Consider the following 55,641-nt stretch of genomic DNA (forward strand, 5'->3'; position numbering starts at 1 on the left):
GTGCGGGCCCCGGGCCCGCACGAGCACGGCGGCGGCGCGGCCACGGGTTCGAACGGCCTCGTCGGCGTCCTCCTGGTCATCGCCGTCGTCCTGGTGCTCGGCATCGCGGCGTGCGTGCTGCTGCGGCGGCGCGGGGCGCCGGGCGGGCGGCTCCCCGCGGTCACCAGGGTCCTGGTCGCCGGGCTGGCCGGTGTGACCCTGACCGTCTGGCTGACCTCGGGCGCCCGTTCGCTGCCGCTCGCGGCGGAGGAGCCGCCGGAACCGGGCGTCCCGCTGCTGCGGTCGCTCGCCCTGCCGGGTGACCGCCACCTCTCCGTGCTGGTCGTGCCGAACCGGCCCGGCTACAACCTCGTCGGCATCGCGGGGGCCGCGCAGGCGTCCGCGGGCATCGACCGGGGGCGTCTCAAGCGGGGGTCCCGGCGACCCGGCAGCGCCCTGACCTGGGTCGGCGTCGAGCTGCCCGCCGGCAGCAGCCGCCTGTGGGTCTCCGCTGCGCAGGGCACCGGCTCGCTGCCGGTCGACACCGGGGAGGGACCGCCCGCCTCGCCCGCGGCGCTGCGCGGCGGGGACGGCCCGGAGTGCGCGGCCGCGGCCGCCGGGGCCATCGTCGCCGGCGGCTCCCGTCCGCTCACCGGCTGCCCGGCCGACGCGCTGGCGCCACGGGACGCCGCCTCGCTGCGTTCGGTCGTCCGGTTCATCGCCGGGCGGGGAGAGCGGACGCTCATGCTGGCCGGCGACGACTCGCCGCGCGGCCGGGCGGCCGCCGCCACCGTGCGCGCCGCCGCCCGCGAGGAGGGAGTGGCCGTCACCCCGCCCGCCGGGACAGGGCACCCGCTGATGGTCGTGGCCGGCTGGAAGCGGGCCCAGGCCCTCGTCGACGACGTCGCCCATGGCCGCCTGAAGGCACAGGGAACCTACCTGGCCCCCTGGCTGATGACCCGGCCGCTGCTGAGCCCGAACGCGAGGCAGCTCATCCCCCTGCGATACGCGCCCCGCACCGCGGCGCCGATGGCGTACGTCGCGGCGCTGAACGAGCGGATCCCCGGCGAGTACCCGTCCACCGCCGGTTACTCCGCCTGGCGGGACGTGCGCGACCGTACCGGTCCCGGGGCGGTCCGGCTGTACGCCGTCGCCCTCACCTACATCCCCGGCCAGAACTTCGGTCCCACTGCGGGCGACGAGGCGGGTGGGCACTCCCACGGACCGGACGCCGTCGGCTGGGTGCCCGGCGCCATGATCGCCGAGGTCGCGCGCCCGCTGACCGGGGGCGGACCGGCTTGACCGCTGATCTCGGCGAGAAGGAGCCGGACGTGACGCCGACCACCGAGGCCGCGCCGCAGATGCCGGAGATGCGCTGGGAGCTGCTGCTGCCCCACCGGGACCGGATTCTCCGGCTCGCCCGTTCGCGGCTCTCCGGGGACCTGGAAGCCGAGGACTGCGCCCAGGAGGCGCTCCTGCGGGCCGCCTCGTTCGCCGGGCTGGACGAGAACCGCGTCGGCCCCTTTCTCACCACGGTCACACTGCGGCTGTGCGCCGACGTCCACCGCCGCGCCGAACGGCACCGGCGGCTGGTGCGCGCCGCCTGGCCCGAGACCGCGACCGGGCCGGAGGAAACGGTGTGCGCCTCCTCCGAGGAGGCGTGGATGCTCGCGCAGGTGCAGCGGCTCGCGGGCCGCGAGCACCAGGTGATGGTCGCCCGTCTCGACGGGGTGGGCGTCCGCGAGTTCGCCCGCCGCCACGGAATCTCCACCAAGGCGGCAGAGAGCGCGTTCACCCGCGCCAGGGCCCGGATGCGCCGCTGGTACGAGGAGAGCATGGCCGACGGAAGGACCCGCGGGAGGCCGAGGGCGGACGCCCGGACCGGCGGACCCCGCTGATCCAGGCCGGCGGCGGGCGCGTGTCTCCGGACCGCGCGTGCGAACGCCGATGGCGGCCGGGCAGGCGTCTCGCCTGTCCGGCCGCCATCGGCGGAGCGGGTGCCGGCGGGGACGCGCCGGCGGTCGGCTACGCCGTCACCCGCACGCCGTCCAGGCGCTCGTCGAGGTAACGGGCGGAGGAGTTCGCGCGCCACAGCGCACCCCTCGCGATGCCGCGGCGCATGTGCTCGGACGAGGCGGCCGGCAGGACGACGTTGTGGAACCATCCGGCCGCGTGCTTGGAGTCGATGGTGATGTGCAGACGGTGGTAGGTGATCCCGGCGTCCGGCAGCCCCAGCCGTTCCCATGCCCGGACGACGTTCTGGAACCGGCTGGGAGCCAGCCATTCGGTCATCCCGAGGAATCCGACGGCCTCGGGGTACATCTGGCGGTACCGGGTGATGAGCACGGCGAGGTTCCCGGAGAGCAGGTCGTTCGCGGTGACGGCCCCCTCGATGTCTCCGTCCTGGATGCCGAAGACCTCATAGATCTTGTTGAACAGATGGGTGTGGACCTCTTCGGGGTTGCCGTTGCCCATCTCGTCCCAGAAGTTCTTGGCGATCTCCATCTTGCTGGGCCCCGACGTGCCTATCTGCATCATCGCCAGCAGGTCGTCGAAGCGCGCGTCGACCAGCGATTCCTGGATGACGTAGGTGCGCAGGTCCTCGGGCCTCGCGTCGTAGCGGATGAACTCGGTGTAGTACGGATGCTTGTAGGCCCGGTGGCCGCGGACGAGGTTCTTCAGCCAGGACAGGTACTCCCTGCCGTCGACCGGTGCGGACTCCAGCGTTCCCGGGGCGACGCAGCGGTCCTCCGAGGCGATCGTGGCGGTCTCCAGCGACCGGGTGATCTCGTGAAGGAGCACGGATCCTTCGGCGATCGGCTCGCCGGGGATGGTCGTCATCATCTGGTAGATCCGGGACAGCAGGAGCTGCTGCTGGTGGAAGGCCGCGCGGTCTCCTGAGAGCGCCTCCTCGTTCATCCGGCCGACGGCGGCCGTGATGTCGCCGCGGTTCTCCAGAAAATTTCGGTCGACCTCCTCCGCGGCGAGCGCGAGCCACGACGTTATCTCGGCGACGATCGCCGCGTGGTCGGAGGGGACGGTCGCGGAAGCGGTTGACCTGTCGGTGGCGGACACGGTTTCTCCCATTCCATTTCTGACTTCTCTATCAACCACTATGGCAGACGGCCCTGATAAGCCCCTGATTCGCCGCTTACTGAGGCGCGGTCGATTACCGGGAACAAAAGAAACCCTCCGCCCGGTGGCTCGGAGGGTTTCTCGGATCGGCTGCTCGGTCAGTCGGCGGAGAGGGCAGGATTCGAACCTGCGCGGGTGTTAACCCGTTCCGGCAGAACCGGATCCCATTCGGCCGCTTTGGGTACCTCTCCTCGGCGTTTCCGCCTCAATTAATATTATGCACGACCTCTCTGACAATGGACTGACACGACGCTGAGCATCTCTCCGGCCAACGCGTCATCGCGCGGTCCGGATCAGCTCGACGGCCTCGGGGACGCCCATGTACGGCAGACGCACCTCGGCCATGTCGTCGGTCCAGCGCTCCGCCAGGTCGTAGCGCTCCTTGGCGGTCGTCTCCAGCAGCTTGCGGCCGGGGAACACCTCGTAGTCGCGCAGCAGGTCCGCGTGGGCGTGCATGCCGTCCTGGAACAGCTCCTCCCGGTGCATGACGAACTCCTCCACAGGCAGCTCGTCCCACAAGCGGCGACCCCGCCGGATGAGATCGATGAGGTGCGGGCGGTACTTCGGGTGCCGGCGGAGGTGTTCGCGGACGATGTCGCTGCCGACGGCGAGGTGCCGGATCTCATCGATGGACGCACCATGGGCGATCTCCCCCGCGGCCGGATCGAGCAGCGCCCACTTGCGTTCGCTGAGCTCCGCCGCGGGCGCGAGGACGCCCTCGACCACGATCGTGAACACTGCCACCGCACCGATGAAGTCGCCCTCGTCGCGGACCACCGAGGTCGCGAACTCCGCGATGGGATCGAGGACCCGTTCGGTGTAGTCGGCGCCCTGCTCCTCGATCCACGCCACGAGGCCGTCGGCCGGAACGCCGAGCTCCGGCAGGTGGCCACGGAAGATCATCGAGTGCCGCGCCTCATCGACGACCTGGGTGGTGAAGAATTCCAGCTCGGCGATGCCGGGCGCGGCGGCGACGTAGTGGGACAGCACGCGGACGGCGCGCGCCTCGGCGATCGAGCGATTGCCGAGTTCCAGCACGAGCGCCTCGCGGAGCGGGCCCGGTTCGCGCATGTACTCCGGTGTGGCGGCGGCGTGCCCGCGCCGGGCACGTCCGCGCAGGGTGCCCTGCGCGACCGCCGACAGCCAGTACGCCAGGTCGCACTGCCGCGCGGTCAGTGTGAGTCGCTGCGCACCGTCCAGGAGGTTCGGCGCGCGGTCCCAGTCCGCTTCCAGCGGTGTCCGTACGGTCATGGTCCCTCCGTGGTTGTGGGCGGTTCGGCGTTCGCCGTGGACGGCTCGCCGTTGTCCGGTTTCACTCCCTCCAGCCGTCCCGCGAAGCTGACCAGCGGCTCGCCCTCACCCGGTGTGCCGAGGAGCACCTCGGCGAGGAGCAGTTCGTGGTCGCCGACGCGGAGCCGTTCGGTCGCCCGGCACGCCAGATGGGCCAGGCAGCCGCCGATCAGCGGTGCGCCGGTGAGGGCGTCGGTGGTGCGGTCCAGGCCCGCGAACTGGCCGTCGCCGGCGGGACGAAGCGGGTCGGCGAACCGGCGGGCGACGTCGGCCTGCCGGACGCTGAGCACGTTGACCGAGAACAGCGTGGCCGGCCGGATCATCGCCGCGAACTTCGACGACGGACGCAGGCACACGCCGAGGATCAGCGGATTGCGCGACATCGTGCTCATCGCGCTCACGGTGGTGCCGTGGCTCAGTCCGTTCCGGCCGACGGTGAGAACCGTCACCGCCGCGGCGACCTGGAGCAACGCGCGCCGGGCCGGGTTCGCGTCCGCCGCGGGGACGTCCCCGGCGCCGCCGTGCCCGCCGGTCGCCGAGGCGGCCAGGCGCGTCACCGGCCGGCCCCGGCGGCCGGCACCGCGCCGCCGTCGTCGAGGACCGGCAGCGGCACCCGGCTGCCGGACGCCGACTTCTGCAGCGTGGTCGCGAGCCCCTGGTACACCGGGTTGGCGACCGGCTCGAACGGCAGCCCGAACGGCTTGTAGAAGTTGCCGAACACGCCGCGGTCCCCGAACACGTGGAACGGGATGGCGAGCAACGCCCATTCGGGGCCGGCGAGCCACAGCCACAGGCCGATCACGGCCGCGCAGGTGATCAGGCTGTGCATCGTGTTGTACAGGACGTAGTAGACCTTGGAGATCCGCTTGTCCTCGCTGCGCCGGAAGGCGATCGCGCCGGGGATGTAGCCGATGAGGTCGATGTAGGCGAACAGCACGATGAACACCCACCAGCGGATCTCGGTGAAGTGCACCAGGATCAGGATGATCGACAACGCGAAGCCGACGAGGTACTCGGCCCGGTGCAGCCGGAACGTGACCGGCGAGTCGTACGGGTTCTTGATGTCCATGGGTTCCTCTCAAGCCGCACGGGTCAGGACAGGTGGAGCGGCCCGCCCGCGAAGTAGCCGGCCATCTGCTCGGCGACGCTGCTCCGCGACGGCGGGTGGAAGGCGAGCGGGGCCACCGCCGAGGCGAGGTAGGCGACGTCGGGGGAACCGATGAACGCCATCCCCCCGAGCGTCTCCACGGCCGCGTGGACGACGCCGGCGAGCAGGTCCTGCGCGGCGTACCGCGCGGTCAGGACGGTGGCGACGGCCTCGTCCCCGGTGACGCCCTGCTCGATGGCCCGGGCGGCGCCCTCGATCAGGTCGACCGCGGCCTCCATCCGGATGGCGAGGGCCGCGCGATCGGCCGCGCTCCCGCGGTCGCGTGCGAGCACCTTCTCCGTGAGGGCCGACGCGACACCGGAGTACGCCGCGGTGGTCAGCAGCTCGAACCAGGTGAACCCCGCGGTCTGCAGATCGTCGAGGCCGAGCTCGTCGTCCGGTGTGCTGAGTATGACGAGCTCGTCGGGGACCTCGACGTCGGTGAGGCGCACCTCGTGGCTCTGCGTCGCGGCCAGCACGGGCGTGCCCCAGAACGGGACGACGCTGATGCCCGGTGAATCGGCCGGGATGAGCAGCAGCGCGAGGCTCTGCCGGCCGCCGTCGTCGATCGCGACGCTCGCGGTGAGCACGTCCATCGAGCGGGACAGGCTGCACGGCTTCTTCGCGCCGTTCACCCGGTATCCGCCGGCGGACCGCTCGGCCGTCACGGCCGGGAGCAGGATGTTCTGGTCGCTGCGGCCCTCGGCCCAGCCGGAGGCGAGCAGCAGGCCGTCGCCCGCCACGGCGGAGAGCATCTTCAGCTGGGCCGGAGCCAGCCGGTCGGCGGTCCGCGACAGGCTGAACAGCATCGCGACGGTGAAGTGGTGCATCACGGTCGCGACGCCGAGGGAGGGCGATACCGAGGCGACGGCTCGCTGCACCCGGACCGCGTCCAGCGGGCGGGCCGCGAGCCCGCCGAATTCGGCGGGGACCAGCAGCGCGGGCCCCCCGTGGGCGCGGTAGTGCTCCACGACCGCGCTGTCGGTCTTCTCGCGGTCCGTCAGTGACATCCCCTCGAGTTCGGCCAGCAGGCCGGGGTGGTGACGTCCGCACGCCTCACGCGCTTTATCCAGGGAACGCATCGCCGGCTTTCCTCCGGGAGATAGGGAGATACCACGGCGGGCCAGAAATGCGGAACGGCAGACCTTCGTGCTGCGCTTTCCCGTCACATCGGCCCTCTTGCAGTATCCCGCCCCGGTCTGACGATGGCCTGATAATCGGCTGACCCCGGGGGGCCTCGGCAATGGCGCTGCCCGCACTCGCTGACCGGTGACTGACCGCGCGCTGACATCGCGCTCATATGCTCTTGCCCTGCCCCCGGCCGCTGTGCCATAACTCAAGCGATACCGGCCGATCAACGCCTGAGAACGGGGCGGACGATGACGGAAGTCGTGACCGATACGGACATCGCCCTGGACGCGATCCAGCGATACCCGGACGCGGACAATCCGAGCGCCTATTTCGCTTTCAGTGGCGGTAACAGCTATTTCCGGCTTCCGGACGAGCCCGGACTGATCGTGTACCGGCGGACCGGCCGCTACCTGGTGCAGTTCGGCGGGCCGTTCGCCCCCGCCGCCGCCCGGACACGGCTGCTGCGGGGTTTCGCCGGTTTCGCGGCCGACCGGGGCCTCGAGATCGTGGCGGTGCAGGTGCAGAGCGCGGACGCTCCCGCGTTCGTGGACGAGGGGTTCATCGTCAACCAGATGGGCGCGTCGTACGCCGTGGAACTGGACGGCTTCACCCTGCGGGGCACCAGGTTCATGCAGCTCCGCAACAAGATCTCCAGGGCCTTGCGGGCCGGCCTGGAGATCCGGGAGGCGTCCTACGACGACTGGCGGGAGCAGATCGGGGCGCTGGACGCGCAGTGGCTGCGCGGCAAAGGCGAGGACGTGAAGGCCCTGGAGTTCCTGGTGGGCGAGTTGGGCGGCCGGCATCAGCCGCTGCGCAGGCTCTTCGTCGCGGTCCAGGGGGGACGGCTCATCGGATACATCTCCTACTCCCCGGTCTACGGTTCCAGGCCCGGGTGGATGCATGATCTGAGCCGTCGGCGCCCGGATTCGCCGCCGGGCGTGATGGAGGCGATCAACAAGGCGGCGATCGACGTGTTCACGACCGAGAAGGTTCCGTGGCTGCATTTCGGCTTCACGCCGTTCACCTCGCTCGACGCTCCGCGCTTTCCAGGCTACAGCCGGGCTTTTCACTGGTTCATGACGTATCTGTGGGAAGAGGGCGCGCACATCTATCCCGCACGGACACAGCTCGCCTACAAGGAGAAATGGGCTCCAAACCTGGTCCTGCCGGAATACATCGCCTTCCAGGGGCAGGCGAGCCTGGCCGCGCTGGTGCACGTCTTCCGCGCGTGCAATGCCATTTGAAGACCGCAAGCATGCGGAGGTCGCCATCATGAACGAGCAGCAGCCCGAGACCGATGCCCCGGGCCGGATCGAAGCGCAGGGCCGGCGGGTCGTCGACCTTTTCGGCGCCTGCGCGGCCGCGCCCGACGACCTGGCCGTTGCGCGGTCGGCGGACGAGGCTCTCGTGAAACTGGAAGAGATGCTCGTCGCGGCGGATCAGGAGGACGGCCGCGCGGATGACGGGTGAGGGCCGCCCGGGCGGGGGCCGCCCGGGCGGGGGCCGGTGCCGCAGGTGAACCGCCGGGCGTCACGGTGCCAGCACGGGTCACGGTGCCAGCACGGGGAGGGCACCGGCCAGGACCGACACGGTGCAGCGTGACAGGTCGCTCCGCTCGGGTTCGCCGTCATGCTCCAGCGGCAGCGGCCGGCCGTCCAGGCGTTCGAGCACAATCGTCCTTCCCTGCGCGTAGACGACCTCGGGGCACTCGACATGGCGCCCGTCCCGGGCCAGCGTGAGCAGCCCGGCGAGGTCGGGATGCCCGGCGGCCACGCAGATGTCCAGCAGGCCGTCGTCCACCACCGACCGGGGCAGCAACCGGTACCTCCCGCCCCGGTAGCGGCCGCCGCCGATGTTCGTCAACTGGATGCCGCCCTCGCACACGCGGACCCCGTCCACGGTGACGCGGCCCGGGTACGGCTCGGTGCACCGCAGCACCCGCTCCAGCGCCGTCCAGTACCGCTGCCTGCCGGTGATCCCGGTGAGCCGGGCCGCCTCGGCCGTGACCTCGGCGATCAGCCCGCTGCCGATGCCCAGAAGGGCGAGGGCGCCGGTCTCTTCGATCCGGGCCAGATCCACGCGGCGCGTCCTTGGCTCCGTGCCGGACAGCGCCGCGTCCAACGCGAGCCGCCACGGACGGTCGGACCAGATCTGCTTGTAGAAGGAGTTGCCGGTCCCCGCGGGCACGTTCACCAGGGCGGCGTCCCGGGTGCCCGGCCGGGCCGGTCCGGCGTTGGCGAGGCCGGAGGCGACCTCCCGCGTGGTGCCATCGCCCCCGACGGCGATCACGACGTCGGCTCCTCCGCCGGCGGCCTCGGCCGCCGCCTCCTCGGCGTGGCGCGGGTACTCGGTGCGCACCACCGTGAGGTCGCCGACCCAGCCCTCGCAGTGCCGTGCCACCGCCTCGATGAGGTCCGCGTTCCTCGCGCCGGCACGCGGATTGGCGAGCAGCAGCCCCTTGGCCGCCCAGGACTCCCGGGCCATGTGCACCCCCTCCCTCGTCGCCCGCGTTCAGGACCGCTCGGCCACGACCACGCCCATGAAGTCGTCGTCGACGCAGTACGGATCTGGTCCTCCGTGGTTCTTGACCAGGTCGGGGACGCGGAACTGCGCCACCGTCTCGAATCCGGCCCGCCGCAGGACCGCGTCGGCCGTCTCCGGTGTGAGGCCGCTGAGGTACGGCTCGCCCTTCGCGCCCATTTCCCGGTTGGTCCGCACGGCGACCTCGTAGGGGGTGGTGCCGTCCAGAACCGACTGGTCCATGTAGTCGAACACGAGAGTGCTGCCGGGCGCGCAGAGCGCCGCCAGCTCCGCGAGGGTGTTCTGGAACGCCTCCGGCCGCAAGAAGAACGTCACGCCGAGCCAGCCGACGACGCATGGCTTGTCCCTGTCGAAGCCGGCTCCGATGAGCGCGTCCCCGAGGGATCGGCCGGATTCGAAGTCCATCGGGACGTACTCCACGGAGGACGCCGAGACTCCGGCCCGGGTGAGGGCCGCGAGCTTGTCCCGCTGGGTGGACGGGTGGTCGACCTCGAACCACCGCATCCGGCCCGGCTCGGTGAGTCTCAGCGCGGTCGTGTCGTAGCCGGCGCCGAGGAGCACCGCCTGTTCGGCGCCCGCGGCGGCCGCGCGGACCAGGTGGTCCTGGAAACAGCGGTGGCGCAGCAGGATCATCGCCGTGTAGCCGCCGTACCTCCGGTCGTTGGCGAGGAGCCAGTCCATCGCCTCCCCGGGCGTCGAGGGGAGGGATCCGGGCGGGAAGAAGATCTTGGCGTACCGGTCGTCCAGCAGGCGGCGCCCCGGCTCGACGATGGCGTCGACCGCCCGGACCTCCGCGACGCGTTGCGCGGTGTGGCTGGCGAGTCCGGAGCTCATGCGCGTCGGCTGGTGCGGAATGAGCATGGTGGTCCCTTCGACTGTGTCGGCCTGCGGCCGGGCCGTGCCGGTCCTGCGGCCGTCGGCGCCCGTCCAATGGGTTTACGCGCCGCGGGCCCGGGACCCTCACTCCGCGATCGGTTTCTCCGGCGATTCCCTTCGAGGGTCGACGCCACATTCCCCGTAAAGCAGACGAAACGGGCGGCCCGCTCGGCCGCGCCCGCCGACCGTGAAGGAGACGGGATGACACTCATCGAAGAACTGGCGGACTGGGCCGGCGCCCTGCGCTACGAGGACGTTCCCCCGGACGTCGTCGAGATCGCCAAGCTCCAGGTCCTGTCGCAGTGCGCCGCGATCCGCCTCGGCGCCGCGCATCCGCTGGGCCGGCGCCTCGTCGAGGGTTTCGGGCAGCCGCTGCAGCCGGACGGCAGGCGCGCCGCGTTCGTCCTGGCCGGGCTCGGGTCCTGGCTCCACTTCGATGACACGGCCTTCGCCGGGCACCTGTCCAACTCGACGGTCACGGTGCCGATGGCGTACGCGGCGGAGCAGAAACTGGACGGCCGCAGGCTGCTGGCCTCCGTCGTGGCCGCCACCGAGACCGCCGCCCGGGTCACGGCGGCGACGACGCTGGGCTGGTTCCGGGGGCAGACCGCCGCCTACTCCCACGTCACCGGCGCCATCGCCGGACGCCTGCGCGGCGAGGACGCACCACCGGAGCGGTGGGCCGACGCGCTGGGGCTGGGGCTCGGGCTGCCGCCGCGCACGGTGCAGGCCGGCTTCCTGGGCGGCGACTCGAAGGTCTTCAGCAGCTCGACGCCGGTCAGTGTCGGCCTCGACGCCTGTGACGCCGCCGCGGCCGGCTTCACCGGGAACCGGGGGATCATCGAGGACCCCGCGGGCTTCCTCGCCGTGTTCGCGGACGTTCCGCTCCCGGACGCGGTCACGACGGGGCTCGGGCGGCGGTGGCACACGCACACGACGTCCTTCAAGGTGCACCCGGGCGGGCCCGGCATGGACGTCGCGATCGACTGCGGGGTGGAACTGTACAAGGAACTCGGACCGGTGCGGGCCGAGGACGTCGCCACCATCGAGGTCGACACCTCCGTCTACACCATGCTGGTGGACCGCTGGGCGGGTGAGCACATGCGCGGCCCCGATTCTCCGGTGGGCGCCCTGGTGTTCTCACTCCCCTACCTGCTGGCCACCACGCTCATGACCGGAGGGGTGACGGTCGCCGACTACACGCCGGAACGCCTCGCCGAACGGGAGCGCTGGGAGCTGGCCCGCCTGGTGAACCTCGGCCACGACCAGCGGATGACCTACGACCTCTTTCACTGCGAGGTGCCGTTCGGCGAAGCGCTGCGGCAGGCGGGCCCCCGGGCGGCGGAGTGGCTGGCGGGCTTCGGTTCCCGCTGGTCCGGGGACGGCGGGTGGCTCGTCGACCTGGTGGGCGAGTTCGAGCCGCCGAGCAAGGACTTCCGCGCGGCGCGCAAGGCGACGCCGGCCCGGGTGACGATCAGGTTCAGGGACGGGCGCACCGTCGTCCGTGAGCGGGACGTCCCCGTCGGCGGGGTCGGCGCCATCGGCGACCCGCCGCTCTCGGAGCTCATGCGGGACAAGTTCGTCGGCACCGGAGGCGGCGGCGACATCGCCGACCGGCTGCTGGAACTGGAGAACGTGCCGGCGGACGAGCTCCCGGCCCTCCTGCTCGCCGCCCTGACCTGAGCAGTCCACGCCTGAGCAGTCCACGCCTGAGCGGCCACGCCTGAGCGGTCCACCACCGGCCCGGCCGCCACCGCCGACGGGCGGGCGGGTCATCGAGCGTGGCGACCCCGGAGCCCGGCGGCGTGGCGGCCGGTCAAAGCCCGAGCCGTGTGATCGCGGTCAGGGTTTGCGGCCTACGGCTCCGTAGGCGTCGATTAAGGCCGTGTCGCCGTCGGGCCGCCATTCGGTGATCGGCACCATCCCAGGCTCGACGAGTTCGAGACCCTCGAAACACCTGCCGAGCTGCTCGGGGCTGCGCAGGACATAGGGGACGCCGCCGCTCTCGACGAGCTTCTCCGCGCCCTCGACGACCTCCGCGCCCGTGTCGGTCCCGTCCCACAGCACCAGGTGGCTGCCGGGCGCCGTCGCGTCCATCACCCGCCCGACGATTGTCCGCACCACGGCCAGGTCCGGCTCGTAGCCGAGCACGCCCATGAACATCACCGCCACCGGCTCGCGGAGATCCAGCAGCTCCGCGGCCTCGTCGATGATCCGGCCGGGGTCGTGGTAGTCGGCGTGCACGTACGTCGTCGCGCCCTCCTCGGTGGCGCTGCCGAGCAGCGCGCGGGCGTGCACCAGCACCAGCGGGTCGTTGTCGACGTAGACGATCCGGGCCCCGGGCGCGATGCCCTGCGCGACCTGGTGCGTGTTCTGCATCGTGGGAAGCCCGGTCCCGATGTCGATGAACTGGCGGATGCCGCACTCGCCCGCCAGGAAGCGCACCACCCGGATGAGGAACCGCCGTGACTGCCGCGCCATCGTGACGATCTGCGGATACACCTCCGCCACCGCGTCGCCGGCGGCCCGGTCGGACGCGTAGTTGTCCTTGCCGCCCATCCAGTAGTTCCAGATCCGCGCCGCGTGCGGGACCTCGGCGTTCACGGCGGCGGGATCGGCTGCGTCGCGGTCGACCATGGGAAGTCCTTCCTCGGAGGCACGAGCGATCTCCCGGGACAGTCAACGTACTTGCTCATCCGCGCCCCGGGGAGCCGATCGGCGGCGGGACCACCGTTCCGGAACCGGAACGAGACGCGGGTGCGACCTCGTCTTACCAGGGTGGGGATCGGCAGCGTCCAGCATCGGAGGCCGGGGTGTCCGTTCGGCGGCTCGTCGCACTGGGCGTGACGCTGTCGGCGATCGCCCTGATCGCCGGGTGCGGCGGCGGAGGCCCCGTCCCCGAGCAGCGCGCCCGGCTCCACGTCACCGTCCTGCCCGGCGGGGACGCCCGCCTCGACCTCCACGCGGCGGGACGGCTGCGGTCGGACGCCGAGGTCCGCGCGCTGGCCCGGCGGATCGCGGAGCGGACGTTCCCCGGGGCGCGCGGCGTCCGCGTCCGCACCGAACAGGGCCGCGGCATGCCGTTCGCCGTCGCCGCCGCCGACGGCGCCTACCGGACCGGGCGGGCGGCGTCCCTGCGGATCGACACCGCGGGCGCCGTGCGGCAGCTCACCGCCGAGGGGTTCGGCGACACGTCCATGAAGCTGTCGCTGCCGTCGGTGCCGGCGACGGTCCGCTCGGACGCCCGGCCCTCGGGCCACCGCACCTGGCGGCTGCGGTCCGGGGACCCGGCGCCGGTCGTGCGGATCGAGCTGAGGCCGCGGCCGGTGCGCTGGCTCGGGGCGATCGCGCTGCCCGCGCTCGGCGCCGCCGGGGTCGCGCTGGGCTTCTTCGCCCGGCGCCGGATCTTCGCCCTCCCCGGCGCGGGGCTCGCCGTCGCCGCCGCCGTCGCCGCCCTCGCGGTCTCGGCGGGACGGCAGGGCGACAACCTCGGCGTCGCGGGCCTGCTCGGCGGGACGGCGCTGGACGTGGCGACCGCCGCGCCCCTGGCCGCCGTCCCGCTGGGGCTGCCCGCCGTGATGCTGCTGGCGGTGATGCTCACCCGCCCGCGCCCCCGGCCGGACGCCCGCGCCGCCCACGAGAGCAGGCCCCGGGACACCGGCGTGTTCTGGTGACGGTCCCCGGCGCGATACTCAGGGTCGATTGATCGTAAACTGAAGGTCATGTCCGGCGATCGCCCCTCATGCACCTGCGTGATCTGTCGTGACTACGGTGACCGCGACCGGCTGGACAACTTCCAGCTCCGCACCATCGTGCACATCACGCAGTACGGCTGGAGCGTCGTCCTCGTCCACCCCGACGGCGGCGGCCCCGGCTGGGCGTACACGGTCGGGCTGTGGCACAGCCACCGCGCGCCGGAACTGGCGATGTTCGGCGGCGACGTCTACGAGACGGAAGAGATCCTCAACACGCTCGGCCGGCACACCGCCGAGGGGCGCGCCCCCGCGGACGGCGAGCGCCGCGACGGCGTCGTCCGGGGGCAGGCCGCCGCGTTCCGGGAGATCGACCCGCGCTGGTACGACGCGCTGTTCGGCGGCGCCGTCGCGTTCTACCGGCGCCCCCCGCTGCCGATGCTCCAGGTCGTCTGGCCCAACCGGGAGGGCCTGTTCCCCTGGCAGCCCGGCACGGAGCTGCCGTTCCGCCGCTCCCAGCCGTGGCTGTGGCTCGACCCGAAACAGCACTCCGCCGGCGTCTGGACACGCCGGCTCTGACCCGGCCCCGGCGGACCGGGAGGCATACGATCGGCGGGGTGTACGGGCCGCTCGCCGAGACCATCCGGACCCAGCGCCTCGTCCTGGAACCGCTGGCGGTCCATCACGCCGACGAGATGGCCCCCGTCCTGGACGACCGGCGCCTGCACCGCTACATCGGCGGCGAGCCCCTCACCCGCGACGAACTGCGCGCCCGCTACGCGCACCTGGTCGCCGGGCCGGCGCCGTTCCACCAGGAGTACTGGCTGAACTGGATCGTCCGCCGCGCCCGCGACCGGCAGGCCGTCGGCTACGTGCGGGCGACCGTCACCCCGGCGGCGCGCGGCTTCACGGTGACGCCGCCCTCGACCGGCTCGACCGTCCGGCCGGGCCCGCCGCGCCGCATCGCCTCCGTCGCCTGGGTCATCGCCATGCCCTACCAGGGGTTCGGGTTCGCCACCGAGGCCGCCCGCGTACTGCTGGACTGGCTCCTCGCCCACGGCGTCCACGACGTCGTCGCCACCGTCCACCCGGACAACCGCCCGTCCGCGGCCGTCGCCGCCAAGCTCGGCCTGCGCCGCACCGGCGAGACGACGGGCGACGGCGAGGACGTCTGGCGCCTCCCGCACGGAACACCACCGACGTGACACTCTGGTGACGACCTGTGGCGCCGAGCTCGGAGCTCGTCCATTGGATGGTGGCGGGTGGGGGCTGGCGAGAGGACGCCGAGCGGAGCTCGTCCATTGGATGGTGGCGGGTGGGGGCTGGAGGACGGTGGGTAGGTCACAATTGACAGGGTCAGGGCTGACCGGGCGAGGAGTTGGAGACATGCGGGAGGTTTGGCCCGGGGACCCCTATCCGCTGGGCGCCACCTGGGACGGCACGGGCACGAACTTCGCGCTGTTCTCGGAGGTGGCCCGGCGGGTCGAGCTGTGCCTGTTCGACGCGGGCGGGCGCGAGACGCGGCGGGAACTGCCCGAGGTGGACGGGTTCGTCTGGCACGGCTACCTGCCCGGCGTCGGACCCGGGCAGCGGTACGGCTACCGGGTGCACGGGCCGTTCGACCCGCGCGAGGGGCACCGCTGCAACCCGTCCAAGCTGCTGCTGGACCCGTACGGCAAGGCCGTCGCGGGCGCCACGCGCGGCGAGCTGATCAGATGGCACGAGTCGCTGTTCTCCTACCGGTTCGACGACCCCGACGCGCTCAACGAGGACGACAGCGCCCCGTACATGCCGAAGAACGTGGTGGTCAACCCGTTCTTCGACTGGGCGGACGACCGGCCGCCGCGCGTCCCGTACCACGAGAGCGTCATCTACGAGGCCCACGTGAAGGGCCTGACGAAGCTGCACCCCGGCGTCCCCGAAGCGCAGCGCGGCACCTACGCGGGCCTCGCGCACCCGGTGATGATCGACCATCTGCTCGACCTCGGCGTGACCGCCGTGGAGCTCATGCCGGTGCACCAGTCGATCCCCGAGCACGCGCTGGTGGCGCGGGGTCTCGACAACTACTGGGGCTACAACACGATCGGGTTCTTCGCGCCGCACAACTCCTACAGCTCGTCCGGGCAGTCCGGGGAGCAGGTCCTGGAGTTCAAGGCGATGGTCCGCGCCCTGCACGAGGCGGGCATCGAGGTCATCCTGGACGTCGTCTACAACCACACCGCCGAGGGCGACCACCTCGGGCCGACGCTGTCGTTCCGCGGCATCGACAACGCGTCCTACTACCGGCTCCGCGACGACGACAAGCGCTACCACCTCGACTACACCGGCTGCGGCAACTCGCTGAACGTCCGCAACCCGCACGCGCTGCAGCTCATCATGGACTCGCTGCGCTACTGGATCCTGGAGATGCACGTCGACGGTTTCCGCTTCGACCTCGCCTCCGCGCTGGCCCGCGAACTCCACGACGTCGACCGGCTCGCCGCGTTCTTCGACCTCGTCCAGCAGGACCCGGTCGTGTCCCAGGTGAAGCTGATCGCCGAACCGTGGGACGTCGGGGAGGGGGGCTACCAGGTCGGCAACTTCCCGCCGCTGTGGACGGAGTGGAACGGCAAGTACCGCGACACCGTCCGCGACTTCTGGCGCGGCTCCTACGCGACGATGCCGGAGTTCGCGTCCCGCCTGACCGGCTCGTCCGACCTGTACGAGCACAGCGCGCGGCGCCCGTTCGCGTCCATCAACTTCGTCACCTGCCACGACGGGTTCACGCTCACCGACCTGGTCTCCTACGACCACAAGCACAACGACGCCAACGGTGAGGACAACCGCGACGGCACCGACGACAACCGGTCGTGGAACTGCGGCGCCGAAGGCCCCACCCGCGACCCCGCCGTCCTGGAGCTGCGCGCCCGCCAGCGCCGCAACTTCCTGGCGACCCTCTTTTTGTCCCAGGGCGTGCCGATGCTCTCCCACGGCGACGAACTGGGCCGCACGCAGAAGGGCAACAACAACGCCTACTGCCAGGACAACGAGATCGCCTGGGTGCACTGGGAGGACTCCGGCGACATGGAGTTCGTCCGGACCCTGTCTCGGCTTCGGCACGACCATCCGGTGTTCCGCCGCCGCCGCTTCTTCACCGGGAGGGGCACCGGCGCCGCGGCGGACATCGCGTGGCTGACCCCCGCCGGCGAGAGCATGACCGACCACGACTGGAACGTCGGCTTCGCCAAGTCCCTCGGCGTCTTCCTCAACGGCGACGCCATCACCGAACCCGACCCGCGCGGCCGCCGCGTCCGGGACGACTCCTTCCTCCTCCTCATCAACGCCGGCTCGGACCCCGTCGAGTTCACCCTCCCCGGCGGCGAGTACGGCGAACGCTGGGAGCTCACCCTCGACACCGCCGAACCAGGCACGGTCGGCGAACGCCCCCGCGTCAAGGCCCACGACACGGTGACGGTCACCGACCGCGCCCTCACGGTCTTCAGAAGGCTTCCCTAGTCCCGTGGCGTAGGCGGGACGTTGTGGTTGAGGTGGAAGACGTTGCCGGGGTCATACCGGTCCTTGAGCGCCGTCAGGCGGGCGAGCTTCTCCTTGGGGTACGCGCGCCGCACGCCCGGCTCGCCCTCGTCGGTCAGGGTGTTGACGTAGGCGCCGGCGGCGAAGGGCTCCAGCGTCGCCGCGTGGCGGCGTGCGGCGGCCATGCGTTCGGCGTCCTCGGCGGGATCCGTCCAGCGCGCCGCCGCGACGAACTCGACGAGCGTGTCGCGGTGGCTGAAGGCGGTCTCGCCGTCGGCCACGTCCGCGATCGCGCCGCCGTACGACTGCAGGGTCGCCGCCGGCAGATGGGGCGCGTCGGCGTCGTCGGCGCCGCGGGCCAGGAAGGCGCGTACGGCGTCGTCGGGGAACTCGCTGAAGTAGTGGCCCTTCCAATATCTGCGCTGCCGGTGGCCCTCGGCGCTGTCGTCCATCGTCTGCAGGTCGAGATAGGACAGCTCCTCGACGCGTTCGGCCACATGTGACCCCAGGTCGCGCATGGCGGGCAGGAGGCGGCGTCCCTCGTCCGGATCTCCGACCCAGACGTATCCGACGCTGGCCAGCGGCCGCCCGCGCAGCTCGGGCGGCAGGTGCGGCCAGTCCCCCGCGGTGCCGACCCACGCCGTGAAGGTGGCGCGGCGCGGCGCGTCCGCGATCAGATCGCGCCACCCGCGCAGCGCCGCCGCCGCGTCCTCGGGCGGGAAGTACAGGTCCACGAGGAGGGACCGGGTGCCGACCTGGTGGAGCCGGAACTCGAAGTCGGTCACCACGCCGAAGTTGCCGCCGCCGCCGCGCAGGCCCCAGAACAGGTCGGCGTGCTCCGCCGCGTCCACATGCAGGACGGCGCCCTCGGCGGTCACGAGTTCGAAGGACGTGACGTTGTCGCAGGAAAGGCCGTACTCCCTGGCCAGCCATCCCATCCCGCCGCCGAGCGTCAGCCCGCCCACGCCGGTGTGCGACACGTTCCCCGCCGTGGTGGCCAGGCCGTGCGGCTGGGTCGCGCGGTCCAGGGCCCCGAGCAGCGCGCCGCCCTGAACCCGGGCGCGGCGGCCTTCGGGGTCGACCCGCACGGCGTCCATGGGCGTCAGGTCGATCACCAGGCAGCCGTCGGCCACCGGGAGCCCGAGGATGCTGTGGCCGCCGCAGCGGACCCCGATCTCCAGGCCCTGCGCGCGTCCGAACCGGATCGCGGCGGCGACGTCGTCCCGCCCGGCGCAGCGGGCGATGAGCGCGGGCCGCTGGTCGACCATCGCGTTCCAGACGCGCCGGCACTCATCGTATTCGTCGTCGCCGGGCATCACGATCTGCCCCGCGAAGCCGCGCCGCAGCAGCGCCGCGTCCGTACGACTCGTGGCCATGGATCAGGCGCCCTGGGCGGCGGACGGCACCTGGTAGGACAGCATGACGACGCCGGACTTGAGGATCCGCGTGCCGATCAGCTCCAGCCGGGCGCTGTTGCCCTCGCCGAGCAGCATGTCGCCGGGGCCGCCGACGCCCGCGAAATGCGGGTGCACCCACAGGTGGAGGACGTCGAGCAGGCCGCCCGCGATCAGCGTCCGCGCCACGGGACCGAAGCCGTGCATCAGGATGTCCCCGCCCTGCTTCTTGAGCTCGGCGACCTCCGCCACCAGGTCGCCTTTGATCACCGTCGTGTTGTTCCACTCGGCCTTGTCGAGGGTGGTGGAGGCGACGTACTTCGGCATGCGGTTGATCCTGTCGGGGAGGGCGCCCTCCCGCCCCGGCCAGACGGACGCGTACGCGTCGTACGTCTCGCGGCCCATCAGCAGGGACTCGCTCGCCTGCAGCTGTTCCGCCGCGATCTGGTCGGTCTCGTCGTCCACGTAGGCGAAATGCCAGACCTCCATGTGGTTGATGACCCCGTCGACGCTGACGAACGTGGAATTGACGATCTTTCCCATGCGGGCTCCCCCAAGTCGTTCGATTCGTATGCCCGGATTCGTCTGCCCGGCCGTGCGCCGGACCCCCCAACGGTGGCGGATGATGTTGACGATTTGTCGACGGTCACCCGATGTCACGGGCGCGCGTTATCGTGCCCGCATGCGCTTCGGGGTACTGGGCCCGGTGGCGGTGTGGACGACCGACGGCGAGCCGGTTCCCGTGCCGGGTCGCAAGGTCCGCGCCCTGCTCGCCGTGCTGATCGCACACGAGGGGCGCCCGGTGCCGGCCGCCCGCCTCATCGACGCGCTGTGGGGCGAGAACCTGCCGGGCGACCCGGCGGGCACCCTGTCGGGCAAGGTCACGCAGCTGCGCAGGGCCCTGGAGCGGGCGGAGCCCGGCGGCCGGCGGCTCGTCGCGTCCCCGCCGCCCGGCTACCGGCTCCGGATCGACGCCGGCGAGGTGGACTCCGGCCGGTTCCGGGAGCTGACCCTGCGGGCCCGCGAGACCGCCGACCCGCGCGCCAGGGCGGAGCTGCTGTCCGACGCGCTGGCGCTGTGGCGGGGCCCCGCCTTCGCCGACTTCGCCGACGAGCCGTTCGGCAGGACCGCCGCCGTCCGGCTGGCGGAGGAGCGGCTGGCCGCGTGGGAGGACCACGCGGAGGCGCGGCTCGCGCTCGGCGAGCACGCCGGGCTGGTCGCCGAGCTCGCGGGGCTGCTGGCCGCCCATCCGCTGCGGGAACGGCTGCGCGCCGCGCACATGCGGGCCCTGTACCGGTCCGGGCGGACGAGCGAGGCGCTGGACTCCTACGAGGAGCACCGCGCGCGGCTGGCCGGCGAACTCGGACTCGACCCCGGCCCCGACCTGGTCGCCCTGCACCGGGCCGTGCTCGTCCGGGATCCCGCGCTCGCCACCCCGGCCCCGTCGCCCTCGGCACGGCCGCGGACCAACCTGCCCGCCGCCATCTCCGAGCTGATCGGCAGGGACGCCGCCGTCGCCGCGGTCCGGGCCCGGCTGGCGGCCGGCCGGCTCGTCACGCTCACCGGCCCCGGCGGGGTCGGCAAGACGCGGCTGGCGCTGGAGACCGCGGCGGCGCTGGCCGACGACGTCGACGACCTCGCCGACGGCGTCTGGCTGGCCGAGCTGGGCGGGCTGGAGCCCGGGTCGGCCGGGCGGGCCGCGGACGTGGTGATGGCGGCGCTCGACGTCCGCGACATGACGGGGGCGGCCGACCGGCTCGTCGACGCGCTGCGGGCCAAACGGCTGCTGCTCGTCCTCGACAACTGCGAGCACGTCGTCGAGGAGGCCGCCGAGCTGACCGGGCGGCTGCTGCGCGGCTGCCCCGGGCTGCGCGTCCTGGCGACCAGCCGGGAGCCGCTCGGCCTGCCCGGCGAGGAGGTCTGGGCCGTGCCGCCGCTCGACGTGTCCGGCCTGGCGGACGGCGGCGGCGCCGGCGTGGCGGAGCCGGCCCGCTCGCCCGCCGTCCGGCTCTTCGTGGCGCGGGCGGCGGCCGCCGCACCGGGATTCGCGCTCACCGCCGCGAACGCGCCGGCGGTCGCGGTGCTGTGCCGGCGGCTCGACGGGATCCCCCTGGCGCTGGAGCTGGCCGCCACCCGGGTCAGGGCGCTCGGCGTCGACGACCTGGTCGCCCGGCTCGACGACCGGTTCCGGCTGCTGGGCACCGGCCGGCGGGACGCCCCCGCCCGCCAGCGGACCCTCACGGCGGTGATCGACTGGAGCTGGGACCTGCTCACCGAGCCGGAACGCGTCGTGCTGCGGCGGCTGGCGGTGCACGCCGGCGGGTGCACGCTGGAGGCCGCCGAGGACGTGTGCGCCGGGCCGGGCGCGGTCGACGCCGCCGGCGTCGCGGGCCTGCTCGCCCGGCTGGTCGACCGCTCCGTCGTCACGGTCGCGCACGGCCCCGACGGTCCGCGCTACGGGCTGCTGGAGTCGGTGGCCGCCTACTGCTGCGACCGGCTGGCCGCGGCCGGCGAGGCCGAACGGGCACGGGACCGGCACGGCCGGTACTACACCGAGCTGGCCGTCCGGGCCGAGGACCGGCTGTACGGCCGTGATCAGCGCCGGTGGCTGCGGCGGCTCGACTCCGAGACCGCGAACCTGCGCAGCGCCTTCGACCATGCGGTACGGAACCGGGACGCCGAGCGGGCACTGCGGCTCGCCTGCGCCCTGACCTGGTACTGGTTCCTGCGCGGCAGGCTGGCCGAGGCCCGGCGCTCGCTCCGCGCGGCCCTGTCGGTCAGCACGCGGCCGCACGGGCGTCCCCCGTCCGCCGCGCTGCGGGCCAGGGCGGCGGCGTGGAAGGCCGGGATCGAGGTGCTGCTGGGCGAGCCCGTCCCCGCGGCGGCCCGGGCGTGCGAGCAGATCGCGGAGCCGGTCGCACGGGCCAGGGCGGAGTGGTTCCTGGCGTACGCGGAGACCGACTTCGGAGACGTACCGGCGGTCGACGAACGCCTGGCGCGGGCGCTGCCCGTCTTCCGCAGCGCCGGCGACCGGTGGGGCACGGCCGCCGCACTGAGCACCCGGGCGAAGCTCGGATACCTGCGCGTCGACCTCAAGGCGCTGGAGCACGACGGCGAGGAAAGCGCAGCGCTGTTCCGCGAGCTCGGTGACCGCTGGGGGCTGCTGCAGGCCACCGCGTGGCTGGGCGGGCTCGCCGAGATGGTCGGCGACCACGCCAAGGCGACCCGGCTGTACCGGGAGGGGCTCGGCATGGCCGAGGAGCTCGGCCTGTGGCCCGAGGTCTCGGGACGGCTGGCGTCCCTGGGCTGGATCGCCGTGCAGCAGGGCGACTACCCGCAGGCGCGGGATCTGAGCGGGCACGCGCTGCGGCTGGCCGCCGAGCAGGGGTTCCGGGTCGGGGAGATCTTCGCCGAGATGGGAGTGGCGTTCGCCGCCCGCCGCCAGGGCGACCTCGACGTGGCCGAACGGCACCTGGGCAATCTGGTGCGCGCCGCCGGGCCGGAAGAGGAGGGCCGGGTGCCGCCTCTCTACCTGCCGGTGGTCCTCACCGAACTCGGCCTCCTCACCGAGCGGCGCGGGCGGGCCGGCGAGGCCAGGCGGCTGCACCTGAGGGCGCTGCGGGCCGCACGGACGCTGGGCAGCCCCCGGGCCGTCGCGATGGCGCTGGAGGGACTGGCCGGGGCCGCCGGTCTCGCCGGCGACCATGAGACCTCGGCCTGGCTGCTGGGCGCGTCCGCCGGCGCGCGGCGGGCGGTCTCGGTGCCGCTGGCCCCGTCCGAACAGGCGGAGATCGACCGCATCGCGGCGGCCACCCGCGCGGCGCTGGGCGACGCCGCCTTCGACGCCGCCCATCGGGACGGCCTGGCCCAGACCCCGGACGAGGTGGCGGCCCGGCTCAACGGCCGGCGTTAGGCACGGGTCCCCTCGATGGCGCTGAGGAAGACCAGGACGAACGTCGCGACGGCGACCGCGCCGTGGACGGCCACGGCGGCGGCGGGGAAGGCCTGCTCCGCGCCGCGGGCGTGGCGGCCCCCGCCTCCGACGAGCCAGCGGGTGAACAGCATGAAGCCCTGGACGGTGACGACCAGCAGCGCCGCGAACGCGAGCCAGGCGAACGCGGCCCGCGCGGTGGCCAGGTAGGCGAGCCAGATGACGAGCCCGGCGGTGCCGGCGAGGGGATGCCCCACCACGACCAGGGCCGGGAACCGTGTCACCTTCGCCGAAGGCCCCCCGTCGGCCATCCAGTTGATCAGCAGGTAGGCACCCGCGCCGGCGGCCAGGACCCACGCGCCCAAAGCGGCGAACTCCAACCCCCGCTCCTTCCATGAGATTCTCAACCCCGTCCCCGGGCCCAAGTGTGGCCTCCGAACCCTCCGGCCATGACGGATTCGTACAGATTGATGCACGGACCGTCATCCGCATGGCCCACGAGGGCTGGAGTAGCTTGGATCACCTATGCGGACCCTTTCTCCGGAGGCCGGCGACGTCGACCTCGCCGAGCGCTACGCCTATCCGCCGGACGGCCCGTGGCTGCGGGCCAACATGGTCGCCAGCCTGGACGGGGCGGCGCAGCGCGACGAGCGCAGCGGCGGCCTCGGCAATGCCGCAGACCGGCACCTGTTCCTGCTGCTGCGCGGCCTCGCCGACGTGGTCATCGTCGGCGCGAACACGGTGCGCGCCGAAGGGTACGGGCCGGTCAAGCCGAGCGAGGGCTGGAACGGCGTCCGGGACGGGCGCACCCCCGTCCCGCCGCTGGCGATCGTCTCGCGCACCCTCGACCTGGACTTCGACGCCCCGATCTTCACCGAGGCGAAGGCCAGGACGATCGTGCTGGCGACCGCCACCGCCGACCCGGCCAGGCTGGAGGCCGCGCGGGAGCGCGCCGACGTCATCATCGCCGGGGAGGACTCGCTCGACTTCGCCGCCGCCGTCGGGGAACTCGCGGCGCGCGGCCACAGGCGCCTCCTGTGCGAGGGCGGTCCGGGCGTCCTCGCGCAGGTGGTGACGGCCGGGCTGCTCGACGAGCTGTGCCTCACGCTGAGCCCGCTGCTGCTCGGCGGGCATCCGGCGCGGATCCTGAACGGGCCGCCCGTTCCCGTCCCGCCGGATCTGACCCTCGCCCACGCCCTGCAGGACGAGGATTTCCTCTTCCTGCGCTACACCCGCAGCCGGTAGCGCAGGAACAGCACGCCTTCGTCCAGGTACAGGGCCGTGGGTTCGAGCGGCACCTCGGCTTGCAGCCCGTCCAGGAGCCGGGTGTGGCGGGGGCCGCCGAGGAGTGTCGGGGCGATGTTGAGGCACAGTTCGTCGACGAGGGACGCGCGGATCAGCGCAGTGGCCAGGGCGGGCCCTCCCTCGCAGAGGAGACGCTCGTGGCCGAAGTCTTCGCGGAGCGTCCTGACGGCGGCGGGTAGATCGACGTCGTCCTCGCCTGCGTCGACCACCTGGACGTGACCCGGCACTTTGTTCCGGACGTTCCGTGATGTCACGACGATGGTCGGGGTCTCGGCCTCGGTGAACAGTGGAAGCGTCCAGTCGAGGTCCAGGGAGCGGCTCACCACGACTATGGGGGCGGGCGGGCCGCCGCGGCGCGCGCGCAGATCGGTGCGGAGGCGGGCGGGTCCGAGGCGTCCTGTGCGGACGGTCGCGGCGCCCACGAGGATCGCGTCCGCGAGGGCTCGCAGGGTCCGGAACACGCGGAAGTCGGCGTCGCCGCCGAGGGTGTCGGTCCAGCCCTCGGCGTCGGTGACGGAGCCGTCCACGGTCATCACCATGCCGAGGCGGAGCGCCGGCGCGTCCCCGTAGGCGTCGAACGGGTCGATGCCCGCGGCGGCGGGCTCGGGCAGCAGACGGCGCATGACCTGCAGGTTATCCAATGACCGTTTTGCGCCCGCGGGATGTCCTTTTGTCGGTGCCGGGGCGCAAGATGGGGGGATGGACCTGCCGATCAGCCCGCCGCTGCCGCCGATGCTGGCCAAGGCGGTGAAGACCATGCCCAAGGGCGACCTGCTGTACGAGCCGAAGTGGGACGGCTTCCGCTGCATCGTGTTCCGCGACGGCGACGAGGTGGAACTGTCCAGCCGCGGCGAGAGACCGCTCACCCGCTACTTCCCCGAGCTGGTCGAGGCGGTGAAGCGCGAGCTGCCCGAGCGGTGCGTGGTGGACGGCGAGATCGTCCTGCCGAAGGGGACGCGTCTCGACTTCGACGGCCTCCAGCAGCGCATCCACCCGGCCGCGTCGCGGATCAAGCTGCTGTCGGAGCAGACACCGGTGTCGTTCGTGGCCTTCGACCTGCTCGCCCTCGGCGACGAGTCGCTGCTGGAGGTGCCGCTCGGCGAGCGGCGGGCGCGTCTCGTCGACACGCTGTCGGCGGTGCGGGCGCCGATCTACGTGACGCCCGCGTCCGACTCCTATGACCTGGCGCTGCGGTGGTTCGACGAGTTCGAGGGCGCGGGGCTGGACGGCGTCATCGCCAAGCCGCGCGACACCGTCTACGAGCCCGACAAGCGCGTCCTGTTCAAGGTCAAGCACGAGCGGACCGCCGACTGCGTGGTGGCGGGCTTCCGCTGGCACAAGTCCGGGCCGATCGTCGGGTCGCTGCTGCTCGGGCTCTACAACTCCGAGGGCAAGCTCCAGCATGTCGGGGTGGCGGCCTCGTTCACGATGAAGCGCCGCGCCGAGCTGGTCGAGGAGCTGCAGCCGTACCGGCTGGAGGATCTCGCCGAACATCCGTGGGCGGAGTGGGCGCAGCAGAGCGAGGCGACCGTCGACCGGATGCCGGGCGCGGTGTCGCGGTGGACGGGCAAGAAGGACCTCAGCTGGGTGCCGCTGCGTCCCGACCTGGTCGTCGAGGTGGCCTACGAGGCGATGGAGGGCGACAGGTTCCGGCACACCGCCCGCTTCCGCAACTGGCGGCCCGACCGCAAGCCCGGCTCCTGCACCTACGAGCAGCTGGAGGTGCCCGTGGCCTACAACCTCGACGACATCTTCAGCGGCCCGGCGACGAGCCCGCGCGCCGACCGCTGAGGCGGAACCGGGTCCGGTGCCGTGCCGCGTCCGGCGCCGGACCCGCGGCGACGACGATCTTTTCAGCCGGCGGGCTAGAAGATCACGCGCAGCGGGAAGAACGGATGATAAGATGGCGACTTACGAGTTGCGCACAAAAATTCCATCCTGAATAGGAGTGTAGCCGAGGCATGGGACTCCGTCAAGCCGACGCTGTCAACCCGGAACGCGATGAAAAAGCGCGTACGTCCGCGATGCTCGCCGAACAGGAGTACGTGTCCCGCGTGTACGCGCGGCTCGACATCGAGCGGGCGAAGGCCGAGGCCGCGCTGCGCGAAGGGCCCGCCGCGGGCGGCGGCAGCGCGTTCCAGGCCCGGCTGGAGAGCGCCGTCGCCACCGACGAGGCCGCCCGCCGGCTCGCCGGGCTCGGCGGCGTCGAGAACGGCCTGTGCTTCGGCCGCATCGACCACCGCGCTGACGCCGACGGCCCCGGCGACACGTTCTACATCGGCCGCATCGGCCTCCGCGACGAGGACCGCGAGCCGCTACTGATCGACTGGCGCGCCGCGGCCGCGCGCCCGTTCTACACCGCCACCCCCGGCGCGCCCGGCACCCTCGCGCGCCGCCGCCACCTGCACCTGCGCCGCCGCGAAGTCGTCCGGGTGGACGACGAGGTGTTCGACCTCGAAGGCCTGGACGAGTCCGAACGCGGCGGCATCGTCGGCGAGGCCGCCCTCCTCGCCACCCTCCGCCGCGGCCGGACGGGCCGCATGAGCGACGTCGTCGCCACCATCCAGGAAGAGCAGGACCAGGTCATCCGGTCGGGCCTGCAGGGCGTTCTCGTCGTCCAGGGCGGCCCGGGCACCGGCAAGACCGTCGCCGCCCTGCACCGGGCCGCATACCTTCTTTACACGCACCGGGACGTCCTCGAACGGCGCGGCGTGCTCGTCGTCGGCCCGAACGCCACGTTCCTCCGCTACATCGAGCAGGTACTCCCCGGCCTGGGCGAAACCGACGTCGCCCTGGCCACCGTCGGCGAGCTCTACCCCGGCCTGAAGGCAACCGCCACCGAAGCTCCCCTGGTCGCCGTCGTCAAGGGCGACCTGCGCATGGCAGACCTGGTGCAGGCGGCCGTCCACGACCGGCAGCGCGTCCCCGCAGAGGGCCTGCACATCGAAACCGACGGCCTCACCCTGGTCGTGGACGCCGAAAAGTGCACGCAGATACGCGACCGTGCCCGCGCCATGCGCCTCCCCCACAACGTCCAGCGGCGCCGCTTCGTCCACGACATCCTGGAAGCCCTCGCCATCAACAGGGCCGAGCAGTACGACCGCATCATGGACGAGCCCCTGGAAGAGATCGCCAAGAACGGCGGCCTCCCCGCCTGGCTCCAGGAACTCATCGACGAGGCCGAAAACGAGCCCCTCCTCGACGAAACAGACCTCCGCTTGGACAAGGAAACCCTCTGGCAGGACCCCGTCGTCCAGTCCGCCATCAACGACCTGTGGCCCGACCTGACACCCGAGCGACTCCTGACCGACCTCTACGCCGACCCCGGCGCCCTCGCCCGGGCGGCCGCGCAAACCGGCCTCGATGGCACGCTCCTCCACCGTCCCCCCACCGCCCCGTGGACGGTCTCGGACATCCCCCTCCTGGACGAGGCAGCCGGACTCCTCGGCAAGGACGACTCCGCCGAAAAGGCCCGCCGGCGCGCCGCCGACGCCGCCCGCGCCCAGGAGGAGCTGTACGCCCGCGAGGTCATCGAAACCGCCGGCTCGGCGGGACACGACAGGCTCACCGCCGCCGACCTGCTCTCCGCCGCCGAACTCGCCGAACGCCACCACGACGACGGCCCGCCGCTCACCACGGCGCAGCGCGCCCTCGCCGACCGCGAATGGGCGTACGGGCACGTGATCGTGGACGAGGCCCAGGAGCTGTCCGAGATGGCCTGGCGCACGGTCATGCGGCGCGTCCCGACCCGTTCCCTCACCGTCGTCGGCGACATCGCCCAGACCGGCAACGCCGCCGGCGCCGCGTCCTGGGGCCAGATGCTCGACCGCTACGTCCCGGGCCGCTGGCGTGAGCAGCGCCTCATGGTCAACTACCGCACCCCGGCGGCCATCATGAGGGTCGCCGCCGACGTCCTCGCCGCCGTCGCCCCCGGCCAGACCCCGCCCGAACCCGTCCGCGACGACGGCCCCCCGCCGACCGCGATCGCGATGCCGGTCACCGGACTCCCGGCCCTCATCGAATCCGAACTGTCCCTCATCACCGGCGAGACCCCCGACGACATCGGCGGCGCCTTCAAGGAGGGCCGCCTCGCCGTCATCACCTCCGCCGCCCGCCACACCGCCGTCCTGGAGGCCCTCCCGGACGCCGCCGCCGGCGCCACCCCGGAGGCCCTCGACTCCCCCGCCGTCGTCCTGACCGCCGAAGAGGCCAAGGGCCTGGAGTTCGACTCCGTCATCGTCGTCGACCCGTCCGGCATCCTCACCGAGTCCCCCAAGGGCGGCCAAGACCTCTACGTAGCCCTGACCCGAGCCACCCGCCGCCTAACCCTCCTCCACAACAACGACCTCCCACCCCTCCTGTCGGCCTCCTTGGAGTAGGCGGTTCGCGCTCGCGGCCTCGGTTCAGTCCGTCCTCCCGGCCCGGCAACCGCCGAAGGGGTGGGCTGAGCCGGCCGGTGCGTTGCCTTCCCCGGCCGGGCGGGGAAGGCAACGGCAGGAGGTGACCAAATCCGGGCCGAGTTCGTCGTACGCCGCCCTTTACCCGGAGTCCCGGGGCGAGGAGCGTGTGCCTCCGTAGAGATCATTTTCCGATTTCCGGGAGGTGCGGGTTGGCCAGGCGATCCCTGAGACGAACCCGGCGGACGATGACGGTGGCCGTGCTGACCGGCGCGGCGCTGGCCGCGGCGGGCGGCGGTGCGACGGCGCTGGCCCAGTCGTCCCCCAAGATCGTGGTGAAGGGCGGCGTGACCCAGCCGGTCTTCTCCTACAAGGACGCGATCCGCGAGCACGTGTACGTCGAGTCCAGTGTGGACAGCGACCGCGACGGCGAGCTCGACCGCGTCAACGTGGACATCATCCGGCCGAAGGAGACCGAGAACGGCCTCAAGGTGCCGGTGATCATGGATGAGAGCCCGTACTACGACAATGCGGGACGCGGCAACGAGAGCGAGCTCAAGACCTACGACGCCGACGGGAACCCGGTGAAGTTCCCGTTGTTCTACGACAACTACTTCGTCCCGCGCGGCTACGCGTTCCTCGCCGTCGACATGGTGGGGACGACTCGTTCCGACGGCTGTCCCGTCAGCGGCGGCCCGACCGACGTCCTCGGCGGCAAGGCCGTGGTGGACTGGCTGAACGGCCGGGCGAAGGCGTACCGGGCGGACGGCAGCCCGGTGGAGGCGACCTGGACCACCGGGCGCACCGCCATGATCGGCAAGTCGTACGACGGCACCCTGGCCAACGGCGTCGCCGCGACGGGCGTGAAGGGCCTGGAGACGATCGTCCCGATCGCGGCGATCAGCAGCTGGTACGACTACAGCCGCATGAACGGCGTGAAGTACTGGACCGACGAGCAGCCGTGGCTCGCGAGCTACGTCGACACCGATCCGCCGGAGAAGTGCGCCGCCGTCAACGCCGGTCTCGACGAGGGCGAGGACGACGCGACCGGCAACTACAACTCCTACTGGAAGACCGCCGACTACCGGCACGGGACGATCGCCCGCGCGTCCCGCGTCCGGGCCAGCGTCTTCGCGGTCCACGGCGTCAACGACCTCAACGTGAAGGACGACCATTTCGCGGAGTGGTGGAACGCCCTCGCCCGGCGCGGCGTGCAGCGCAAGGTGTGGCTGACGCAGCGCGGTCACGTCGACCCGTTCGACTTCCGGCGCGACCACTGGGTGGAGACGCTGCACAGGTGGTTCGACCACGAGCTGCACAAGATCCGCAACGGCGTGATGGACGAGCCGCGCGCCGACATCGAGGTCGGCCCCGAACAGTGGATCACCCAGTCGGACTGGCCGTCCCGCGACGCGCGCGACATCACCCTGCGGCCCGGTGAGGACGGCACGCTGGGCCTGCAGCCCGCCCCGGGCGGAGCGACGGCGACGTTCACCGACGCCCCCGGCCCGCGCGGCTACGGCTACCCGGAGAGCGCGATGGTCAGCGACCCGACGGTGGAGCAGCCGTTCCGGGCCGCGTTCGTCTCGGGTCCGCTGCCGAGGACCGGGCGGCTGTCCGGGACGCCCGAGGCGCGGCTCAGGATCAAGCTGGACAAACCCACGTCCAACGTCACCGCGCTGCTCGTCGACTACGGCGAGGACACCCGGGTGGACTATCTCGGCCGGGGCTCGGGCATCCGCACCCTCGACACCGAGGACTGCCACGGTGAGAGCACGCCCGCCGACGACGCCTGCTACCGGCAGACCGAGGTCACGACGGTCACCTCGCCTGTGAACGTGGTCGCCCGCGGATGGCTCGACGTCCAGAACCACCGGTCGCTGAGCCACCCGAGCCCGCTGGAGCCGGGCCGGTACTACGACGTGCGATGGGAGACGCTCAGCCAGGAGTACGTGCTGAAGAAGGGTCACCGCCTGGCGCTGGTCCTGGCGGGCACGGACTCCGACTACAACACCGAGACGCCCACGGGCGCCCAGGTGACGGTGGATCTGCGCGGCAGTTCCATCAGCATCCCCGTGGTCGTCGGCGCGGAGGAGCCGGCCGCAATGGTCGCCCCGCCGCAGCCCCGGACCACGTGGCGGGGCCCGTCCGACGTCACCCTTCCCGTTCAGGAGCGCAGGTTCTACTGACCTGTGACGCCGCCGCCCCGGCCCCCGTCGGGGCGGCGGCCCACGGGCCCGTCGACCACGAGCACGGGCACGTCACAACTTGATCTCCTCGCCGGGATCGAGGAGGTGGAGCCGGTCGGTCAGGCCGGCGGCGGCGAACGCCGGCGGGATGGTGTCGCGTCCCTGCGAGAAGTGCGCCCACCCCTCGAAGTGCAGCGGCACGATCCGGCCGGCCCGCAGGATCGTGGCGGCCTCGGCGGCGCCCTCGCTGGTCAGCGTGAGGTGGACGTCGCCGACGAGCGGGGTCTTGGCGGCGCCCGCGAACAGCAGCGCGACGTCGACCGGGGCGAACCGGCCGGCGATGGCGCGGACGACGTCGAGGGACGCGTTGTCGCCGCTGACATAGACGGTGGGCAGGCCCTCGCCGGTCAGGACGAACCCGGTGACCGGGCCCGTGAGGTGCTCGGTGCCGTCCGGGCCGTGCTGGGCGGGGACGCCGGTGACGCGGACGGTCCCGCCGCCGGGGCGCGGCAGGTCGACGTGCTCCCACCCGGGCAGGGCGCGGGCGGTGCCGCCGAGGCGTCCGGCGCCGGCCTCCGTCGTGAGGGTCAGCGGGACGCCGGCCAGGTAGGCGCGGCCGCCGGTGTCCAGATTGTCGGGGTGCTGGTCGTGGGAGAGCAGCACCGCGTCGATCGGGCCGATCTCGTCCGGGCCCAGGACGGCTTCGCCGGTCTTGGTCAGGCCGCGTGACCCCCCGATCGGGTAGTCGCCCGGCGCGTCGAACGTCGGGTCGACGACGAACCGCACGCCTCCGATCTCCAGAATGGCGCTCGGGCCGCCGAGGTACCTGACGTTCAGCGAGGACATGGTGCCGCCTTAGGGTCGATCAGCGTGTGTCCTCGTAAGCCCGCGAGCGGCGCGGGCTATTCCCGTCAGGCCTGGTTGTCGGTGTCCTTGCTGGGCTGGACGCGCTTGGGCTCGCCGGGCATCTTCGGATAGTTCGGGGGGTACGGCATGTCGCCGAGGCCGTGGTCCTGCTCGTCGCGGTCGGCCATGTCGAGGAGGCCGTCGAGGGAGAACGACTCGTCGTCGATGGACGCGTGCAGGTCGCCGAGTTCGGCGAAGCGGGCGGGCATCGTGGCGATGGTGAAGTCGCGGGGGTCGACGCCGGGCAGCTCGTCCCACGTCACGGGGGCCGAGACGGGGGCGTGCGGGGCGGGGCGGACGCTGTAGGCCGACGCGATCGTCCGGTCGCGCGCGTTCTGGTTGTAGTCGATGAAGATCTGCTCGCCGCGTTCCTCCTTCCACCACTTGGTGGTGACCTCGGCGGGGGCGCGGCGCTCCACCTCGCGGCCGAACGCGAGGGCGGCGCGGCGGACCTCGGTGAACGTCCAGCGCGGCTCGATGCGGACGTAGACGTGCACGCCGCCCTTGCCCGACGTCTTGACGTAGCCGGTGTAGCCCAGCTCCGACAGCAGGTCGCGGGCCGGGCCGAGAGCGACGCGGACGGCGTCGGAGAAGTCGGTGCCGGGCTGCGGGTCGAAGTCGATGCGCAGCTCGTCCGGATGATCGACGTCGCCCTTGCGGACGGGCCACGGGTGGAACGTCAGCGTGCCGAGGTTCGCCGCCCACGCGATCACGGCGACCTCGGTGGGGCAGACCTCGTCGGCGGAGCGGCCGCTGGGGAACTCGATCCGGGCGGTCTGCACCCAGTCGGGGGCGCCCTTGGGGATGCGCTTCTGGTAGAACGCGTCCGACTTGCCGGCGCCCGCGCCCATCTGGCCGCGCGCGTAGTCCTCCCGGGTGGCCATCCGGGCGCCCTCGAACACGCCGGCGGGCCAGCGCTCCAGCGTCGTCGGCCGGTTCCGGGTGGCGCGGACGATGCCCTCGCCCACCGCCAGGTAGTACTCCACCAGCTGCCGCTTGGTGTAGCCGTGCTCAGGAAAGTAGACCTTGTCGGGGTTGGTCACCTTGACGAGCCGATCCCCGACCGGGATCTCGATGAAGGGCGAGGCCATGACTGCACGCTAACCCACGGGCACGACAGTCCCCGGGAACGGCCCCGCCGGGTACCTTCGAAGACATGGAGAAGATCCGCAAAAGCGAGGATGAGTGGCGGGCCCGGCTCAGCCCGGAGGAGTTCCACGTGCTGCGGGAGGCGGGCACCGAGAAGCCGTTCACCGGCGAGTACACCGACACCAAGACCGTCGGCGTGTACCGGTGCCGCGCCTGCGGGACGGAGCTGTTCCGTTCGGCGACCAAGTTCGAGAGCCACTGCGGCTGGCCGTCGTTCTACCAGCCGTCCGACTCCGACGCGGTCACCCTGATCGAGGACCGTTCGCTCGGCATGCTCCGGACCGAGGTGCGGTGCGCTGTGTGCGACTCGCACCTGGGCCATGTGTTCCACGGCGAGGGTTACGACACCCCCACCGACGACCGCTACTGCATCAACTCCGTTTCCCTCACCCTCGAACCCGGCGAGTAGGCAACCGGTACCGGCGCCCGGGCGTCTCATGGTCGACGCCATAACGCCTGGGGGGCGCCATGAGCGAGTCCGGTTCCGACGAGTTCGGTCTCTACGAGGTCGCCTTGCTGTGCGGCGGGCCGGAGCGCGTCGCGCAGACGGCGCTGCTGGCCCTGTACGAGGCGCGCCGCATCAGGATCGGCCAGGGGACCCGGCGGGTCCGGGTCGTCCGGCATGAATCCGACGACGCGGTGCAGGCCGCCGTCCTGGCGGAGATCCCCGACGTGGGGCGGCTGCTGGGCCAGGTGATCGCCGCGGCCGCCAAGGCGCCGCAGACGCGCGCGGTCGGGGACGGGCTGCGCGCGGCGGGGCTCCTGCGCGGCGGGCGGCTCCGTCCGACACGCCGGGGCCGGGCGGTGCGCAGCCGCCTCGCGGACGAGCCCGGTACGTCCGGCCCCGAGCGTCTGGCCGCGCTCGGGCCGGCCGGAGTCGAGGACGCCCGGATGCGGGAGATCCTGGAGACCGGCGACCCGAAGCCGGTCAAGCTTCCGCGCAGCCGCGCGAGAGGCCACCGGTACGGCGCGGCGAGCGGCCGGTTCTACGGCGGGGAGAACGTGACCGACGGCCATGACGGCGGACACTTCGACAGCGGCGGCTTCGACGGCGGCGGCGGGGGCGGGGGCGGGGGGTACTAGCGGGTCTCGCCGACCTCGCAGTCGTCCTTGTCGCTCTGCTTGTTGGCGAGGACGACGCTGCCGTTGCCGTTGCTCTTGCCGTGGACGAAGACGCGGGGATCGTCGTCGCCGCCGTCGCGCAGGAACTGGGTCGTCCACTTGCACAGGTCGAGCGCCGGGTCGGAGTTCTCGTCCTCCTCGCCCAGGTCGGTGTAGACGCGGACGAACCGGCCGCTGCGGCGGACGTCGGTGACGTGCTTGACGACCTTGTCGTCCGGGTCCTTGGTCTCCAGGTAGGGCACGGCGTCATGGATCTCGTCCGGGTCCCCGGCGGCCGCGACCGTCTCCTGCGGCGCCGGGGAGGCGGCGCCGGTGCGGGCGGCGACGGCGGCGCGGGGGTCGGCGCCCGAGCCACCGGTCAGCGTCAGCGCGGCGGCGCCCGTGAGCGCCGCCGCCACCGCGAGCGCCGTCGTGGCCGCCGCCAGCCGGCGGCGCCGCGATTCCCGCAGCGACGCGGTCAGGCGGGTCCAGCGGATCTCGAGCCGGGACGGCGGCCGCGCGTGCCGTCCACGGGAATGCCTGGCGGGAGACTTGGTCACGGACGGCACCTTACTCAGGTTCCGCCGCGTCCCAAGGCGGGTTGGCGATGTCCTCGGACAGGCTTGACGCCGTCCGAGGACGAGACCCTAGGCCAGGTTGGCCACGAGTTCGGCGACCGGCTTGCGGCGGCCGGTGTAGAACGGAATCTCCTCGCGGGTGTGCAGCCGCGCCTTCGCGCCGCGCAGGTGGCGCATCAGGTCGACGATGCGGTGCAGTTCGTCGGCCTCGAACGCCAGCATCCACTCGAAGTCGCCCAGCGCGAACGCCGGGACCGTGTTGGCCCGGACGTCGGGGTAGTCGCGCGCCATCTTGCCGTGCTCGGCGAGCATCGCGCGGCGCTCCTCGTCCGGCAGCAGGTACCACTCGTAGGAGCGCACGAACGGGTAGACGCACACGTAGGCGCGCGGCTCCTCGCCGGCGAGGAACGCCGGGATGTGGCTCTTGTTGAACTCCGCCGGGCGGTGCAGCGCCATCTGCGACCACACCGGCTCGCTGGCGCGGCCCAGTGCCGTGCGGCGGAACCGGGTGTAGACCTCCTGCAGGTCGTCGGACGTGGGCGCGTGCCACCAGAACATGTAGTCGGCGTCGGCGCGCAGCCCCGCGACGTCGTAGGCGCCGCGGGTGGTCACGTCCTTCTGGCCGGCCTGGTCGAGGAGGTCCTGGACCTCGGCCGCGTCCTGCTCGCCGAGCGTGCCCGGCTTCGTCACCCGGAAGACCGACCACATGGTGTAGCGGATGACGTCATTGAGTTCGCGTGCCTTCGGCTTGCCCGCCGGCTGCGTCATGGTCTGCTCCTTCTCGGCTGCGCAGATGGTCCAGTACCCGGGTGGCCGCCGCGCGCGCGGAAGCGATGCACGCGGGGATGCCCAGGCCGTCGTAGGCCGCGCCCGCGACGGCGAGCCCCGGCTCCCCGGCGACCGCGGACCGGACCCCGGCCACGCGGTCGGCGTGGCCAACGTTGTACTGCGGGAGGCCGCCGCCCCACCGGGTGACCCGCGTCTCGGCGGGCGGCTCGGTGACGCCGCAGGTCGCGGCGAGCTCGGCCATCGCGGCGGCGGTCAGCTCCGCGTCGGACCGCTGGAGCAGGTGCTCCTCGCCGAACCGCCCGACGGAGCAGCGCACCGCGATGACGCCGGGGTCACGGTCGCGCAGATGAGGCCATTTTACCGAGCTGAACGTGACGGCCTTGACCCCCCGCCCGCCGTTCTCCGGCGCGCTCTCCACGGCGGGGACGAGGTAGCCGCTGCCCTTCGGGAGCCGCGGGAACGCGGTGGCCCGGTACGCGAGCGTGATGATCGCCATGCTGGCGTACTCGATGCCCTCCAGTTCCCGGGCGGCGGCCGGGACGTCCTCCTTCAGCAGGCGGGACGCGGGGGCGGCGGGCACCGCGATCAGGACGGCGTCGGCGTCGAGGTATTCGGGGTCGCGGGTGGGGCCGATGGTCAGCCGCCATCCGCCGGGGCGGCGGCGCAGTTCGCGGACCGTGGCGCCGGTCCGGACGGTCCCCCCGGCGGCGGTGACGTCGTCCGCGACGAGGTGCGGGAGCGAGCCGAGGCCGTCCGGCAGGGTGGCGAAGACCGGGCCGGGGTCCTTGGGCGCGGCGTCCCGGATGCCCTGGGCGGCGTGGAGCAGCGACCGGTGGGAGCGCGCGGAGGCGGCGACGGCGGGCAGCGTCGAGTCGAACGAGAGCCGCTCGACGAGCCCCGCGTACACGCCGCCGAGCAGCGGCTCGACGAGGCGGTCGACGACCTCGCGGCCGACGCGGGCGCCGATGTAGTCGGCGACGGACACGTCGGCGCCGCGCGGCGTCTCGGGCAGGACGAGGTCGAGTGGGACGCGCGTCAGCCCGGCCGGGGACAGCACCCGGGAGGCGGCCAGCGCCCGCAGGTCGGACGGGACGCCCATGACCTGCCCGGACGGGAGCGCGCGCAGTGCGCCGCGGCTGAAGATCGCCGCGGACGTGGTGCCGGGGTTGACGAGATCGCCGCGGCGGCCGAGGTCGCCGACCAGGTCCAGGCCCTCGGGGCGGCGGGCGAGCATCGACTCGGCGCCCTCGTCCACCGGGATCCCGGCGATCTCGCTGACCCGCAGCTTGCCGCCGATGCGGGGAGAGCCCTCCAGCACGGTCACCCGCACGCCGTCGCGGGCGAGCATGCGCGCGGCGGCGAGACCGGCGATGCCGGCCCCGACGACGACGGCATGGGACCTGTCCATGTCCCCAAGCCTCCCAGACGCGCCGCCGGATCGCGCACCGGGGCGGCCGGCGCGAGCGCGGTCGATTTGTTGCCCGGGTGACAAGATCTACAAGACTTCGCCAGTAGATACTGGCATACATGAATCCCTGGAAGACCTCCCTCAAGACCGCGGGGGCACTGGCCACCGCCGCCGTCCTGGCCGCCGGGCTCGCCTCCCCCGCGTCCGCCGGCACCCGCGGCGACTTCGAACGGGTGCCGCTGCCGTTCTTCTGGCCGAACAACTACCTCCGCGACATCGACGCCGCCTCACCCGACAGCGTCTGGATCACCGGGCTCCAAGGCGAACTGTTCATCCCCACGGGCCCCTTCACCGGCAAGACCATCCCCGGCAACCCGGTCGTGCGGCGCTGGAAGAACGGCGCCTGGGTCGAGTACGACCTCGAGGGCCTGCCCAGTAGCGGCACGATCGGCGACGTCGACGCCGTCGGCCCCGAGGACGTGTGGATCAGCGGCGCCAGGTACGGCGAGGGGGCGAGCGTGACGGGCCCCTACCTGGCGCACTTCACCGGCTCGCGGTTCGAGGAGGTGGAGATGCCGTCCGGCGGGAGGGGCACGACCCTCACCGCGACCGCGGCCGGAGTCTGGGTGACCAGGAGCGGCACCGTCTACCGCCGGACGGGCGATACCTGGACGCAGATCACCACCCAGCCGGACATCTTCCAGGTCGAGTCCGACATCCGGGCTGACGATGACATATGGCTAATCGGCCACCCCACCCAGACAGACCAGACTCTCCTGGCGTACCACTGGGACGGGCAGACCTGGACGAGCGTCCCCTGGCACGAGCCGTCCATCGGCGGCATCGGCATCAGCGACATAATCGCCCTCTCCCCCACCGACGCCTGGGCCGTCGGCACCAGCTACAGGACGGAGCCGGCCACGCCCGTCCTGATGCACTGGGACGGCACCGCGTGGACGAGCGTCACCCCACCGGCCGGGCTCAACGCGCTCACCAGAATCGTCAAGGGCGAGGACGGGACGCTGTGGGCCCTCGGCCACTCCCTCGACGAGCCCGCCAAGCCCGGCCTGCTCCGCCACAGCGGCGGGACCTGGGAACGCGTCCCGACGACGGCCGTCCCGAACCGGACCAACATCTACGCGACCGCGCTGGCCGTCGTCCCCGGCACCGGCGCGCTGTGGACGCTCGGCGACGTCAACATCGGCGGGCCGGTCGTCCTCACCGACGGCTGACGTCCCCGGCGGATCACGGCCCGGGCAGGGGCCGGGCCGTGATCCCCGTGATACCCGTGTGCCCTGTTCGTGCCCGGATCGCGACTGACCTGGCGGAACCGGTGATCTGCGTCACCTCGTCCAAGCCTCATGCGGATAGCGACAAGCGTCAGGTACGTGACCTACGCGTTCATCGTCCTCCTGCTCGCCGGGACGCTGGCCGCCTGCGGGGGAAGTGACGGCGGTTCCGAGAGCGCGGATTCGTCCGCGGGCGACCGGGACGGGGCGACCGGCACGAGCGACACCCGCCGCCCGGCGGCAGGGGCGGCCCAGGGGAATGAGGCGTCCGGGTCAGGCGAGGACGCCGGGACGCGGAAGAAGCCGCAGGCGCCGCTGGCCACCGCTCGCGAGGTCGTCCACTCGGCGGAGCTCCGGGTCAGGGCCGATGACGTCGACGCGTCCGCAGCCAAGGCCAAGCAGATGGTCATCGGGGCGGGCGGCTACATCGAGCGGGAGTCCACCAGGACCGAACCGTCTCCCCGCGCGGAGATCGCACTGAAGATCCCGTCCGACCACTACACCGACCTGTTGAACCGGCTCGGCACGCAGCTCGGGACCAAGCTGTCGCTGCGCCAGGAGGCCGAGGACGTCACCGGCGAGGTCGCCGACGTGGAGGCGCGGGTGCGTTCGGCGGAGGCCGCGCTCACCTCGTTCCGCAAGCTGTACGAGAAGGCGAACTCCATCGGCGAGATCATCAACCTCGAAGAGGAGATCGCCGAGCGGGAGTCCGACCTGGAGGCGCTGCAGGCGCGTCAGAAGTCGCTCCAGCACCGCACCCAGTTCGCGACCGTGACCGTGACCCTGGTGGGCAAGTCCGCGCCGGCCGAGGACCCCGACGACGACGGGTCCGGCGGGTTCCTCGGCGGGCTGCAGAGCGGCTGGGGCGCCTTCACCGCGTTCGTCGGCGGCGTCGCCACCGTGTTCGGCTGGCTCTTGCCGTTCCTCGTCACCGCCGCCGTGCTGGGCCTTCCGGTGCTGGCCTTCCGGCATCGCCTCCGCGACCGCTTCCGGAGCGGAGCCGCCCCGGCGGGCGGCGGCACCGGGCCGCGGCCGGAGCCGGACAAGGCCGTCGCCGGTGCGGCCCAGAAGCCCGCACAGGAACGGCAGGCGCCGCCTCCGCCCCAGTAGGGCGCCGGCGGCCGGCTAGCGCGTGTCTTCGGTGCTCGCCTCGTGGACGAGGTCCGCGAGGCGGGCCAGCACGTCCGGGTCCGTGGACGGCAGGACGCCGTGGCCCAGGTTGAAGATGTGCCCCTCGGCGGTGCGGCCCCGGGCCAGCACGTCGCGCGCCCGGCGCTCCACCGTCTCCCACGGCGCGAACAGGAGCGCCGGGTCGAGGTTGCCCTGCAGCGCCTTGCCGGGCTCGACGCGGCTGACCGCCTCGTCCAGCGGCACCCGCCAGTCGACGCCGACGACGTCCGCGCCGGCCTCGCCCATCAGGCCGAGCAGCTCGCCCGTCCCGACGCCGAAGTGGATGCGCGGGACGCCGAGCGGCTCCACCTCGTCGAAGATGCGGCGCGCGTGGGGCAGCACCGACTCGCGGTAGTCCTGCGCGGAGACCGCGCCGACCCACGAGTCGAAGACCTGCACGGCGCTCGCCCCGGCCGCGACCTGGACCTTCAGGAACGCGATCGTGAGGTCGGCGAGGCGGCCCATGAGGTCGTCCCACAGCTCGGGCTCGCCGTACATCATGGCCTTGGTGCGCTCGTGGTTCTTGGACGGACCGCCCTCGATCAGGTACGACGCGAGCGTGAACGGGCCGCCCGCGAACCCGATCAGGGGCGTCGACCCCAGCTCGCCGACCAGGCCCTCGACGGCCTCGGTCACGTACGGGACGTCGCCGGGTTCGAGGGGGCGCAGCGCCGCCATCCCCGCCGCGTCGCGGATCGGGTCGGCGATCACCGGCCCGACGCCCGGCTTGATGTCGAGGTCCACGCCGATGGCCTTGAGCGGCACCATGATGTCGCTGAAGAAGATCGCGGCGTCCACCGAGTACCGGCGCACCGGCTGCATCGTGATCTCCACGATCATCTCGGGGCGGGCGCAGGACTCCAGCATCGGGACGCCCTCGCGCAGGCGCAGGTACTCCGGCAGGGAGCGTCCGGCCTGCCGCATGAACCACACGGGCGTGTGCGGCACGGGCCGCCGGCGGCAGGCCAGCAGGAAGGGGCTCGCGGCGAGGCCGCCATTGTCAGGCGAGCTCGAAGCGACGTCGTCGGGACGGGCAGCGTCAGCGGTCACGTTGTGATGGTCCCACGAAAGGCCGGTGACAAGGCACCGGGGCTCCCCGAGCGGAGCTCGTCGATTGATCGGTCGGCGGGCGGGGGCTGGAGGACGGTGGGCGGCGGTCGGCACGAACTTCCGGACACGCCGAGCGAAGTCCCGCATTCTGTCACCGGCGCGTGCGAACGTGATGCGTGTCATAGCCGAGGGAGGTCCCCCTTGTACTGCTCCACCTGCGGTGATGAACGCGTGTTCGAGCAGCCGCCATGTCCGGACGGTCATGGCGGGGAGTGCCCGGAGCGGGCGTGCGTCGAGTGCGGCGCGGCCATCCTGATCGGTTCGCCGCCACCCGCCCTGGCCGCCGCTCCGGCGATCACGACCCCCATCGCCCCGGCGCGCGACCCGGCCACCGCCGGCCGCGCCGCCAACGTGCGGGCCGTGGCCTGACCGGCCCGGCCCCCGAAACGAAACCTGTGCTGTGCCTGCTTCCCCTCCGCATCCTCTCGCCGCCCGCGGCGGCGCCCCGCACCGGCATACCCGACCCGAGTCACCCCCCCGCACCCAGGCCGGTCCACCCATGAACCCACCTGCCTTCCAGCAGGCCCTCGACACGCTGCGCGAGATCCTCGACGGCCCCGGCGTCCGGCCGGAACTCGACCTCGAGGACATGCCCGCGCCGCAGAGTCTGGCCCCGCATGCGGCGGCGATGTCCGGCAGCGTCTACCGCGACGACGACACCGAGGTCGCCACGGGCCGCCTCATCGTCCTGTACGACCCGGACGGCCGCAGCGGCTGGACGAACGGCTTCCGCATCGTCGCCTACATCCGCGCCGACCTGGAGCCCGACATCGCCGCCGACGAGCTGATCGGCTCGGTCGCGTGGGACTGGCTCCTCGAGGCGCTGGAACCGGCCGGCTACGCGGGCGTGTCCGGGACGATCACCCGCGCGGTGTCGGAGAGTTTCGGCGACAAACGCGACGAGCCGTCCACGACCGAACTGGAGCTGCGCGCCTCCTGGTCGCCCACCGGCGAGGATCTCGCCGCGCACGTGACGGCCTGGTGCGAGGTGATGTGCACCACCGCGGGCCTGCCGCCGTCCGGTGTCGCCGCGCTGCCGAACGGTCCGGGCGGCTGAGCGACGTACGGTAGGGGACGTGAGCACAGCGTCCGAAACCGAGGCGGCGGGGGAGAACACGGAAGAAGCGCACGTTTCTCGCCGGCCCGTGTCCCCGAGGCCCCGGTCGGTCCGCCAACCCGAGGATGAAAAGGGTTCAGCAGGAGTGTCCGAAACGCGCGCCACCGGCCCCCAGGGGGATGCCGGTGCGGAGAATACGGCCGCCGAAGGGCGGCCCGGAACCGTTCCAGCGCAGGCCGCGGCAGCGCCCGGCCCGGTGGAGCCCGGCCCGGCGGACGGGGAGGCCGACACCGGTCCCCCGCCCGTCCCGCTGCTGGAACCGCGCGAGGGCGTCCCGTCCGTGGTCACCGAACCCGCCGAACTGGAACGTGTCATCGCGGCGTTCGCCGCGGGCGGCGGCCCCGTCGCGGTCGACGCCGAGCGCGCCTCCGGCTACCGGTACGGCCAGCGCGCGTACCTGATCCAGCTGCGCCGCGCCGGCGCGGGCACCGCGCTGATCGACCCGATCGCCTGCCCGGACCTGTCGGTCCTGGACGCCGCGCTCGCCGACACCGAGATGGTGCTGCACGCCGCCAACCAGGACCTGCCGTGCCTGGCGGAGGTCGGTCTCGTCCCGCGGCGGCTGTTCGACACCGAGCTGGCCGGGCGGCTGCTCGGCTACCCGCGCGTCGGGCTCGGCTCCATGGTCGAGAACGTGCTGGGCTTCCGGCTGGAGAAAGGGCATTCGGCGGCCGACTGGTCGACGCGCCCCCTCCCGGAGGACTGGCTCCGCTACGCCGCGCTGGACGTCGAGCTGCTGGTCGACCTGCGCGACGCGCTGCAGGAGGAGCTGGAGTCCGCGGGCAAGCTGGAGTGGGCGCTGGAGGAGTTCACCGCGATACTGGCGATGCCGCCGAAGCCGCCGCGTCCCGACCCGTGGCGCCGCACGTCCGGCATCCACCGCGTCCGGAACCGGCGGGCGCTCGCCACCGTCCGGGAGGTGTGGGAGGCCCGCGACAAGATCGCCCGTGAGCGGGACCTGTCCCCCGGCCGGGTGCTGCAGGACTCCGCCATCATCGAGCTGGCGCAGAAGGCCCCCAAGACGCCCGCCGAGCTGCAGGCGCTGCCCACGATGCGGGGACGCGGCGCCCGCCGGCACCAGTCGGCGTGGCTGCGCGCCGTGGCCCGCGCCCGCGACCTGTCCGACCGGGGTCTGCCCGAGTCGAACATCCCCGGCGACGGGCCGCCGCCCGCGCACCGCTGGGCCGACCGCGACCCGGAGGCCGCCAAGCGCCTCACCGCCGCCCGCGCCGTCGTCGCCGCGCTCGCCGACGAGCATTCGATGCCGTCGGAGAACCTCATGCAGCCCGACTCCGTCCGCCGGCTCGCCTGGACGCCGCCGCCGGAGGCGTCCGCTTCGGCGATCGCCGCCGCGCTCCGCGACCTCGGCGCCCGCCGCTGGCAGATCGAGCTGACCGCGCAGCCCATCGCCAAAGCGTTCTACCGCCTCGAATCCAAAGGCGATCTGTGAGCCCCTGGACGGGCTGCCCCGAGGAGTGCGTCGTCCGCGGCCGGGAGCGTGGTCCGCGGGCGGCGGCTACATGTCAGCGCTCGCTGTAGAAGTCGGCGTACTCCTCGCGCAGGACCTTCTTGTCGAGTTTGCCGACGCTGGTCCTCGGCAGGTCGTCGACGACGAGGATCTCGTCGGGCAGCTGCCACTTGGCGAACGTGGCGGTCAGGTGGGTCCTGAGCTGGTCGAGGTCGACGTCATGGCCGGGCTCGGGCACGACCAGGGCCACGGGGCGTTCCTGCCACTTGGGGTGTGGAGCGCCCACCACCGCGGCTTGGCGGACTGCGGGGTGACCCGCCAGGGCGTTCTCCAGGTCGATGGAGGAGATCCACTCCCCGCCGGACTTGATCACGTCCTTGAGCCGGTCGGTGATCTTCAGGTACCCCTCGGTGGTGATCACCCCCATGTCACCGCTGCGCCAGTAGCCGCGGTGGAACTTGTCCGCGTCGTCGGACTTCCAGTAGCTCTCGGTGATCCACGGGCCCCGGATGCAGATCTCCCCCACCGACTTCCCGTCGTGGGGCAGGAACGAGCCGCCGGCGCCGAGCAGCCGGACGTCCACGCCGGCCACGGGCAGGCCCTGGGAGCGCTTGAGGTCCCAGAACTCGTGCTCGCTCAGCCGCCCCTCCAGCGAGGGTTTGGGCCGATTGGACGTGACCAGCGGCGTGGTCTCGGTGGCGCCGTACCCGTGGATGATCGAGGCGCCGGTCAGGTCGTGGTAGCCCTTGATCAGGCTCAGGGGCGGCTCGGTGGACCCTGAGATCATCCTCGCCCGGGACAGGTCCGGCGGCTCGGGCAGGGAGCGCAGGTACTCCAGCATCGGCGCGAAGATCGCCGGTGCCCCGTTGGTCACGGTGACCTCGTAGTCCACCATCGCGCGGGCCAGCACCCCGATCTCCTCGGCGGTGTAACGCCCCGGCAGGACCACCCGCGCCCGCGCGTACACCGCCACCTGCGGCAGGCCCCAGCACTGGGCGTGGAACATCGGGGTCGTCAGCAGCACGTTGTCGTGATCACCGACCGCCTGGTCGGCCGCCCACATCATCGTGTGCAGCACGATCCCCCGGTGGGAGTAGAACACCCCCTTGGGACGTCCCGTGGTGCCGGTGGTGTAGCACGCGCTGTAGGCCGAGGTCTCGTCGATCACCGGCCAGTCGAACTCCTCGTCCTGCCGGGCCAGCGACGCCTCGTGGTCCAGGGGGTCCGGCAGCGAGGTCCGGATCTCCGCCAGCGGCCTGTCGCTCATCACCACCCAGTGCCGCACCTGCGGGCACCGTGCCGCCAGCTCTTCGGCCTGCCCCAGCAGCGACTCGTCGACGCACACCACGGTGGCGCCCGCGTGCCGCACCACGTAGGCGAGGCCATCGGCGGCCAGCCGCAGGTTCATCTGCAGCATCACGGCGCCGATCCCGGGAATCGCCCAGTACAGCTCGAAGTGCCGCAGGTGGTTCCAGTCCAGAACCCCCACCACGTCACCCGGACCCACGCCGATGCCGGCCAACGCGTGCGCCGTACGCGCCACCCGGCGCCACGTCGCCGCGTACGACGTACGGTGCCAATCACCGGCCGCGTCCCGGAAGACGATCTCCTGCTCCGGGTGGGTCGCCACCGCCTGGCGGAACAGGTGCGTGGTGTTCAACTGGTAACTGTCCCCATGCGTTGACGGGTGACCGGTCACGAGCTCGGACAAGGTGACACCTTCCTCCCCGACGCGCATCGGGGGCTTGTACTGGGATCCACTGCCGCGGGGGCGTTCACGCGGGGGTCACGCTCCCGGGTGGCCGATCACGGCGCCCAGGTCGAGGCCCTGGAAGTCGCCGGGTGCCGCGACCTCGGTGATCGGGTCGTCGCGGTCGTCGAACTCCAGCCGCAGCGCCCTGGTCATCGTGGCGTGCATGTCGTAGAGGCAGGTGATGTAGGTCAGCTCGAGAACCTCCTCGTCGGACAGTTCTCGGCGCAGCGCCTCGAAGACGGCCTCGTCCACGCGGCCGCCGCCCATGACCAGCGCGTCGGTGTAGGCCAGCACGGCGCGCTCCACCGGCGAGAACAGCTCCGAGACCTCCCAGGACCGGACTGCCTCGATCTTCTCGTCGCCGAGGCCGAGCGAGCGCAGGGCCTTGCAGTGCTGGGAGTAGACGAACTGGCTGCCGCGGGTCCAGCCGGCCCGGGTCTGGCCCAGCTCGCGCAGCACCGGGTCCAGCATCCGGTCCGGGCTCCGGTAGAGGGAGAACCCGCTCACGGCGTGCCGGAAGACGTCGGGCACCAGCGCGAACACCGTCCACCAGTCACCAGGGGTGCCCGTGGAGGTGCCCGGTTCCTCGACCGGGTCGCGGTCGGAGAACAGGCGCTGGTACATCGCGAGGACGACCTCGTCCTGGACTTCGGCACGGCGGACCTGGCGCAGACGAGGCATCTCTATCTCCTGGCAGCAAGGGGCATGAGTTCTCTTGATATCAGAAACGTTCTCCTTGACACGGGAAGACCCTACGGCCAGAATACATTTCTGGCTTACAGAAAGAGGTCCCCGTGTCCGACCCCTCCGACGTCGTCGAGCACGTGCGCAACGGGATGCTGCCCGCGCACATCTACAACGACTCCGAGATCTTCGCCGCCGAGCGGGAGGCGATCTTCTCGCGCTCCTGGGTCTTCCTGGCGCACGAGTCGGAGATCCCTCAGGTCGGTGACTACGTGGTCCGTCGCGTCATGGAGAACTCCTTCATCGTCAGCCGCGCCAACGACGGCGCGGTGCACGCCATGTTCAACATGTGCCTGCACCGCGGCATGCAGGTGTGCCGCGCCGAGCAGGGCAACGCCTCGCACTTCCGCTGCCCCTACCACGGGTGGTCCTACCGCAACGACGGCCGCATCGTGGGCCTGCCCTTCCACCGGGAGGCGTACGGCGGCGAGGCCGGCTTCAACAAGCGCGGGCAGCGGCTCCTGCCCGCACCGGCGATGGACACCATCAACGGACTGATCTTCGTCTCCCTGGATCCCCAGGCGCCTCCGTTGCGCGAGTTCCTCGGCGACTTCGCGTTCTACCTCGACTACTACACCCGGCAGAGCCCGAGCGGGGTCGAGGTGCTCGGACCCCAGCGGTGGCGGATCAAGGCCAACTGGAAGATCGGCGCGGAGAACTTCGCCGGGGACATGTACCACACCCCCCAGACCCACGCGAGCGTCGTGGAGATCGGGCTGTTCCGCGAGCCGAAGGCCGAGAAGCGCAAGGACGGCGCGACCTACTGGGCCACCAGCGGCGGGGGGACCACCTACAAGCTGCCGCCGGGGACGCTCGAGGAGCGCCTGCGCTACGTCGGCTACCCCGACGAGATGATCGACCGGATGAAGCGGGAGTGGTCGGCGCGGCAACTCGACCTGGTCGGCCGCGACGGTTTCATGGTGTCCGCGGCGTCGCTCTTCCCGAACCTCAGCCTCGTCCACAACTGGCCCAAGGTGGCCGACTCCGACGACGTGCTCCCCTTCGTGTCACTGCGCCAGTGGCAGCCGATCAGCCAGGACGAGACCGAGGTGCTCTCCTGGTTCGTGGTCGACAAGGAGGCCCCGGAGGAGTTCAAGGCACTGTCCTACAAGGCCTACCTGATGTGCTTCGGCAGCAGCGGGATGTTCGAGCAGGACGACGTGGAGAACTGGGTCTCGCTGACCGCCACCGCCGCCGGCACCATGGCGCAGCGGCTTCTCCTCAACGGCCGCATGGGCCTGCTGCCCGACGGTTCGACCATCGCCCCGGCCCTGGGCGGCGATGAGTGGGCGGGCCCGGGCGAGGCCCGGGTCGGATACGGCGAGTACAACCAGCGCCACCTGATGAATCGCTGGGCCGACCTCATCGAGGCGGGGCCCGCCAAGGCGGCCGACGTCACGGTCGGCGTTCCGGGACGGGAGGACGCCCGATGACCGCGCACATCCCCATCGACTCCGCCGACAGCCCCCTCGGCGCCCGGGCGACCACGGCCGTCCCGGTGGGCGGCCCCCTCCCGTTCTCGGATCCCGTCCATCTGGCCGCCCACCAGTGGCTGGTCGACGAGGCCTACCTGCTGGACCGGCAGGAGCTCGAGGAGTGGCTCGCCCGGATGACCGAGGACGTCCACTACTTCATGCCGATCCGGGTCACGACCTCCCTGGGCAGCGGCTACGACACCGCGCGGCGCATGGCGCACTTCGACGAGGACCTCTACTCCCTGGAACGCCGGGTCGCCCGGCTGCGCACCGAGCACGCGTGGACCGAGGACCCGCCGTCACGGCTGCGCCACCACCTGTCCAACGTGCGCACCTTCGCCACCGACGTGCCCGGCGAGATCCTCGTGGAGTCGGCGGTTCTGCTGTTCCGCAGCCGCGGCGACGTCAACGAGCCGTCCCTGCTCTCGGTTGGGCGCAGCGACGTACTGCGGAGCGTCGACGGCGCCTGGCGGCTCGCCCGCCGCCACATCATGGTCGATGAGACGGTGCTCCGCACCCAGAACCTGGCGGTCTTCCTGTGAGCCTGCACTGGGAGGGCGAACACCAGGACCAGGGCCGTGCCCGGGCGGCCGCGGAGGAGTTGGCGGCCCTGCGGGCGGGGCAGGTCGGCGAGTCCCTGACCCTGGGCAACGAGTTCTCCGAGATCCGGGTGAGCCTCGTCCGAACCCGCAACGGCGTGCGCCTGTTGGTCGAGGCGGCCAAGTCGGGGCAGTGGGTCACCCTGGACCCGCTGGAGCTCGAGGCCCTCACCTGGCAGGGGCCGGCGACGTTCTCCGCGATGGTCGGCCATCCGTTCTCCTCCCTGTTCCCCGATCAGGACGACACGGGGGAGCCGGCCTCATGAGCGCCCCCGTGCTCGACGGTCGGCGAGCGCTGGTCATCGGCGCCGGGTCGGGCATCGGCCGTGCGGTGGTGGAACGCTTCACCGCCGAAGGCGCGGCAGTGGTGGCCGTGGAGCGCGATGAGGCCAAGTGCGAGGACCTGCGCGAGTCGGTCCCCGGCGTCGAGGTCGTCCAGGGCGACGCCTGCGAGGCCTCGGTCAACCACGACGCGGTGAGCCGGTGCCGGGAACTCCACGCCGGGCTGGACGTGATGGTCCACTGCGTCGGCATCTTCGACTTCTACCGTCCCCTCGACGCCGTCGCCGAGGACGCCTTCGACGACGCCTTCGACGAGATGTTCTCGGTCAACGTGCGAGCGGCGATGCACGGCGTCCGCGCCGCCCTGCCGGAGCTGCGACGCAGCCGCGGGAGCATCGTGCTGACGGAATCGACCTCCGCCTACCAGCCGGGCCGGGGCGGCGCGCTCTACGTCTCCACCAAGTTCGCGATCCGCGGACTGCGCATCGCGCTGGCCCACGACCTGGCCCCCGAGGTCCGCGTCAACAGCGTCGCCCCCGGCGGCACCGTCGGCACACGGCTGACCGGCGCGCGATCCCTGGGGCTGGACCAGCAGCGCCTCGACGGCCCCGGCCGCGCCGCCGGCATCGCCGCCCGGGTCCCTCTGCAGGTGGCGCTGTCCGGCGAGGACCACGCCTGGAGCTACCTGTTCCTGGCGTCACCGATGTCCCGAGGAATGACGGGCACCGTCCTCCACAGCGACGGCGGCGCCGGCGTCAAAGGCTGACAGCGACACGAGAACCGGGAGTCCCGAGTGCACATCGTGAAGGCGAACACCGAGGCCTGCCAAGGCTATGCCAGCTGCGTCGTCGCGGCTGACGACTACTTCGACATCGACGACGACGGCCTCGTCGTGCTGCTGGCGGCCGAGGTCCCCGAGGCCGACCGCGAGCGCATCGACCGCGCGGCCCGCAGCTGCCCCGCCGCAGCCCTCCGGCTCGAGGGAGCATGACCGGCGACCTGGTGATCGTCGGCGCCTCGGTGGCGGGGGTCGCCCTGGCCCGGACCCTGCGCTCCCGCGGCTTCACCGGCCGCATCCGCCTGGTCGACCGGGATGCGGAGGAGCCCTACGACAAGCCGCCGCTGTCCAAAGGGCGATCGGAGGAGCCCGTCCGGCTGCTCACCCGCCCGGAGGCGGAGCAGCTCGGTCTGGAACTGCTGCTCGGCGTCGAGGCGACCGGCCTGGACACCGGGGCCCGCCGCCTCGCCCTGTCCGACGGAAGGCGGCTCGGCTACGGCGCGCTGGTGATCGCCACCGGAGTGCGGCCGAGGTCGCCGGCTTGGACCGGACCAGGTGTCCACGTGCTGCGAACGCTGGCCGACGCCCGCGCGCTCCATGCCGACCTCGCCCGTGGCGGTCACCTCGTCGTGGTGGGCGCCGGCTTCATCGGGGCGGAGGTCGCCAGTACCGCGATCTCCCGGGGATGCCGGGTCACGCTGGTGGATCCGCTGCCCAACCCTCCTGCCCGGGTCGTCGGCCGGCGCGTGGGCGACCGGATCCTCACCTGGCACGACCGGGCGGGCGTGAACCTGAGGTTGGGCAGGGTCGTCCAGGCCCTGGACCATCTCGCCGACGGCATCAAGGTCCGGCTAGACGACGGGGAGGTGCTCCGTGCCGATCACGTGCTGGTGGGCATCGGAGCAGAGGCCGACGTGGAATGGCTGGCCGGGTCGGGCCTGCACCTGGACGACGGCATCGCCTGCGACCGGCATGGCCGCGCCCTGGGGGCCGACCACGTCTTCGCCGCCGGCGACATCGCCGGCTGGGCGGCTGCGGACGGAGGTTCCGGCCGGCGGATCGAGCACTGGAACTCCGCCCAGGAGCAGGCCAGGTGCATCGCGGCGACCCTGCTCGACCCCGAGCACCCGCAGGCCCCCTGCGAAGTGCCCATGGTGTGGAGCGACCAGCACGGTCGCACCATCCAGATTCTCGGCGCCGTGGACCCCGCCGTCGAGCCCCGGCTGGTGGAGGACGAGGGCCGGCTGCTCGCCCTGTGGGACGCCGGCGGACGCGTGGTCGGCGCGGTCTCGCTGGGGTGGCCGCGCGGCTCCCTGACCGCCCGCCGGGCCATCGCGAGCGGCGGCTCGGTGACCGCGGTCCTCGACACCCTGGCCCCCTTGGAGGCTGCCCGATGACGGCGAACGTCCACAGCGGCGACCTCCAGGAACTGCGGGACCGGCTGGCGGAGGGATGCCGGGTGCTGGCGGCCCGCGAACTCGCTCCGGGGTTCCTCGGCCACATCAGTCTCCGCCTCGACGACGAGCGGATCCTGGTGCGGTGCCGCGGCCCCCGGGAGTCGGGCCTGGCCCATACGACGTCGCAGGACGTGCGGGTGGTGACCCTCGACGGTGAACCCGGCCTGCCCGGCGAGCTGGACGGCTGGACCGTCCCCCACGAACTCCCCCTGCACACCCGGATCCTGCGCCGGCGCCCCGACGTCCGGTGCGTCGTGCACGCGCACCCCAGGCGCACGGTCGCCGCCGACCTGGCCGGCCTTGTCCTGGAGCCGCTCGTGGGGGCCTACGACATTCCGGGCTCCGCACTGGTGGAAAGCGGCGTCCCCGTGTATCCGCGCTCGGTGCTGGTGTCCAGCGACGCACTGGGGGACGAGGTGGCCGAGCACCTCGGCGGCCATGCCGCGGCCCTGCTTCGCGGGCACGGTGTGGTGGTCACCGGCGACTCGGTCCCCGAGGCGGTGCTCCGCGCCGCCTCCATCGACGAGATCGCACACCTCTGCCTGCTCGTCGCCTCCGCCGGGGGACGCCCCCGCCCCATCGACGCGGCCGACCGCGCCGAGCTCCCCGACCTCGGAGGGAGCCTCAACCTGGACGTCGCCTGGCGCCACGAACTCTCCCGGCTGCCCGAGACTCCCCATGCCTGATCCGACCGACCGGTTCCACGAGGAGTCCCGATGTCCGACCACGTCACCGCCATCACTCAGCTCTACGCGCGCTACAGCCTCTCCATAGACGCCCGGGACCTGGAGTCCTTCCGCGACTGCTTCACCGCCGACGGCCGCATGGAGATCACCGGCGGGCCCGCCTTCGCCGGCGCCGAGGGACTGGCCCGGGTGATCGCCGGCCGTACGGCGGAGTCGCCGCGCCATGAGAACAGCAACGTGCTCGTCGACCTCGTCGACGACGCGAACGCCACGGGCCGGGCCTACTTCGTGCTCCGGGGCGGAGACGGCCGGCCGGTCGGCGCGGGAGATTACCTCGACCGGCTCGTCCGCCTCGATGCGGGATGGCGTTTCGTCTCGCGACACATCACCTTCAGCTGGCGAGCCTGACGCAGCCTCGCTCCAACGCTGTGACCCGCGACGATGCCGGGCACGCACCGAGCACGACGGTTTCTCCAACTTGCAGAGTCCGTCTCTTCTATTTCTGTTTAGTCTGGTCTAATCTTTGTGGGCCGTGTCACGGAAGCACGGGTCCCCCGACCAAGAGAGACACAACCCCATGCTCAAGAAGTCCATGACCGCGCTGGCGGTCGCCTCCTTGTTGACCCTGGCCGCGTGTGGCAACGGCTCGGGTTCCAGCAAGGCCGACACAGGGGCCGACGGCGTCGCCATGGGCCCCGGGGTCACCGACGACGAGATCAGCGTGACCGTGATCAGCGACTTCTCCGGGCCCATCGCCCAGGGCGGCATCGCCGGCTCGCTCGGTGTCGAAGCCAAGATCGACCAGGTCAACCGGGAGAAGGGCGGCATCTGCGGACGCAAGGTCGTGGTCGACAAGCGCGACACCAAGTACGACCCGCAGATCACCACCCAGCAGTACCGCGCCGCGGCACCCAAGAACCTGATGGTGGCCCAGTTCGTGGGCACCGCCGGCCTGAACGCCGTCCAGGCCAACATCAAGCGGGACGACATGCCGACGCTCTCGGCGTCCATCAACACCCAGACCCTCGACCTCCCCAACGTCTACGTCGCCATGCCGCCCTTCGAGGTCGAGCTCATCAACGGCCTGGTCTGGGCCGCCGAGAAGGCCGGCGCCTCGGCCTCCAAGACGGTCAACGTCGGCTTCGTGACGTCGGCCGACGAGACCGGCAAGATCTACCTCGACGCCCTCAACCACGCGGCGAAGGCCACGGAGGGCGTGAAGGTCGTCGCCGAGCCGACCTACACCAACGCCGACACCGACTTCACGGCGCAGATCAACGACCTCAAGAACGCCGGGGCCGAGATCGTCATGCTGGGCGTCACCCCCGCCCAGACCGCCGGCATCCTCGGCCAGTCGGCCCAGTTCGGCTACAAGCCGACCTTCGTGTCCAGCTCGGGCGCCTGGGCCTCCAGCCTCGGCAAGCCCCTGGACGGCCTGCTGGGCAACTACTTCGTCTCCGGCGGCTACGGCACCCTCAATGACGACAACGCCGGCATCCAGGCACTGACCAAGGCCCGTGATGCCTACGCACCCAACGCGAAGCCGGACAACTTCCAGGTCGGCGGCTGGATCAACGGAACCGTGGTCGTGGAGGCGCTGCGCAAGGCGTGCGAGGCCAAGGACCTCACCCGCGAGGGCGTCAAGAAGGCGATGGTCGACCTCAAGGTCCCCTTCGACGGCATCCTTCCCGCGATCGACCTCGGTGACGGTGACTCGATCGTGAGCTTCCAGTCCCGCATCAACAAGATCGGGAAGGACGGCGTCCAGGAGCCGGTCGCCTCGTTCTTCGAGTCCGAGGCCGCGAAGTCCTGGGACGCCTCCAGGGGCAACTGACGTCGCGGGGCGTGTGCGGGCTCGAACGGGCCCCACACCCCCGCTCCATTCCCACCACCCCGACCCAGGATTTCCAGATGACCCTCTTCCTCCAGCTCGGCTTTCAGGGCATCGCCCTAGGCCTGGTCTACGGGCTGATCGCGCTCGGGTTCGTGATCATGTTCAAGGGCTCCCACACCTTCAACTTCGCACACGGCGGGTTCGTGGCCATCGGCGCCTACGTCGTCCTGACCCTGTTGCCCCGGATGCCCTACCTGTTCGCCTTCCTCGGAGCCGTGGCGATCACCGTCGGCCTCGCGCTGGTGGTCGAGCGGATGCTGATCCGCGGCCTGATCGGACGCTCGGTGACCGTCGTGGTGCTCGCCACTCTGGGCATCTCGACCATGCTGCACAACGCCATCCTGATGGTGTGGGGCGTCGGCAGGCACGACTCGGTGGGCCCGGTCGGCGCCGGCACCACCACGGTGGGCTCGGTCGTCCTGCCCAACAGCGCCCTGGCCACCGTGGTCGTCTCGGTCGTCGTCCTGGCCGCCGTCGCCTTCTTCTTCCAGCGGACGCGCCACGGGCTGGCGCTGCGCGCGACCGCGAGCAGCCAGGAGGCGGCCCTGGCCCAGGGCATCGACGTGGGGCGGATGTTCGCGCTCTCCTGGGGCCTGGCGGCCTTCCTCGCGGTGACCGCGGCGATCTTTCTCGCCTCGTTCCCCCGCGTGGTCTCCCCCAGCATCGGCGACCTCGCGCTGATCGCGATCCCGGCGATCGTCATCGGAGGCATGGACTCGCTGATCGGAGCCGTGGTCGGCGGCCTGGTCGTGGGGCTCACCCAGGTCCTGGGCTCCAACTACCTCAGCGACATCGGCGGCGGCCGCCTGCACGACGTACTGCCCTACGTGCTCATGCTCCTGGTCCTCCTGGTCCGGCCGTACGGCCTGTTCGGCAGTCGCAGCATCGAAAGGGTCTGAGCCTTGTCAGTCCTGACCAGCCCCCCGGGCGCCCACGACGCCGCGACTCCCCGGCCGCGCCCGCACCGCCTCCTCACCCGCGGGCGGACCGGCGTCGGCCTGTGGGTCGTCGCCATGCTCGTGCTGCCGCTGGTGCTCCGCTCCGAACTGTGGCTCGGCATCGGCATCTTCACCCTGATCGTCGGCGTCGGCGCCCTCGGCATGCAGGTGATCACCGGACTCGCCGGCCAGATCTCGCTGGGCCACGCCTTCTTCATGGGCATCGGCGCCTACAGCTCGGCCTGGCTCGGCGCCGACAAGGGCCTGCCCTGGTGGCTCTGGCTGCCGGCGGCCGGCCTCGTGGCCGCCGTGGCGGGCGCCCTGGTCGCGCCCGTCGCCGTCCGCATCCGCGGCCTCTACCTGGCCGTCGCCACCCTCGCCCTGGTCTTCATCGGCCTCTACGTGTGGGAGACGTGGACGAGCCTCAGCGGTGGCGTGAACGGGCGTCCGGCGGCACCGGTCCTCTTCGGCGACCAGGACCTCAGCCTGGGCGTCATGGCCGGGGACCAGATGATCCTGGACGCCTTCCAGGCCTGGTGGTACTTCGCGCTGGCGATCCTGCTGGTGGTCATGCTCCTCACCCACAACCTCAAGCACTCGCGGCTCGGCCGCGCCTTCATGGCCGTGCGGGACAAGGACGTGGCGGCCGCGGTGGTGGGCGTCCCGGTGACCCGGACCAAGACGATCGCTTTCGTCATCTCCTCCTTCTTCGCCGGCATCTCCGGGGCGCTGCTGGTGTCCTACATGGGCTACTTCACCCCCAGCCAGTGGCACCTGATGCTCTCGGTCGACTTCATCGCCATGATCGTGATCGGCGGTATGGGCACGGTCTCCGGGGCCCTGCTGGGGGCTCTGTTCGTGCGCGCGATACCCGAGGTCGTGAACCAGACCTCGGGCTTCCTGCCCTTCGTCCGCAAGGGCATGAGCACCGATGGCGGCATCACCGGGCCGCTCCTGTCCGGATTCCTCTACGGGTTGGTGATCGTGTTGATCCTGCTCTTCGAGCCCAACGGGATCCGGGCGCTCGCGCTCCGGGCCTGGCGGCGCCTGCTCGGACCACTGGGCGGCTCACGCGAAAGGCGGAAGACCTCATGAGCCGCAACGCCGCGAACGCGTCCGGCGGTCCGCCGGCCCTGCAGACGACGGCCGTCAGCGCCGGCTACGGCGCCGCCGGAGACGCCGTGACCGACCTGACCCTGCGGGTCCCCCAGGGGCAGGTCGTCAGCCTGCTCGGCCCCAACGGGGCGGGCAAGAGCACCACGATGCGGGCGATCTCGGGCCTGCTCGGGCTGCACCGCGGACGCCTCACCGGCGGCCGGGTGGAGCTCTTCGGCAAGGACATGACCGGGTCCCGCCCGTCGCAGCGCGTCCGCGCCGGGCTCGCCCAGTGCCTGGAGGGCAGAATGGTCTTCCCGGGGCTCAGCGTCGCCGAGAACCTCGCCAGCGGGGGGCACACGCGCCGCTACCGCGGTGCCGCGCTCACCGCGGCCCGCGACGAAGTGCTGACGCTGCTGCCGCCCCTGCGCAACCTGCTGGACCGCAAGGCGGGCTACCTGTCCGGTGGCGAGCAGCAGATGCTGGCGATCGCGCGGGCCCTGATGTCACGGCCGAAGCTGCTGCTCATGGACGAGCCGAGCCTGGGGCTCGCACCCCGGATCGTCGAGCAGGTCCGGGACATCATCGTGTCCATCAACGAGCAGGGCACCTCGATCCTGCTCGTCGAGCAGAACGCGCGCATGGCCCTGTCGATCTCCGGCTACGCCTACCTCCTCGAAGGCGGACGGATCTGCGCTGAGGGCACCCCGGCGGAGCTGGAGCAGGACAACGACATCGCGGCGGCCTACCTCGGCGCCGTGTCCACCGTCCCGGGAGCCGACTCGTGAGCCCCGCACTCCTGGAGGTCGAGGACCTCACCCTGTCGTTCGCGGGAGTCCGCGCGCTGGACGGGGTCACCTTCACCATCGACGAGGGCGACTTCTTCGCCGTGATCGGACCCAACGGAGCCGGCAAGTCCACGCTGTTCAACTGCATCTCCGGCATCTACCGCCCGGAGTCGGGGAGCATCCGGTTCGGCGGCCGGGAGATCCTGGGCACCGCCCCCCACCGGATCGCCGGCGCCGGGATCGCCCGCACGTTCCAGAACGTCGACGTCTTCCCGGCCATGACCGTGCAGGAATGCCTGCTCCTGGCCCGGCACCGGCACCTGCGCTCCGGGCCGGTGGCCGGCATGATCCGATGGGGTCGCAGTGCGCGTGAGGAGCGCGCGGCGCTGCGGCACGTCACCGAGGTGGCCGACCGCCTCGGACTCGGCGGCCTGCTGCAGCACACGGTCGGCCCGCTGCCCCACGGCGTGCAGAAGCGGGTCGAGCTCGCGCGCTCGCTGTGCATGGAGCCCCGGCTGCTGCTGCTCGACGAGCCGGTGGCGGGGAT

The 55,641-nt window shown here is 72.3% G+C and carries 54 protein-coding genes and 1 tRNA gene (1 of these 55 only partly in view); 34 read left to right on the top strand and 21 right to left on the bottom strand.

Features of this window, described 5'->3' with window-relative positions:
* Window positions 1-1,281, top strand: a 1,281-nt coding sequence (locus AB0C35_RS24835) for a hypothetical protein (RefSeq protein ID WP_358460006.1), incomplete at its 5' end; no start/stop codon positions are given.
* On the top strand, window positions 1,278-1,877 hold the full coding sequence (locus tag AB0C35_RS24840; protein ID WP_358460009.1) for a sigma-70 family RNA polymerase sigma factor: 600 nt from the start codon (window positions 1,278-1,280) through the stop codon (window positions 1,875-1,877). The genes AB0C35_RS24835 and AB0C35_RS24840, both read left to right, overlap by 4 nt.
* Before the next feature lie 127 nt (window positions 1,878-2,004).
* Here the strand turns inward: AB0C35_RS24840 and AB0C35_RS24845 are convergent, their stop codons facing one another.
* The 6 genes from AB0C35_RS24845 to AB0C35_RS24870 all read right to left on the bottom strand — a co-directional run bounded on the left by AB0C35_RS24845 (window position 2,005) and on the right by AB0C35_RS24870 (window position 6,633).
* A complete protein-coding gene (locus tag AB0C35_RS24845; RefSeq protein ID WP_358460012.1) occupies window positions 2,005-3,054 on the bottom strand; it encodes an iron-containing redox enzyme family protein in 1,050 nt (349 codons plus the stop codon).
* A 166-nt stretch (window positions 3,055-3,220) separates the two neighbouring features.
* Window positions 3,221-3,305 (bottom strand) — tRNA-Arg (locus tag AB0C35_RS24850).
* An 85-nt stretch (window positions 3,306-3,390) separates the two neighbouring features.
* Window positions 3,391-4,365, bottom strand: coding sequence for a hypothetical protein (locus tag AB0C35_RS24855; RefSeq protein ID WP_358460015.1), 975 nt, complete (start codon window positions 4,363-4,365; stop codon window positions 3,391-3,393).
* Complete coding sequence (locus AB0C35_RS24860; RefSeq protein WP_358460018.1) at window positions 4,362-4,961, bottom strand: flavin reductase family protein; 600 nt, start codon at window positions 4,959-4,961, stop codon at window positions 4,362-4,364. Before AB0C35_RS24860 ends, AB0C35_RS24855 begins: the two co-directional genes overlap by 4 nt.
* Window positions 4,958-5,473, bottom strand: coding sequence for a hypothetical protein (locus AB0C35_RS24865; protein ID WP_358460021.1), 516 nt, complete (start codon window positions 5,471-5,473; stop codon window positions 4,958-4,960). The genes AB0C35_RS24860 and AB0C35_RS24865 overlap by 4 nt, the downstream gene beginning before the upstream one ends.
* Window positions 5,474-5,496: 23 nt before the next feature.
* Entirely contained in the window at window positions 5,497-6,633 is a 1,137-nt protein-coding gene (locus AB0C35_RS24870) for an acyl-CoA dehydrogenase family protein (protein ID WP_358460024.1), read from the bottom strand.
* A 297-nt stretch (window positions 6,634-6,930) separates the two neighbouring features.
* Here AB0C35_RS24870 and AB0C35_RS24875 point away from each other — a divergent pair, with 297 nt between their 5' ends.
* Together AB0C35_RS24875 and AB0C35_RS24880 are read left to right on the top strand one after the other, a co-directional pair.
* Window positions 6,931-7,926, top strand: coding sequence for a DUF2156 domain-containing protein (locus AB0C35_RS24875; protein WP_358460027.1), 996 nt, complete (start codon window positions 6,931-6,933; stop codon window positions 7,924-7,926).
* Window positions 7,927-7,954: 28 nt separating this feature from the next.
* Window positions 7,955-8,152, top strand: coding sequence for a hypothetical protein (locus AB0C35_RS24880; protein WP_358460030.1), 198 nt, complete (start codon window positions 7,955-7,957; stop codon window positions 8,150-8,152).
* Window positions 8,153-8,230: 78 nt separating this feature from the next.
* On the opposite strand, the gene AB0C35_RS24885 is transcribed toward AB0C35_RS24880, so the two are convergent.
* Entirely contained in the window at window positions 8,231-9,166 is a 936-nt protein-coding gene (locus tag AB0C35_RS24885) for a diacylglycerol kinase family protein (RefSeq protein ID WP_358460033.1), read from the bottom strand.
* Between the two features lie 27 nt (window positions 9,167-9,193).
* Entirely contained in the window at window positions 9,194-10,057 is an 864-nt protein-coding gene (locus tag AB0C35_RS24890) for an SAM-dependent methyltransferase (RefSeq protein ID WP_358460036.1), read from the bottom strand.
* Window positions 10,058-10,300: 243 nt separating this feature from the next.
* Between AB0C35_RS24890 and AB0C35_RS24895 the strand changes: the two genes are divergently transcribed.
* Entirely contained in the window at window positions 10,301-11,782 is a 1,482-nt protein-coding gene (locus tag AB0C35_RS24895; RefSeq protein WP_358460039.1) for an MmgE/PrpD family protein, read from the top strand.
* Window positions 11,783-11,941: 159 nt separating this feature from the next.
* On the opposite strand, the gene AB0C35_RS24900 is transcribed toward AB0C35_RS24895, so the two are convergent.
* Complete coding sequence (locus tag AB0C35_RS24900) at window positions 11,942-12,736, bottom strand: SAM-dependent methyltransferase (protein WP_358460042.1); 795 nt, start codon at window positions 12,734-12,736, stop codon at window positions 11,942-11,944.
* Between the two features lie 176 nt (window positions 12,737-12,912).
* Here AB0C35_RS24900 and AB0C35_RS24905 point away from each other — a divergent pair, with 176 nt between their 5' ends.
* The 4 genes from AB0C35_RS24905 (at window position 12,913) to glgX (ending at window position 17,286) form a co-directional block, all read left to right on the top strand.
* Window positions 12,913-13,773, top strand: coding sequence for a hypothetical protein (locus tag AB0C35_RS24905; protein ID WP_358460045.1), 861 nt, complete (start codon window positions 12,913-12,915; stop codon window positions 13,771-13,773).
* Between the two features lie 78 nt (window positions 13,774-13,851).
* Entirely contained in the window at window positions 13,852-14,370 is a 519-nt protein-coding gene (locus AB0C35_RS24910; RefSeq protein WP_358460048.1) for a DUF4262 domain-containing protein, read from the top strand.
* Between the two features lie 38 nt (window positions 14,371-14,408).
* Window positions 14,409-14,996, top strand: coding sequence for a GNAT family N-acetyltransferase (locus AB0C35_RS24915; RefSeq protein ID WP_358460051.1), 588 nt, complete (start codon window positions 14,409-14,411; stop codon window positions 14,994-14,996).
* Between the two features lie 181 nt (window positions 14,997-15,177).
* Window positions 15,178-17,286: a glycogen debranching protein GlgX gene (gene glgX / locus AB0C35_RS24920; RefSeq protein WP_358460053.1), complete on the top strand. Its 2,109-nt coding sequence runs from the start codon at window positions 15,178-15,180 to the stop codon at window positions 17,284-17,286.
* Here the strand turns inward: glgX and AB0C35_RS24925 are convergent.
* Both AB0C35_RS24925 and AB0C35_RS24930 read right to left on the bottom strand, forming a co-directional pair.
* Window positions 17,283-18,680 carry an FAD-binding oxidoreductase gene (locus AB0C35_RS24925; protein ID WP_358460056.1) on the bottom strand — a complete coding sequence of 466 codons (1,398 nt, stop codon included), beginning with the start codon at window positions 18,678-18,680 and terminating at the stop codon, window positions 17,283-17,285. The genes glgX and AB0C35_RS24925 overlap by 4 nt on opposite strands.
* 3 nt (window positions 18,681-18,683) lie before the next feature.
* Window positions 18,684-19,241 carry a dihydrofolate reductase family protein gene (locus tag AB0C35_RS24930; protein WP_358460059.1) on the bottom strand — a complete coding sequence of 186 codons (558 nt, stop codon included), beginning with the start codon at window positions 19,239-19,241 and terminating at the stop codon, window positions 18,684-18,686.
* Between the two features lie 139 nt (window positions 19,242-19,380).
* On the opposite strand from AB0C35_RS24930, the gene AB0C35_RS24935 reads away from it, so the two are divergent.
* A complete protein-coding gene (locus AB0C35_RS24935) occupies window positions 19,381-22,611 on the top strand; it encodes a BTAD domain-containing putative transcriptional regulator (protein ID WP_358460062.1) in 3,231 nt (1,076 codons plus the stop codon).
* Here AB0C35_RS24935 and AB0C35_RS24940 read toward each other — a convergent pair.
* Window positions 22,608-23,009 carry a hypothetical protein gene (locus AB0C35_RS24940; RefSeq protein WP_358460065.1) on the bottom strand — a complete coding sequence of 134 codons (402 nt, stop codon included), beginning with the start codon at window positions 23,007-23,009 and terminating at the stop codon, window positions 22,608-22,610. The genes AB0C35_RS24935 and AB0C35_RS24940 overlap by 4 nt on opposite strands.
* Before the next feature lie 145 nt (window positions 23,010-23,154).
* On the opposite strand from AB0C35_RS24940, the gene AB0C35_RS24945 reads away from it, so the two are divergent.
* Window positions 23,155-23,874 carry a pyrimidine reductase family protein gene (locus tag AB0C35_RS24945; RefSeq protein WP_358460068.1) on the top strand — a complete coding sequence of 240 codons (720 nt, stop codon included), beginning with the start codon at window positions 23,155-23,157 and terminating at the stop codon, window positions 23,872-23,874.
* Here the strand turns inward: AB0C35_RS24945 and AB0C35_RS24950 are convergent.
* Complete coding sequence (locus AB0C35_RS24950) at window positions 23,856-24,557, bottom strand: dihydrofolate reductase family protein (protein ID WP_358460071.1); 702 nt, start codon at window positions 24,555-24,557, stop codon at window positions 23,856-23,858. The two genes, AB0C35_RS24945 and AB0C35_RS24950, sit on opposite strands and share 19 nt — an antisense overlap.
* Window positions 24,558-24,633: 76 nt before the next feature.
* Here AB0C35_RS24950 and AB0C35_RS24955 point away from each other — a divergent pair, with 76 nt between their 5' ends.
* From AB0C35_RS24955 to AB0C35_RS24965, 3 genes are all read left to right on the top strand, one after another.
* The gene (locus tag AB0C35_RS24955; RefSeq protein WP_358460074.1) at window positions 24,634-25,725 is read left to right on the top strand and encodes an ATP-dependent DNA ligase; all 1,092 of its coding nucleotides are present in this window, start codon (window positions 24,634-24,636) and stop codon (window positions 25,723-25,725) included.
* Between the two features lie 170 nt (window positions 25,726-25,895).
* Window positions 25,896-28,313, top strand: a complete 2,418-nt coding sequence (locus tag AB0C35_RS24960; protein WP_358460077.1) for an ATP-binding domain-containing protein — start codon at window positions 25,896-25,898, stop codon at window positions 28,311-28,313.
* 230 nt (window positions 28,314-28,543) lie between these two features.
* A complete protein-coding gene (locus tag AB0C35_RS24965) occupies window positions 28,544-30,520 on the top strand; it encodes a Xaa-Pro dipeptidyl-peptidase (RefSeq protein ID WP_358460080.1) in 1,977 nt (658 codons plus the stop codon).
* Between the two features lie 72 nt (window positions 30,521-30,592).
* Here AB0C35_RS24965 and AB0C35_RS24970 read toward each other — a convergent pair whose 3' ends face one another.
* Complete coding sequence (locus AB0C35_RS24970) at window positions 30,593-31,366, bottom strand: MBL fold metallo-hydrolase (protein ID WP_358460083.1); 774 nt, start codon at window positions 31,364-31,366, stop codon at window positions 30,593-30,595.
* A 65-nt stretch (window positions 31,367-31,431) separates the two neighbouring features.
* On the bottom strand, window positions 31,432-32,517 hold the full coding sequence (locus tag AB0C35_RS24975) for a DNA polymerase domain-containing protein (protein ID WP_358460086.1): 1,086 nt from the start codon (window positions 32,515-32,517) through the stop codon (window positions 31,432-31,434).
* Window positions 32,518-32,582: 65 nt separating this feature from the next.
* On the opposite strand from AB0C35_RS24975, the gene msrB reads away from it, so the two are divergent.
* Together msrB and AB0C35_RS24985 are read left to right on the top strand one after the other, a co-directional pair.
* Window positions 32,583-32,984, top strand: coding sequence for a peptide-methionine (R)-S-oxide reductase MsrB (gene msrB / locus AB0C35_RS24980; RefSeq protein ID WP_358460089.1), 402 nt, complete (start codon window positions 32,583-32,585; stop codon window positions 32,982-32,984).
* A gap of 59 nt (window positions 32,985-33,043) precedes the next feature.
* Entirely contained in the window at window positions 33,044-33,658 is a 615-nt protein-coding gene (locus AB0C35_RS24985) for a TIGR04222 domain-containing membrane protein (protein ID WP_358460092.1), read from the top strand.
* Here AB0C35_RS24985 and AB0C35_RS24990 read toward each other — a convergent pair.
* The 3 genes from AB0C35_RS24990 to hemG form a co-directional block, all read right to left on the bottom strand.
* Window positions 33,655-34,236: a hypothetical protein gene (locus AB0C35_RS24990; protein ID WP_358460095.1), complete on the bottom strand. Its 582-nt coding sequence runs from the start codon at window positions 34,234-34,236 to the stop codon at window positions 33,655-33,657. The genes AB0C35_RS24985 and AB0C35_RS24990 overlap by 4 nt on opposite strands.
* Window positions 34,237-34,323: 87 nt before the next feature.
* Window positions 34,324-35,022: a hydrogen peroxide-dependent heme synthase gene (gene hemQ / locus AB0C35_RS24995; protein ID WP_358460098.1), complete on the bottom strand. Its 699-nt coding sequence runs from the start codon at window positions 35,020-35,022 to the stop codon at window positions 34,324-34,326.
* Entirely contained in the window at window positions 34,979-36,451 is a 1,473-nt protein-coding gene (gene hemG, locus AB0C35_RS25000) for a protoporphyrinogen oxidase (protein ID WP_358460101.1), read from the bottom strand. Before hemG ends, hemQ begins: the two co-directional genes overlap by 44 nt.
* A 119-nt stretch (window positions 36,452-36,570) precedes the next feature.
* Here hemG and AB0C35_RS25005 point away from each other — a divergent pair, with 119 nt between their 5' ends.
* Together AB0C35_RS25005 and AB0C35_RS25010 are read left to right on the top strand one after the other, a co-directional pair.
* Window positions 36,571-37,683 (top strand): hypothetical protein, encoded by a 1,113-nt coding sequence (locus AB0C35_RS25005; RefSeq protein ID WP_358460104.1) that lies wholly within the window; start codon window positions 36,571-36,573, stop codon window positions 37,681-37,683.
* Between the two features lie 156 nt (window positions 37,684-37,839).
* The gene (locus AB0C35_RS25010) at window positions 37,840-38,850 is read left to right on the top strand and encodes a DUF4349 domain-containing protein (protein WP_358460107.1); all 1,011 of its coding nucleotides are present in this window, start codon (window positions 37,840-37,842) and stop codon (window positions 38,848-38,850) included.
* A 15-nt stretch (window positions 38,851-38,865) separates the two neighbouring features.
* Here AB0C35_RS25010 and hemE read toward each other — a convergent pair whose 3' ends face one another.
* Window positions 38,866-39,879: a uroporphyrinogen decarboxylase gene (gene hemE, locus AB0C35_RS25015; protein WP_358460445.1), complete on the bottom strand. Its 1,014-nt coding sequence runs from the start codon at window positions 39,877-39,879 to the stop codon at window positions 38,866-38,868.
* 282 nt (window positions 39,880-40,161) lie between these two features.
* Between hemE and AB0C35_RS25020 the strand changes: the two genes are divergently transcribed.
* The 3 genes from AB0C35_RS25020 to AB0C35_RS25030 all read left to right on the top strand — a co-directional run bounded on the left by AB0C35_RS25020 (window position 40,162) and on the right by AB0C35_RS25030 (window position 42,587).
* A complete protein-coding gene (locus AB0C35_RS25020; RefSeq protein WP_358460110.1) occupies window positions 40,162-40,389 on the top strand; it encodes a hypothetical protein in 228 nt (75 codons plus the stop codon).
* A gap of 130 nt (window positions 40,390-40,519) precedes the next feature.
* Window positions 40,520-41,077: a DUF3000 domain-containing protein gene (locus tag AB0C35_RS25025; RefSeq protein ID WP_358460113.1), complete on the top strand. Its 558-nt coding sequence runs from the start codon at window positions 40,520-40,522 to the stop codon at window positions 41,075-41,077.
* A 256-nt stretch (window positions 41,078-41,333) separates the two neighbouring features.
* A complete protein-coding gene (locus AB0C35_RS25030; RefSeq protein WP_358460447.1) occupies window positions 41,334-42,587 on the top strand; it encodes a ribonuclease D in 1,254 nt (417 codons plus the stop codon).
* Between the two features lie 73 nt (window positions 42,588-42,660).
* On the opposite strand, the gene AB0C35_RS25035 is transcribed toward AB0C35_RS25030, so the two are convergent.
* Entirely contained in the window at window positions 42,661-44,265 is a 1,605-nt protein-coding gene (locus AB0C35_RS25035; RefSeq protein ID WP_358460116.1) for a long-chain-fatty-acid--CoA ligase, read from the bottom strand.
* Between the two features lie 126 nt (window positions 44,266-44,391).
* Window positions 44,392-45,039 (bottom strand): carboxymuconolactone decarboxylase family protein, encoded by a 648-nt coding sequence (locus tag AB0C35_RS25040; RefSeq protein WP_358460119.1) that lies wholly within the window; start codon window positions 45,037-45,039, stop codon window positions 44,392-44,394.
* A gap of 113 nt (window positions 45,040-45,152) precedes the next feature.
* On the opposite strand from AB0C35_RS25040, the gene AB0C35_RS25045 reads away from it, so the two are divergent.
* The 13 genes from AB0C35_RS25045 to AB0C35_RS25105 all read left to right on the top strand — a co-directional run.
* On the top strand, window positions 45,153-46,535 hold the full coding sequence (locus AB0C35_RS25045) for an aromatic ring-hydroxylating dioxygenase subunit alpha (protein WP_358460122.1): 1,383 nt from the start codon (window positions 45,153-45,155) through the stop codon (window positions 46,533-46,535).
* On the top strand, window positions 46,532-47,119 hold the full coding sequence (locus AB0C35_RS25050) for a 3-phenylpropionate/cinnamic acid dioxygenase subunit beta (RefSeq protein WP_358460125.1): 588 nt from the start codon (window positions 46,532-46,534) through the stop codon (window positions 47,117-47,119). Before AB0C35_RS25045 ends, AB0C35_RS25050 begins: the two co-directional genes overlap by 4 nt.
* Window positions 47,116-47,442, top strand: coding sequence for a hypothetical protein (locus tag AB0C35_RS25055; protein ID WP_358460128.1), 327 nt, complete (start codon window positions 47,116-47,118; stop codon window positions 47,440-47,442). Before AB0C35_RS25050 ends, AB0C35_RS25055 begins: the two co-directional genes overlap by 4 nt.
* Entirely contained in the window at window positions 47,439-48,224 is a 786-nt protein-coding gene (locus tag AB0C35_RS25060; protein WP_358460131.1) for an SDR family oxidoreductase, read from the top strand. The genes AB0C35_RS25055 and AB0C35_RS25060 overlap by 4 nt, the downstream gene beginning before the upstream one ends.
* A 27-nt stretch (window positions 48,225-48,251) precedes the next feature.
* Window positions 48,252-48,449, top strand: a complete 198-nt coding sequence (locus AB0C35_RS25065; protein WP_358460134.1) for a ferredoxin — start codon at window positions 48,252-48,254, stop codon at window positions 48,447-48,449.
* A complete protein-coding gene (locus AB0C35_RS25070; RefSeq protein ID WP_358460137.1) occupies window positions 48,446-49,633 on the top strand; it encodes an FAD-dependent oxidoreductase in 1,188 nt (395 codons plus the stop codon). The genes AB0C35_RS25065 and AB0C35_RS25070 overlap by 4 nt, the downstream gene beginning before the upstream one ends.
* Complete coding sequence (locus tag AB0C35_RS25075) at window positions 49,630-50,379, top strand: class II aldolase/adducin family protein (RefSeq protein ID WP_358460140.1); 750 nt, start codon at window positions 49,630-49,632, stop codon at window positions 50,377-50,379. The genes AB0C35_RS25070 and AB0C35_RS25075 overlap by 4 nt, the downstream gene beginning before the upstream one ends.
* Before the next feature lie 30 nt (window positions 50,380-50,409).
* A complete protein-coding gene (locus tag AB0C35_RS25080) occupies window positions 50,410-50,787 on the top strand; it encodes a nuclear transport factor 2 family protein (RefSeq protein WP_358460143.1) in 378 nt (125 codons plus the stop codon).
* Window positions 50,788-50,956: 169 nt separating this feature from the next.
* Entirely contained in the window at window positions 50,957-52,213 is a 1,257-nt protein-coding gene (locus AB0C35_RS25085) for an ABC transporter substrate-binding protein (protein WP_358460145.1), read from the top strand.
* A gap of 77 nt (window positions 52,214-52,290) precedes the next feature.
* Window positions 52,291-53,172 carry a branched-chain amino acid ABC transporter permease gene (locus AB0C35_RS25090; RefSeq protein ID WP_358460148.1) on the top strand — a complete coding sequence of 294 codons (882 nt, stop codon included), beginning with the start codon at window positions 52,291-52,293 and terminating at the stop codon, window positions 53,170-53,172.
* Window positions 53,173-53,175: 3 nt separating this feature from the next.
* Entirely contained in the window at window positions 53,176-54,306 is a 1,131-nt protein-coding gene (locus tag AB0C35_RS25095) for a branched-chain amino acid ABC transporter permease (protein ID WP_358460151.1), read from the top strand.
* Window positions 54,303-55,094 carry an ABC transporter ATP-binding protein gene (locus AB0C35_RS25100; protein ID WP_358460154.1) on the top strand — a complete coding sequence of 264 codons (792 nt, stop codon included), beginning with the start codon at window positions 54,303-54,305 and terminating at the stop codon, window positions 55,092-55,094. The genes AB0C35_RS25095 and AB0C35_RS25100 overlap by 4 nt, the downstream gene beginning before the upstream one ends.
* Window positions 55,091-55,641, top strand: partial view of an ABC transporter ATP-binding protein gene (locus AB0C35_RS25105; protein ID WP_358460157.1) — the 5' portion only. Its footprint extends 220 nt past the window's final position; the window shows 551 of its 771 coding nt (coding positions 1-551); it begins with the start codon at window positions 55,091-55,093; its stop codon lies beyond the right edge, outside the window. The genes AB0C35_RS25100 and AB0C35_RS25105 overlap by 4 nt, the downstream gene beginning before the upstream one ends.

It is taken from the genome of Spirillospora sp. NPDC048819 (genome assembly GCF_040650055.1).
In the GTDB taxonomy this organism is placed as follows: domain Bacteria; phylum Actinomycetota; class Actinomycetes; order Streptosporangiales; family Streptosporangiaceae; genus Spirillospora.

What these genes read in the sequence shown, in the direction of transcription:
- AB0C35_RS24855 (WP_358460015.1), bottom strand. Translation starts at nt 4,365, where the DNA reads ATGACCGTACGGACACCGCTGGAAGCGGACTGGGACCGCGCGCCGAAC.
- AB0C35_RS24865 (WP_358460021.1), bottom strand. Translation starts at nt 5,473, where the DNA reads ATGGACATCAAGAACCCGTACGACTCGCCGGTCACGTTCCGGCTGCAC.
- AB0C35_RS24870 (WP_358460024.1), bottom strand. Translation starts at nt 6,633, where the DNA reads ATGCGTTCCCTGGATAAAGCGCGTGAGGCGTGCGGACGTCACCACCCC.
- AB0C35_RS24875 (WP_358460027.1), top strand. Translation starts at nt 6,931, where the DNA reads ATGACGGAAGTCGTGACCGATACGGACATCGCCCTGGACGCGATCCAG.
- AB0C35_RS24880 (WP_358460030.1), top strand. Translation starts at nt 7,955, where the DNA reads ATGAACGAGCAGCAGCCCGAGACCGATGCCCCGGGCCGGATCGAAGCG.
- AB0C35_RS24885 (WP_358460033.1), bottom strand. Translation starts at nt 9,166, where the DNA reads ATGGCCCGGGAGTCCTGGGCGGCCAAGGGGCTGCTGCTCGCCAATCCG.
- AB0C35_RS24890 (WP_358460036.1), bottom strand. Translation starts at nt 10,057, where the DNA reads ATGAGCTCCGGACTCGCCAGCCACACCGCGCAACGCGTCGCGGAGGTC.
- AB0C35_RS24895 (WP_358460039.1), top strand. Translation starts at nt 10,301, where the DNA reads ATGACACTCATCGAAGAACTGGCGGACTGGGCCGGCGCCCTGCGCTAC.
- AB0C35_RS24900 (WP_358460042.1), bottom strand. Translation starts at nt 12,736, where the DNA reads ATGGTCGACCGCGACGCAGCCGATCCCGCCGCCGTGAACGCCGAGGTC.
- glgX (WP_358460053.1), top strand. Translation starts at nt 15,178, where the DNA reads ATGCGGGAGGTTTGGCCCGGGGACCCCTATCCGCTGGGCGCCACCTGG.
- AB0C35_RS24925 (WP_358460056.1), bottom strand. Translation starts at nt 18,680, where the DNA reads ATGGCCACGAGTCGTACGGACGCGGCGCTGCTGCGGCGCGGCTTCGCG.
- AB0C35_RS24930 (WP_358460059.1), bottom strand. Translation starts at nt 19,241, where the DNA reads ATGGGAAAGATCGTCAATTCCACGTTCGTCAGCGTCGACGGGGTCATC.
- AB0C35_RS24935 (WP_358460062.1), top strand. Translation starts at nt 19,381, where the DNA reads ATGCGCTTCGGGGTACTGGGCCCGGTGGCGGTGTGGACGACCGACGGC.
- AB0C35_RS24945 (WP_358460068.1), top strand. Translation starts at nt 23,155, where the DNA reads ATGCGGACCCTTTCTCCGGAGGCCGGCGACGTCGACCTCGCCGAGCGC.
- AB0C35_RS24950 (WP_358460071.1), bottom strand. Translation starts at nt 24,557, where the DNA reads ATGCGCCGTCTGCTGCCCGAGCCCGCCGCCGCGGGCATCGACCCGTTC.
- AB0C35_RS24955 (WP_358460074.1), top strand. Translation starts at nt 24,634, where the DNA reads ATGGACCTGCCGATCAGCCCGCCGCTGCCGCCGATGCTGGCCAAGGCG.
- AB0C35_RS24960 (WP_358460077.1), top strand. Translation starts at nt 25,896, where the DNA reads ATGGGACTCCGTCAAGCCGACGCTGTCAACCCGGAACGCGATGAAAAA.
- AB0C35_RS24970 (WP_358460083.1), bottom strand. Translation starts at nt 31,366, where the DNA reads ATGTCCTCGCTGAACGTCAGGTACCTCGGCGGCCCGAGCGCCATTCTG.
- AB0C35_RS24975 (WP_358460086.1), bottom strand. Translation starts at nt 32,517, where the DNA reads ATGGCCTCGCCCTTCATCGAGATCCCGGTCGGGGATCGGCTCGTCAAG.
- msrB (WP_358460089.1), top strand. Translation starts at nt 32,583, where the DNA reads ATGGAGAAGATCCGCAAAAGCGAGGATGAGTGGCGGGCCCGGCTCAGC.
- AB0C35_RS24985 (WP_358460092.1), top strand. Translation starts at nt 33,044, where the DNA reads ATGAGCGAGTCCGGTTCCGACGAGTTCGGTCTCTACGAGGTCGCCTTG.
- hemQ (WP_358460098.1), bottom strand. Translation starts at nt 35,022, where the DNA reads ATGACGCAGCCGGCGGGCAAGCCGAAGGCACGCGAACTCAATGACGTC.
- hemG (WP_358460101.1), bottom strand. Translation starts at nt 36,451, where the DNA reads ATGGACAGGTCCCATGCCGTCGTCGTCGGGGCCGGCATCGCCGGTCTC.
- AB0C35_RS25005 (WP_358460104.1), top strand. Translation starts at nt 36,571, where the DNA reads ATGAATCCCTGGAAGACCTCCCTCAAGACCGCGGGGGCACTGGCCACC.
- AB0C35_RS25025 (WP_358460113.1), top strand. Translation starts at nt 40,520, where the DNA reads ATGAACCCACCTGCCTTCCAGCAGGCCCTCGACACGCTGCGCGAGATC.
- AB0C35_RS25040 (WP_358460119.1), bottom strand. Translation starts at nt 45,039, where the DNA reads ATGCCTCGTCTGCGCCAGGTCCGCCGTGCCGAAGTCCAGGACGAGGTC.
- AB0C35_RS25050 (WP_358460125.1), top strand. Translation starts at nt 46,532, where the DNA reads ATGACCGCGCACATCCCCATCGACTCCGCCGACAGCCCCCTCGGCGCC.
- AB0C35_RS25060 (WP_358460131.1), top strand. Translation starts at nt 47,439, where the DNA reads ATGAGCGCCCCCGTGCTCGACGGTCGGCGAGCGCTGGTCATCGGCGCC.
- AB0C35_RS25070 (WP_358460137.1), top strand. Translation starts at nt 48,446, where the DNA reads ATGACCGGCGACCTGGTGATCGTCGGCGCCTCGGTGGCGGGGGTCGCC.
- AB0C35_RS25075 (WP_358460140.1), top strand. Translation starts at nt 49,630, where the DNA reads ATGACGGCGAACGTCCACAGCGGCGACCTCCAGGAACTGCGGGACCGG.
- AB0C35_RS25080 (WP_358460143.1), top strand. Translation starts at nt 50,410, where the DNA reads ATGTCCGACCACGTCACCGCCATCACTCAGCTCTACGCGCGCTACAGC.
- AB0C35_RS25085 (WP_358460145.1), top strand. Translation starts at nt 50,957, where the DNA reads ATGCTCAAGAAGTCCATGACCGCGCTGGCGGTCGCCTCCTTGTTGACC.
- AB0C35_RS25090 (WP_358460148.1), top strand. Translation starts at nt 52,291, where the DNA reads ATGACCCTCTTCCTCCAGCTCGGCTTTCAGGGCATCGCCCTAGGCCTG.
- AB0C35_RS25100 (WP_358460154.1), top strand. Translation starts at nt 54,303, where the DNA reads ATGAGCCGCAACGCCGCGAACGCGTCCGGCGGTCCGCCGGCCCTGCAG.